This is a genomic window from Reticulibacter mediterranei (assembly GCF_016587455.1).
On record NZ_BNJK01000001.1, the window covers coordinates 4,781,861 to 4,839,531 of the forward strand.

At 52.3% G+C, this 57,671-nt stretch carries 47 protein-coding genes, 4 tRNA genes, 2 rRNA genes, 1 pseudogene and 1 other annotated feature (2 of these 55 running past the window's edge); of the genes and pseudogenes, 27 read left to right on the top strand and 27 right to left on the bottom strand.

From position 1 onward, the window contains the following. Positions 1 to 694, bottom strand: partial view of an NAD(P)/FAD-dependent oxidoreductase gene (locus tag K3T83_RS20585; RefSeq protein WP_220204819.1) — the 5' portion only. Its footprint begins 578 nt before the window's first position; only the first 694 of its 1,272 coding nucleotides appear in the window; the start codon lies at positions 692 to 694; its stop codon lies off the left edge, out of view. Between the two features lie 338 nt (positions 695 to 1,032). On the opposite strand from K3T83_RS20585, the pseudogene K3T83_RS57940 reads away from it, so the two are divergent. Then, positions 1,033 to 1,146 (top strand): annotated as a pseudogene (locus K3T83_RS57940) (putative RNA methyltransferase); the annotation flags it as partial. Between the two features lie 9 nt (positions 1,147 to 1,155). Further along, positions 1,156 to 1,875 (top strand): methyltransferase domain-containing protein, encoded by a 720-nt coding sequence (locus tag K3T83_RS20590; protein WP_220204820.1) that lies wholly within the window; start codon positions 1,156 to 1,158, stop codon positions 1,873 to 1,875. Between the two features lie 10 nt (positions 1,876 to 1,885). Here the strand turns inward: K3T83_RS20590 and K3T83_RS20595 are convergent, their stop codons facing one another. Continuing rightward, the gene (locus K3T83_RS20595) at positions 1,886 to 2,875 is read right to left on the bottom strand and encodes a quinone oxidoreductase family protein (RefSeq protein ID WP_220204821.1); all 990 of its coding nucleotides are present in this window, start codon (positions 2,873 to 2,875) and stop codon (positions 1,886 to 1,888) included. Positions 2,876 to 2,918: 43 nt separating this feature from the next. Continuing rightward, positions 2,919 to 3,578, bottom strand: a complete 660-nt coding sequence (locus K3T83_RS20600; protein WP_220204822.1) for an NADPH-dependent F420 reductase — start codon at positions 3,576 to 3,578, stop codon at positions 2,919 to 2,921. A 134-nt stretch (positions 3,579 to 3,712) separates the two neighbouring features. Here K3T83_RS20600 and K3T83_RS20605 point away from each other — a divergent pair, with 134 nt between their 5' ends. Next, positions 3,713 to 4,159: a winged helix-turn-helix transcriptional regulator gene (locus tag K3T83_RS20605; RefSeq protein WP_220204823.1), complete on the top strand. Its 447-nt coding sequence runs from the start codon at positions 3,713 to 3,715 to the stop codon at positions 4,157 to 4,159. Between the two features lie 41 nt (positions 4,160 to 4,200). Here the strand turns inward: K3T83_RS20605 and gcvPB are convergent, their stop codons facing one another. The 4 genes from gcvPB to gcvT form a co-directional block, all read right to left on the bottom strand. Beyond that, positions 4,201 to 5,688, bottom strand: coding sequence for an aminomethyl-transferring glycine dehydrogenase subunit GcvPB (gene gcvPB / locus K3T83_RS20610; RefSeq protein ID WP_220204824.1), 1,488 nt, complete (start codon positions 5,686 to 5,688; stop codon positions 4,201 to 4,203). After that, positions 5,685 to 7,037 carry an aminomethyl-transferring glycine dehydrogenase subunit GcvPA gene (gene gcvPA / locus K3T83_RS20615; RefSeq protein ID WP_220204825.1) on the bottom strand — a complete coding sequence of 451 codons (1,353 nt, stop codon included), beginning with the start codon at positions 7,035 to 7,037 and terminating at the stop codon, positions 5,685 to 5,687. Before gcvPA ends, gcvPB begins: the two co-directional genes overlap by 4 nt. A gap of 282 nt (positions 7,038 to 7,319) precedes the next feature. Further along, complete coding sequence (gcvH, locus tag K3T83_RS20620) at positions 7,320 to 7,715, bottom strand: glycine cleavage system protein GcvH (protein ID WP_220204826.1); 396 nt, start codon at positions 7,713 to 7,715, stop codon at positions 7,320 to 7,322. Between the two features lie 36 nt (positions 7,716 to 7,751). Next, a complete protein-coding gene (gcvT, locus tag K3T83_RS20625) occupies positions 7,752 to 8,873 on the bottom strand; it encodes a glycine cleavage system aminomethyltransferase GcvT (RefSeq protein ID WP_220204827.1) in 1,122 nt (373 codons plus the stop codon). A 154-nt stretch (positions 8,874 to 9,027) separates the two neighbouring features. Here gcvT and K3T83_RS20630 point away from each other — a divergent pair, with 154 nt between their 5' ends. Together K3T83_RS20630 and K3T83_RS20635 are read left to right on the top strand one after the other, a co-directional pair. Further along, positions 9,028 to 9,561, top strand: a complete 534-nt coding sequence (locus K3T83_RS20630; protein WP_220204828.1) for a hypothetical protein — start codon at positions 9,028 to 9,030, stop codon at positions 9,559 to 9,561. A gap of 54 nt (positions 9,562 to 9,615) precedes the next feature. After that, a complete protein-coding gene (locus tag K3T83_RS20635) occupies positions 9,616 to 10,053 on the top strand; it encodes a group I intron-associated PD-(D/E)XK endonuclease (protein ID WP_220204829.1) in 438 nt (145 codons plus the stop codon). Between the two features lie 69 nt (positions 10,054 to 10,122). On the opposite strand, the gene K3T83_RS20640 is transcribed toward K3T83_RS20635, so the two are convergent. After that, positions 10,123 to 10,194 (bottom strand) — tRNA-Thr (locus tag K3T83_RS20640). 315 nt (positions 10,195 to 10,509) lie between these two features. On the opposite strand from K3T83_RS20640, the gene K3T83_RS20645 reads away from it, so the two are divergent. Further along, a complete protein-coding gene (locus tag K3T83_RS20645) occupies positions 10,510 to 10,908 on the top strand; it encodes a response regulator (protein ID WP_220204830.1) in 399 nt (132 codons plus the stop codon). A gap of 183 nt (positions 10,909 to 11,091) precedes the next feature. Beyond that, positions 11,092 to 12,216, top strand: a complete 1,125-nt coding sequence (locus K3T83_RS20650) for a potassium channel family protein (protein ID WP_220204831.1) — start codon at positions 11,092 to 11,094, stop codon at positions 12,214 to 12,216. Positions 12,217 to 12,224: 8 nt separating this feature from the next. On the opposite strand, the gene K3T83_RS20655 is transcribed toward K3T83_RS20650, so the two are convergent. From K3T83_RS20655 to K3T83_RS20675, 5 genes are all read right to left on the bottom strand, one after another. After that, positions 12,225 to 13,085 carry a DUF2785 domain-containing protein gene (locus tag K3T83_RS20655; RefSeq protein ID WP_220204832.1) on the bottom strand — a complete coding sequence of 287 codons (861 nt, stop codon included), beginning with the start codon at positions 13,083 to 13,085 and terminating at the stop codon, positions 12,225 to 12,227. 44 nt (positions 13,086 to 13,129) lie between these two features. Then, positions 13,130 to 14,407, bottom strand: a complete 1,278-nt coding sequence (gene fxlM, locus K3T83_RS20660; protein ID WP_220204833.1) for a methyltransferase, FxLD system — start codon at positions 14,405 to 14,407, stop codon at positions 13,130 to 13,132. Between the two features lie 12 nt (positions 14,408 to 14,419). Further along, complete coding sequence (locus K3T83_RS20665; protein WP_220204834.1) at positions 14,420 to 15,838, bottom strand: amidase; 1,419 nt, start codon at positions 15,836 to 15,838, stop codon at positions 14,420 to 14,422. A 130-nt stretch (positions 15,839 to 15,968) separates the two neighbouring features. Then, positions 15,969 to 16,856 (bottom strand): cyclase family protein, encoded by an 888-nt coding sequence (locus tag K3T83_RS20670; protein ID WP_220204835.1) that lies wholly within the window; start codon positions 16,854 to 16,856, stop codon positions 15,969 to 15,971. Positions 16,857 to 16,942: 86 nt separating this feature from the next. After that, a complete protein-coding gene (locus K3T83_RS20675) occupies positions 16,943 to 18,268 on the bottom strand; it encodes a basic secretory protein-like protein (RefSeq protein WP_220204836.1) in 1,326 nt (441 codons plus the stop codon). Between the two features lie 525 nt (positions 18,269 to 18,793). Here K3T83_RS20675 and K3T83_RS20680 point away from each other — a divergent pair. The 7 genes from K3T83_RS20680 to K3T83_RS20710 all read left to right on the top strand — a co-directional run bounded on the left by K3T83_RS20680 (position 18,794) and on the right by K3T83_RS20710 (position 25,173). Next, complete coding sequence (locus tag K3T83_RS20680; protein ID WP_220204837.1) at positions 18,794 to 19,606, top strand: class I SAM-dependent methyltransferase; 813 nt, start codon at positions 18,794 to 18,796, stop codon at positions 19,604 to 19,606. Between the two features lie 364 nt (positions 19,607 to 19,970). Beyond that, positions 19,971 to 20,504, top strand: coding sequence for an RrF2 family transcriptional regulator (locus tag K3T83_RS20685; RefSeq protein ID WP_373324538.1), 534 nt, complete (start codon positions 19,971 to 19,973; stop codon positions 20,502 to 20,504). A gap of 190 nt (positions 20,505 to 20,694) precedes the next feature. Beyond that, a complete protein-coding gene (gene sufC / locus K3T83_RS20690) occupies positions 20,695 to 21,510 on the top strand; it encodes a Fe-S cluster assembly ATPase SufC (RefSeq protein ID WP_220204838.1) in 816 nt (271 codons plus the stop codon). Beyond that, the gene (gene sufD, locus K3T83_RS20695) at positions 21,503 to 22,954 is read left to right on the top strand and encodes a Fe-S cluster assembly protein SufD (RefSeq protein ID WP_220204839.1); all 1,452 of its coding nucleotides are present in this window, start codon (positions 21,503 to 21,505) and stop codon (positions 22,952 to 22,954) included. Before sufC ends, sufD begins: the two co-directional genes overlap by 8 nt. Positions 22,955 to 23,055: 101 nt before the next feature. Next, the gene (locus K3T83_RS20700) at positions 23,056 to 24,327 is read left to right on the top strand and encodes a cysteine desulfurase (protein WP_220204840.1); all 1,272 of its coding nucleotides are present in this window, start codon (positions 23,056 to 23,058) and stop codon (positions 24,325 to 24,327) included. A 99-nt stretch (positions 24,328 to 24,426) separates the two neighbouring features. Continuing rightward, positions 24,427 to 24,834 carry a Fe-S cluster assembly sulfur transfer protein SufU gene (sufU, locus tag K3T83_RS20705; RefSeq protein WP_220204841.1) on the top strand — a complete coding sequence of 136 codons (408 nt, stop codon included), beginning with the start codon at positions 24,427 to 24,429 and terminating at the stop codon, positions 24,832 to 24,834. Positions 24,835 to 24,843: 9 nt separating this feature from the next. Continuing rightward, positions 24,844 to 25,173, top strand: a complete 330-nt coding sequence (locus K3T83_RS20710; RefSeq protein ID WP_220204842.1) for a Rieske (2Fe-2S) protein — start codon at positions 24,844 to 24,846, stop codon at positions 25,171 to 25,173. Between the two features lie 122 nt (positions 25,174 to 25,295). On the opposite strand, the gene K3T83_RS20715 is transcribed toward K3T83_RS20710, so the two are convergent. Then, positions 25,296 to 26,648 (bottom strand): AAA family ATPase, encoded by a 1,353-nt coding sequence (locus tag K3T83_RS20715; RefSeq protein WP_220204843.1) that lies wholly within the window; start codon positions 26,646 to 26,648, stop codon positions 25,296 to 25,298. A gap of 257 nt (positions 26,649 to 26,905) precedes the next feature. Here K3T83_RS20715 and K3T83_RS20720 point away from each other — a divergent pair, with 257 nt between their 5' ends. After that, positions 26,906 to 29,662, top strand: a complete 2,757-nt coding sequence (locus K3T83_RS20720; RefSeq protein WP_220204844.1) for a winged helix-turn-helix domain-containing protein — start codon at positions 26,906 to 26,908, stop codon at positions 29,660 to 29,662. Between the two features lie 163 nt (positions 29,663 to 29,825). Here the strand turns inward: K3T83_RS20720 and K3T83_RS20725 are convergent, their stop codons facing one another. From K3T83_RS20725 to pheS (K3T83_RS20745), 5 genes are all read right to left on the bottom strand, one after another. Then, entirely contained in the window at positions 29,826 to 31,613 is a 1,788-nt protein-coding gene (locus tag K3T83_RS20725; protein WP_220204845.1) for an MDR family MFS transporter, read from the bottom strand. A 513-nt stretch (positions 31,614 to 32,126) separates the two neighbouring features. Beyond that, a complete protein-coding gene (locus tag K3T83_RS20730) occupies positions 32,127 to 32,738 on the bottom strand; it encodes a PadR family transcriptional regulator (RefSeq protein ID WP_220204846.1) in 612 nt (203 codons plus the stop codon). Between the two features lie 68 nt (positions 32,739 to 32,806). Next, positions 32,807 to 35,344, bottom strand: coding sequence for a phenylalanine--tRNA ligase subunit beta (pheT, locus tag K3T83_RS20735; RefSeq protein ID WP_220204847.1), 2,538 nt, complete (start codon positions 35,342 to 35,344; stop codon positions 32,807 to 32,809). Between the two features lie 69 nt (positions 35,345 to 35,413). Next, entirely contained in the window at positions 35,414 to 36,217 is an 804-nt protein-coding gene (gene pheS, locus K3T83_RS20740; RefSeq protein ID WP_220204848.1) for a phenylalanine--tRNA ligase subunit alpha, read from the bottom strand. Positions 36,218 to 36,313: 96 nt separating this feature from the next. After that, the gene (gene pheS / locus K3T83_RS20745; RefSeq protein ID WP_220204849.1) at positions 36,314 to 37,360 is read right to left on the bottom strand and encodes a phenylalanine--tRNA ligase subunit alpha; all 1,047 of its coding nucleotides are present in this window, start codon (positions 37,358 to 37,360) and stop codon (positions 36,314 to 36,316) included. A 50-nt stretch (positions 37,361 to 37,410) separates the two neighbouring features. Then, positions 37,411 to 37,675 (bottom strand) — a binding site (T-box leader). A gap of 459 nt (positions 37,676 to 38,134) precedes the next feature. On the opposite strand from pheS (K3T83_RS20745), the gene K3T83_RS20750 reads away from it, so the two are divergent. Then, positions 38,135 to 38,995: a cupredoxin domain-containing protein gene (locus K3T83_RS20750; protein ID WP_220204850.1), complete on the top strand. Its 861-nt coding sequence runs from the start codon at positions 38,135 to 38,137 to the stop codon at positions 38,993 to 38,995. A gap of 66 nt (positions 38,996 to 39,061) precedes the next feature. Here the strand turns inward: K3T83_RS20750 and K3T83_RS20755 are convergent, their stop codons facing one another. Next, entirely contained in the window at positions 39,062 to 39,781 is a 720-nt protein-coding gene (locus tag K3T83_RS20755; protein WP_220204851.1) for an adenylate kinase, read from the bottom strand. A 529-nt stretch (positions 39,782 to 40,310) separates the two neighbouring features. Between K3T83_RS20755 and K3T83_RS20760 the strand changes: the two genes are divergently transcribed. Together K3T83_RS20760 and K3T83_RS20765 are read left to right on the top strand one after the other, a co-directional pair. Then, positions 40,311 to 40,847 carry a PadR family transcriptional regulator gene (locus K3T83_RS20760; protein WP_220204852.1) on the top strand — a complete coding sequence of 179 codons (537 nt, stop codon included), beginning with the start codon at positions 40,311 to 40,313 and terminating at the stop codon, positions 40,845 to 40,847. A gap of 6 nt (positions 40,848 to 40,853) precedes the next feature. Continuing rightward, complete coding sequence (locus K3T83_RS20765) at positions 40,854 to 42,200, top strand: cytochrome P450 (protein WP_220204853.1); 1,347 nt, start codon at positions 40,854 to 40,856, stop codon at positions 42,198 to 42,200. A gap of 78 nt (positions 42,201 to 42,278) precedes the next feature. On the opposite strand, the gene K3T83_RS20770 is transcribed toward K3T83_RS20765, so the two are convergent. Next, on the bottom strand, positions 42,279 to 44,129 hold the full coding sequence (locus K3T83_RS20770) for an alpha/beta hydrolase (protein WP_220204854.1): 1,851 nt from the start codon (positions 44,127 to 44,129) through the stop codon (positions 42,279 to 42,281). Positions 44,130 to 44,544: 415 nt separating this feature from the next. On the opposite strand from K3T83_RS20770, the gene K3T83_RS20775 reads away from it, so the two are divergent. Further along, a tRNA-Pro gene (locus K3T83_RS20775) sits at positions 44,545 to 44,618 on the top strand. A 102-nt stretch (positions 44,619 to 44,720) separates the two neighbouring features. On the opposite strand, the gene K3T83_RS20780 is transcribed toward K3T83_RS20775, so the two are convergent. From K3T83_RS20780 to K3T83_RS20795, 4 genes are read right to left on the bottom strand one after another with little or no spacing between them, the layout of a single operon-like run. Beyond that, the gene (locus tag K3T83_RS20780; protein ID WP_220204855.1) at positions 44,721 to 45,785 is read right to left on the bottom strand and encodes a class I SAM-dependent methyltransferase; all 1,065 of its coding nucleotides are present in this window, start codon (positions 45,783 to 45,785) and stop codon (positions 44,721 to 44,723) included. A gap of 14 nt (positions 45,786 to 45,799) precedes the next feature. Continuing rightward, positions 45,800 to 46,678 carry a UbiA family prenyltransferase gene (locus tag K3T83_RS20785; protein ID WP_220204856.1) on the bottom strand — a complete coding sequence of 293 codons (879 nt, stop codon included), beginning with the start codon at positions 46,676 to 46,678 and terminating at the stop codon, positions 45,800 to 45,802. Positions 46,679 to 46,712: 34 nt separating this feature from the next. Next, a complete protein-coding gene (locus K3T83_RS20790; protein ID WP_220204857.1) occupies positions 46,713 to 47,294 on the bottom strand; it encodes an anti-sigma factor family protein in 582 nt (193 codons plus the stop codon). 1 nt (position 47,295) lies between these two features. Beyond that, on the bottom strand, positions 47,296 to 47,925 hold the full coding sequence (locus K3T83_RS20795; RefSeq protein ID WP_220204858.1) for an RNA polymerase sigma factor: 630 nt from the start codon (positions 47,923 to 47,925) through the stop codon (positions 47,296 to 47,298). A 129-nt stretch (positions 47,926 to 48,054) separates the two neighbouring features. Between K3T83_RS20795 and K3T83_RS20800 the strand changes: the two genes are divergently transcribed. The 7 genes from K3T83_RS20800 to rrf all read left to right on the top strand — a co-directional run bounded on the left by K3T83_RS20800 (position 48,055) and on the right by rrf (position 52,709). Further along, positions 48,055 to 48,507, top strand: a complete 453-nt coding sequence (locus tag K3T83_RS20800) for a DUF6249 domain-containing protein (RefSeq protein ID WP_220204859.1) — start codon at positions 48,055 to 48,057, stop codon at positions 48,505 to 48,507. Further along, entirely contained in the window at positions 48,504 to 49,583 is a 1,080-nt protein-coding gene (locus tag K3T83_RS20805) for a Zn-dependent alcohol dehydrogenase (RefSeq protein ID WP_220204860.1), read from the top strand. Before K3T83_RS20800 ends, K3T83_RS20805 begins: the two co-directional genes overlap by 4 nt. 161 nt (positions 49,584 to 49,744) lie before the next feature. After that, on the top strand, positions 49,745 to 50,416 hold the full coding sequence (locus K3T83_RS20810) for a Uma2 family endonuclease (protein WP_220204861.1): 672 nt from the start codon (positions 49,745 to 49,747) through the stop codon (positions 50,414 to 50,416). Positions 50,417 to 50,663: 247 nt separating this feature from the next. Continuing rightward, a 16S ribosomal RNA gene (locus K3T83_RS20815) occupies positions 50,664 to 52,151 on the top strand. A gap of 177 nt (positions 52,152 to 52,328) precedes the next feature. After that, positions 52,329 to 52,402: transfer RNA gene (locus K3T83_RS20820), tRNA-Ile, on the top strand. A 15-nt stretch (positions 52,403 to 52,417) separates the two neighbouring features. Continuing rightward, positions 52,418 to 52,490: transfer RNA gene (locus K3T83_RS20825), tRNA-Ala, on the top strand. 102 nt (positions 52,491 to 52,592) lie between these two features. Continuing rightward, positions 52,593 to 52,709: ribosomal RNA gene (gene rrf / locus K3T83_RS20830) — 5S ribosomal RNA — on the top strand. A gap of 150 nt (positions 52,710 to 52,859) precedes the next feature. Here rrf and K3T83_RS20835 read toward each other — a convergent pair. Further along, positions 52,860 to 53,645 (bottom strand): type III pantothenate kinase, encoded by a 786-nt coding sequence (locus K3T83_RS20835; RefSeq protein ID WP_220204862.1) that lies wholly within the window; start codon positions 53,643 to 53,645, stop codon positions 52,860 to 52,862. Between the two features lie 71 nt (positions 53,646 to 53,716). After that, entirely contained in the window at positions 53,717 to 54,388 is a 672-nt protein-coding gene (locus tag K3T83_RS20840; RefSeq protein ID WP_220204863.1) for an ABC transporter permease family protein, read from the bottom strand. 182 nt (positions 54,389 to 54,570) lie between these two features. Here K3T83_RS20840 and K3T83_RS20845 point away from each other — a divergent pair, with 182 nt between their 5' ends. Continuing rightward, on the top strand, positions 54,571 to 57,671 hold the 5' portion of the coding sequence (locus K3T83_RS20845) for an ATP-dependent helicase (RefSeq protein ID WP_220204864.1). The gene runs 574 nt beyond the window's last position; only the first 3,101 of its 3,675 coding nucleotides appear in the window; it begins with the start codon at positions 54,571 to 54,573; its stop codon lies beyond the right edge, outside the window.

Consider the following 57,671-nt stretch of genomic DNA (forward strand, 5'->3'; position numbering starts at 1 on the left):
AGGTGCCCTGGCTGCTCTCGACACGCCAGCGACCGTTCTCCTGCTCAACTTTTTCCACGCGTGTTCCCAGCAGCACTTTGCCGCCTAGCTCGGTGATGCGCTCTACCAATCGCTCATAGAAGAGCTGGAAGCCACCACATAGATAGCCGAGCTGAGTTGTGCGATCATGAAAGCGTGCCCAGAACCAGGGGAGAGCGATCTGATCGTGCAAGGCACCAAATTTGCCGATAAAGAGTGGCTCAAAGAAGTTTTCGTAAGGACGCTGACCGAGCCAGCGGCGCAACCAGGGTCCAGCTGTCTGCCCTTCTAGCAAGGATGGAGGGACCACTTTGAGGAAGGAGAGGACGGCAGCAACGCGCAGGCGTTCATCGATGCGCCAGGGCTTGAAGGTAAGTAGCGTGAGGGGCGAGTCTAGCTGGTGAATCTCTCCACCGATCAGGCTAACGGTGCGGGGGCGCAGCCACTCCAGGCGGTCTCCCAGCCCCAGTTCTTCGATCATCTGGATGATCTTTTTGTCGGAGCGGAAGATATGATGGTAGAACTTTTCCAGCCATGTGCCACCAACTTGAAAGCCGGAGGCAAGACCTCCCGCTATCTTCTCTTGCTCAAATACAATCACTGACTGGCCCGCCTGTGCGAGCCGATAGGCAGCCATGAGGCCCAGCGCTCCGCCGCCCAGGACAGCATACTCCATCGTTCATTCCTTTTATAGCAACTTTTTTGACAGGTGCGTTCATTGTAACATAATGGCGCAGGTAATATGATATGCTCCTGACTTTTACGTCATCGGGTCGTACGTATTCTAGCAGAAGACGAACAGCGGTGAAAGGACGAATGTAACCTGCCAATTTATTGCGTTTTGATTCAAGCTGTTGTAGTCGAGCGATTTATCGCGGTGGTTCCAACCGTGCCACAGGCTGCTTCACCGCGATAAATCGCTCGACTACACCGTACATCACCAAGTTATTTCGTTCATCTTCATCATTGAGTTATAATGGGAAAGAAAATCCTGCCGATAGAGGTTGCCAGCATATGCATTGCCTTCATCTTCTGCGTTGTCCCGTTTGTCATGCTCATCTGGAGCACGAAGGAGCTACTCTGAGATGTGCTCGTTCTCATACCTTCGATATTGCGAGAGAGGGGTACGTCAATCTGTTGCGCAAGAAGCAAGCGGGCGATACAAAGGAGATGGTGCAGGCGCGTCGGAGCTTCCTGGAACGCGGCTTTTATCAACCCCTTGCCGATACGTTGAATACGCTCGTCTCTGCTTATCTCCGTGAGCATGCATCGCCTATCAATGTGCTGGACGCGGGCTGTGGCGAGGGCTATTATCTGGGGCGTTTGCAACAGAGCTTATCTCAACAGGAACAGTTGTGTTTGTTGGGCCTTGATGTAGCGAAAGATGCGATCAGGATGGCTGCCAAACGGTATCCATGCGCAAGTTTTGTGGTGGCGAACCTCAAAGAGCGTCTGGTGATTGCTGACGAGAGCATTCACGTGTTGCTCAATATCTTTGCCCCACGCAATCCTGCTGAGTTTGCGCGCGTTATGATGCCAGCTGGCAGGCTAATTGTGGTGATTCCGGGTGCTGAACATATGGCGCAATTGCGCTCTACGCTCCCTTTATTGCAGATCGAGGAGAACAAACAGCAACACATCGTTGAACAGTTTGCGCCGTATTTTACATTGCTTGAAGCCGTTCCCGTGAGCTATGAACTGGATTTGAAGCGAGAAGAGGTGCAGCAGTTGGTGATGATGACGCCGAACTACTGGCACCTCTCCGACGAGGCAAGAAGGGCTATGAGCACAATTCAATCGTTGAGAACGCAGGTCGCGTTTATCTGCCTCGCCTTTCAGAAAAGCGTTGAGGGATAAGCGATATCGACTATTGGATGCGTAATAGCAGCTTGCCAGTTGTCGCTCTGGATTCGAGGCGGCGATGTGCTTCCGCGGCTTGCTCCAGGGGAAGAACGTCGGTGATGTCGATACGGATATGCTTATTTGCAATCAGTGTAAGCGCATCGCGTGCAGTTTGCGCAACAAGATGAGGAGCGGATTGTGCCAGCTTGCCAATACTGTAGCCCATAATCGCTTTGTTCTCCCTTAAAAACTCGCCCGGATTTTCTGGTAATGTAAACGGCTTATCAACGCTGCCGCCAGTACTGCCAAAGACCACTAGCCGTCCGAATGGAGCAAGCAGCGAGAGGCTCTGGCTACGGATCGGTTCTCCCAGTGCTTCCAGTACGACATCGACGCCGCGCCCATTGGTTATGTCGCGTACATCTTGCAGAAACTCATCATAGAGGAATACATGATCGTAGCCAAACGCTCTGGCATATGCTGCTTTGTTGGGATTGCTGACCGTACCGATCACCTGCCCAGCTCCCAGATGACGTGCGATCTGCCCCGCAATGCTGCCAACGCCGCCGGAGGCTGCATGAACCAGCACTGTTTCTCCCTGTTGGAGACGCGCGGTACGAACCAGCATATCGTAGGCGGTTGGCACGATGATTGGAAAGCCTGCTGCGGTTGTGAGATCGATATCATAGCCGTCCAATGGGAAGGTAAAAGCAGCCTGAGCCAGCGCGATTTCTGCATAGCCACCAACATACGTAAATGCAGCAACCGGCTGACCCACGCGCAATCCCTGGACACCTTCACCCAGGGCTGCGATATGCCCCGATACCTCAAGACCTGGAATAATCGGGAGGTCGCCTGCATCATGTCCTCCCCGCCGCTCCATCGTCTCCGCATAGTTGACACCAGCATAGGCAACGCGAATAGCCACCTGTCCCGGTCCCGGCTGTGGATCGGGCATTTCGCGTACTTTCAATACTTCAGGTCCACCAAATTCGGGAATAACAACTGCTCTCATCTTTTTTCTCCCTTGTTCATACGTCAAGATGTCTTGTCGATAGTTAGCGATGTAATACTTTAAAGGCGATATTATTGCGTCCCTTATCCTGGAAGAGGGCAAGGGTAGCCCAGAGTCGTAATATGTTATCGACCACTTCAATCTGATCAAGGCCGCCCAGCCAGACGGGGTGCAGGCTAATCTCGCCGATAAGTTGCTCAATAATTGTCTGTGTGTCGCCTTCGGGACCACAATAGAAGAGATCGGCCTGAATGCCCTGATAGATGGGATCGGCGAATGCTTCCCAGGCATATGAATTGAAGGCGCGATAGATCTGAGCATGTGGCGCATACGTTTGTAGCGTAGCCAGGCTATTCAGCGGTTCTTGAGCGCTCCATTTGCCCTCGGCAGCTGTTTTCCCTTTCGTCAACTGATTTGTGGCATCGATAATAAGCTTATGATCCAACAACTGCGCATGAGTGCGAACAAGTTCCTCTACTGTATGGCCCGGAGTGGCAAGCAGGACGATATCGCCTTTTGCCAGGCTTTCCGCAGGGGAGCCGATAAAAACGCTCGCGCTTGACTCTTCCCGTAACCGTTGCGCCCGCTCCGATGCCGGATCTTTCACCCCGAAAGCAACGTTATGTCCGGCCTTCGTCCACTTGCTCCCTAACGTGCTACCAATCGGCCCCGCGCCCAGAATGGCAATACGAAATGATGACATTATATGCTCTCTTTCCTGTTTTATATTTTTTATCTCAAAAATGATTTATACTTTACAAATCCGTTGATGTTGTTAAGTATAAAGGGGAAACTTTCATCTTGTAAGGAGGAACCGGAAAGTGTTATAGTTACCTCATGGAAACCTTCAAAAAAGTTGAAGAGCCGATCATTCGGCCAGATTGCCGCACGCGCCGGGGACTGGAGCTGATCGCTGATCAGTGGACAATGCTCGTTGTTGTGGCGCTGGGAGAGGACACAAAGCGGTTTAGCTGGTTGCACGCGCATATCGTGGGGATCTCGAAAAAAATGCTGACGCAGACGTTGCGCGGATTGGAGCGCAACGGTCTGGTGAAGCGCGTCGTCTATCCAGTTATCCCGCCGATGGTGGAGTATTCGCTAACACCTTTAGGGCGCACGCTGAGCAAGCCAATCTTGGCACTACGCGATTGGTCAGAAGAATACATAGAAGAGGTTGAGCAAGCGCGCGCCGAGTATGACCAGCAAGATAGAAACTCGCTTCAGGACGAGATTATCGCGCTGGTTCAGCAACGGGCAGATATGCCGCCAAACGCTCGCTCATGAAAAAATCAGCCCGATATTGTTACATATCGGGCTGAAGGCTTTTAGTGAGTGACTTCCTGGCCTGGCGTCCAGCGTAGATTGGGTTTGCGAGCCGCCAGCGCCTGATCGAGGCGGCCAATGACCGTTGTATGCGGTGCCGTTTTGACGATCTCCGGGTTGGTGCTGGCCTCCTCTGCAATCTGATGCATGACGCTGATAAAGTAGTCCAGCGTTTCGCGCGTCTCCGTCTCGGTTGGCTCGATCATCATCGCTTCACGCACGATCAGCGGGAAGTAGATGGTTGGCGCGTACATGCCAAAGTCGAGCAGACGCTTGGCGATATCGGTAGCTGTGACATTATGCTCATCTTTCTGCCGTTGCGCTGTTGCCACAAACTCGTGTTGGCATATCTGGGGGAAGGCGATGTCGTAATCGGATGCCAACCCATGCTTGAGGTAGTTCGCGTTGAGAATGGCGCTCTCCGCCACCTGACGCAGCCCAGTGGGACCGTTGCTCCGAATGTAGGTGTAAGCACGGACCAGCACACCAAAGTTGCCCTTATTTGCGCGCACCTTGCCTATTGATTGCGGCCCTGGACCGGCCCAATAATAGTGTCCTTGCTCGTTTTTCGCTGGCAATGGACCGGGCAAGAAGGGAACCAGATGCGCTTTGACACCGATAGGACCGGAGCCGGGACCGCCACCACCATGTGGTGTGCTGCACGTTTTATGCAGGTTGAAATGGACGACATCGAAGCCCATATCCCCAGGACGCGTGATGCCAAGCACTGCGTTAGCGTTCGCGCCGTCGTAGTATAACTGTCCCCCGGTTTTGTGAACCTGACGAGCGATCTCCAGAATATTTTCGTCGAAGAGGCCTAGCGTATTTGGGTTGGTGAGCATAATGGCGGCAACGTTGGAGGCGTAGTTTTCCAGCAAGGTATGCAGATGATCAAGATCGATGCCGCCGGTCGCTGGATTGGTCTTGACTTCGACGACCTTGTAATCGGCGAGCGTAGAACTGGCGGGATTGGTGCCATGTGCATTGTCTGGGATCAGCACGAGGTTGCGATGTCCCTCGCCCCGGCTCTGATGATAGGCTTTGATTAGCATCAGCCCGGTCAACTCGCCATGCGCCCCCGCTGAAGGTTGTAGCGTGACGCGGGTCATCCCGGCGATTTCGGCTAGGTATTGTTCCAGTTCGTAGGTCAGTTGGATCGCACCCTGAGCTGTGCTGTCGGGCTGCAAGGGATGGATATGAGCAAAGCCGGGCAGCGCGGCCATATCCTCGTTGATCTTGGGGTTATATTTCATGGTGCAGGAGCCGAGCGGATAAAAGCCAGTATCGACGCCAAAGTTGCGCTGCGAGAGATGCGTATAGTGGCGCACAACTTCGATCTCGCTGACCTCTGGAAGCGGCGCTGGCTCGGCGCGCAAGAGATGAGCTGGTACAAGATCTTCGAGCGATTCTGTGGGAACATCCATCGTAGGCATCGAGGCGGCGCGGCGTCCTGGTGCTCCCTTTTCAAAAATTAAAGTCTCAACACTCATGCCTGCACCTCCTTCAAGACGCTGACCAGATAATCGATATCCTCTTTTGTTCGGGTTTCTGTGACGCAGAACAGCATCGCGTTTGGCAGATCGGGATAGTATTCATCCAGAGGAAGCCCTCCAATGATATCGGCCTGCTCAAACAGCTTTTGCAGTCTATCGGTTGAAACAGGCAATTGAATAACGAATTCGTTAAAGAAGGGGGCACTGGAAATGGCCTTGAAGCCGGGAATGGCTGTGATCTGACGGAAGGCGTAGTGCGCTTTTTGTAGGCAAAGTTCGCCCAGTTCACGGAAGCCCTGTTTGCCCAGCGTTGCCATATAGATCGTTGCGCCAACGGCCAGGAGCGACTGGTTCGTGCAGATATTTGAGGTGGCACGTTCGCGACGGATATGTTGTTCGCGCGTCTGCAAGGTCAGGACGTAGCCGGTCTGCTTTTTCTCGCCCTCTTCCACCGTCTGTCCTACCAGGCGACCGGGTAGGAGGCGCATAAATTTCTGCTTAGCGGCCATAAAGCCGAGTGCGGGAGCACCATAGCTCATTGTATTGCCAAAGTTCATCAGCTCGCCAACGGCGATATCGGCGTTATAAGCGGACGGTGGGGCCAGGATGCCCAGCGAGGCCGGTTCGGTGATGGTCGTAATCAGGAGCGACTTGCCTTTGTGTGCGATTGGCTCGATGGCGTGAACATCTTCAATGCAGCCAAAGAAGTTCGGTTGCTGGATCACTACGGCGGCTGTTTGTGCGCTGATGGCCCCTTCCAGGGCCGTTAACGAGGTCACGCCGTTCTCGGTTGGGATCTCCTTGATGTTGAAGCCGCGAGCGAAGGCGTAGGTATGCAGGACACGGCGATATTGGGGATCGACGGCGGAGGAGATGACGATCTCGCCGCGTCCGCCTGGACCGAGGGCCATAAAGACTGCCTCCACCAGCGCCGTTGAGCCATCATAGAGCGAGGCGTTGGCGACATCCAGTCCGGTGATCTGACACACCATCGTCTGAAACTCGTAGATGGTTTGCAGCATGCCCTGGCTGACCTCTGGTTGGTAGGGCGTGTACGAGGTTACGAACTCCGAGCGGCTCTGCAAGTGAGGGACAACGCTGGGAATAGCATGGTCATAGGTGCCTGCTCCGAGAAACGAGATAGTTGTGTCGAGATTTTTGTTTTTCGCCGCCATTCTGCTTATCAAGCGTCTCAGGTCCGGCTCGGGCAGAGCCGGAGGAAGGTTCAAGGGACGGTCGAGACGGACATCTGCTGGTACGGGTGAGAGCAAGTCATCGATAGACGAGAGGCCCATCTGTTCCAGCATCGCCTGCTGTTCTTCTGGTGTATTGGGTACATAGCTCATAACAAGGAACTCCCCGTGTTGCTCCCCTGAAACTTGAGTGAACAAGGTTGGCACAGAAGGGGAGCGTGATGTAACTAGAAAATAGCATGACTCCCGCAATAGTGGTGTTACCAGATCGGGTAACTCTGCACATCATCGGGGAACCATGCTATGTTGTCATACGTAGTGATCTCTTGCATTATATCGCGTAGACCCTCTCACAAGCAAACCAGCATCGCCTCGTTGCAATAGTACTACATGCTGGATGGCGGCGAGGGGGAAGACAGGCAGGTGTCCTATCTTCTAGCGACCCTCAAGATATTTCAAATATTCCTCAGCACTCATCAGCTTATCGAGCTGAGAGGGATCGGAGAGCTTGACGGCGAACATCCAGCCCTCACCATAGGGATAGTCGTTGACCAGTTCGGGGGTATCCTTGAGCGCCTCGTTCACTCTGGTCACTTCGCCGCTGACCGGAGAGAGCAGTTCGGAGGTAGCTTTCACCGATTCGACATCACCGAACTTGGAGTCGAGTTCGATTGTTTTTCCGACATCTGTTGCCAGTTCGATATAGACGATATCTCCCAACTGATCCTGTGCGTAATCGGTAATGCCAATGACGGCCTCGTCGCCCTCGATCCGCACCCATTCATCGGATTTGCTGTATTTGAGGTTTGTTGGATGATCTAAGCTTGCCATGTGTGTATCTCCATTGTATGAAATGAAATAAGGACGTTATTTTGCTCGTTGATAAAACGGCAGAGCGACGATCTCGGCTGCCACACGTTTGCCGCGAATGTCGATCTGAACGTGGTTACCGACCTTTGCGTGCGCAGCTTTGACATAGCCCATGCCAATATCAAGGCGTGTGGACGGGCTACGTGTGCCGCTGGTAAGTGTACCAACCTGTTGATCTCCTTCATAAATAGCATAGCCGCCGCGTGGAATGCCGCGCTCGATCATGGTGATGCCGATCAACAGGCGCTCCGGTCCCGCCTCTTTGACTTTGAGCAGAGCATCGCGACCGATAAAATCGCCTTTTTTGAGCTTCACGGTCCAGCCCAGGTGTGCTTCGAGCGGGTTCGTCTGGCGGTCGAGTTCGTGATCGTAGAGGCAATAACCAGCTTCCAACCGCAGCGTATCGCGTGCTCCCAGGCCAGCCGGGAGCAGACCGTGAGGCTTGCCGGCTTTCAACAGATCATTCCACAACTTGACCACATCGACGGGAGCGCAATACAACTCAAAGCCATCTTCGCCAGTATACCCGGTGCGCGAAATGAGGCAATTGATGCCATCGACCAGTCCAGGCGCGCAATGATAGTACTGAATAGCGGAGAGATCAACCTCTGTAAAGGGCTGCAAGATTGCCTGAGCTATCGGCCCCTGGAGGGCAAGCAGGGCTGTTGTATCCGATTGGTCGATGATGGTGAGATGTTGAAAACGCTGTGCCTGTTCCTGTATCCACTCCAGATCGCTGGCGATATTGGCGGCATTGACGACCAGCATGTAGTGGTTTTCGGCAATATAATAGATGAGCAGGTCGTCAATGGTGTTGCCATTGGGCAGGCAGAGCTGCGTATAGAGTGCCTGATGGAGGGTGAGCCGTGAGACATCGTTGGGGACGAGATATTGCAAGAAGGCCAGAGCATCGCTTCCCTGGATCTTAAACTCTCCCATGTGGCTCACATCGAAGAGACCGGCGTGGGTGCGCACGGTCTGATGCTCCTCGATAATGCCGCTATATTGTACAGGCATTTCCCAGCCGCCAAACTCCACGAGACGTGCGCCGAGAGCGCGATGTTGCTCATAGAGAGGGGTACGTTTTAAAGAGGTGGTGGCGCTGTCATGTGTTGTCATACACAAACTCCCGTTTTCGTGGTAGCTCTGGTATAGCTTGCTGGCACCGTCTAACGTCTCTAGTGTACTCTCCTTTTGACTGAATGGCAAGGTGGCGCTATGATAGCTGTTAGATAATAAGCGAGATGAACTTTTACGTTTTTTGAGGTAGATTATGATACAACACACGCCTTCTTTGCTCAGAGCTATTTGGACGGTTCCGGTGTGGCGAGATGACTTGCTTGCGACGTTTATACACTGGGTGCAGGATGGGAAGTCCAGGCGGGATGTGCAGCCTGAGTTGAAGGGGTTGATTGAAGTTGAGTTGACTAAATATGTCCCATCCTTCGCGCATGATGTCGATCTGGCACAGGTGAATTGGGATCAAATAACAGAATTTTTCTGCCTCAGTTTTTATAAATGGCATGCGAGCAGATCGTTGCTAAGTATTCCTCCTGATGAGATATGGGAGGAACTGTCGGACGCGCAAACATGGGGGCCGCTTTCGTTCCATCCTCAGCAGGAGAATGCTATCAGTCTGACCGTTCCGATTCCATTTCTCCCTGTTATGATTTTTATCTATTATATATTCATTTTATTCTATCTAATACTTGCCATCACGAAAATTCCCATAAATCTATTGAAACGTTTGTTTTTATCTGTTATATTGTATAGCAAAGATGGGTGCGTTATAGTAGCATTGTACTAGTTTTTAAACATCTATTTTTGATGGAACTATCGTTGCATAGTATTTGCAGGTGGCATGATGGGAAATATCATTAAGTTACCAATTCTCAAAACTGATAACAAGTCAGTTGGCGAGCGCTCAGAAGTCATTATTATGGCCCGTTTATATGAGATGGGTTATCAAGTCTTTATACCTCTTGGGGAAAACCAGCGTTATGACTTGATCATTGAAGATGACGATGAGTGCCTTTATCGTATTCAGTGTAAGACTGGGCGGCTTTCGTGTGGATCTATAGCTTTTAACACAGCTAGCACCTATTTTCATCACAATAAGGGTAGCAGAAGAGATTATCGAGGTCAGATCGACTACTTTGCCGTTTATTCTCCTGATATCAGGAAGGTGTATCTCGTTCCAGTGGATCATGTAGGAATAACCGAGGGCCAGTTACGTTTGGAGCCATCGAAAAACAATCAGGAGAAGCATATAAGGTGGGCGAAGGATTATGAAGTGTGACAGTGCCAGTGTAAGATAACATTGTAACAAAAAATCCGCCTTAGAGTTGCTATGGCGGATTTTTATGGGAGCCGATGGTCGGATTCGAACCGACGGCCAGCGGTTTACAAAACCGCTGCTCTGCCACTGAGCTACATCGGCTTGCTAAGATTTCTAATCAGATTTATTTGATTAGAAATCAGCGTATCTTGACGCGAATAATTATACTGCTCTGCCTCTCTACTGTCAAGCATTTTCTTATCGGGCAATAACCAATTAGCGGCTCTTTTTTACTCAAACCTGGTGGCAGCCCCTCTATTACCAAGGGCTAATAGTGTTGCGAATCCTCTAAGTACAATTTAATTGAATCGGGACCGGTGTACGAAACTACATGGCGCTCTCTGCCGTGTTGTATCTTGTATTCGTTTAACACACGCTGAAACGCATCGCCTGACGAATGGTGAGGAGGGTATATATATGCAATCGCTACAACAACAACCAAACACACATAACCCTTCCCCGGAGAAGATCATTCTCGTGGTGGAAGATGATGATAGTATCGGCTCTATGCTCCTCGAAGCCCTCTCTCAAGAGACACCCTATAAACCGGTGTGGGTGAGCGATGGTTTCCAGGCATTACAGGCCGTTCGCTCGACAAAACCTGATCTGTTCATTACAGATTATCGACTTCCAAACATGAATGGCATCGAGCTGTATGATCGTTTACGTGGTACGCACAATTTTGATAATACACCAGCCATCATTATGAGCGCCTACTTGCCAGAAGATGAGGTGAGGAAGCGAAGGCTGATCGGCCTGAACAAACCTTTCGAGATAGATGAGTTTTTAGAGACGATTGAAAAGCTCATTCCGTAATGCCTCTAATCTAGGAAGAAGCGGCTTTTAATTCCATGTAAAGGTCGTGGAGGTTCCGCTATCGTTCCATTTTCTCTGCTGATGTGATAAGCTACTAGGCGAATAGTGCCGGTATACTGGCACTATTCGCTCTGTTATTGCGCTTCTATCTCTGAGTGAAGAGAGAAATATAGGAACTCATTTATGCATATCCTGGCAGGGATCATCAGTGTCATCGCTATTCTCGCGGTGTTGCAGGACAGCTTTGAAACAATCATCCTTCCCCGACGCGTGGCACGCAAGTTTCGGCTGGCACGCTTGTTTTATAGCGGCAGCTGGCTTGTCTGGTCTGCCATTGCCAAAAAGATCAACTCAAGTAATCGACGCGAGTATTTTTTGAGCTTCTACGGCCCGCTCTCGCTGATCTGGCTGCTGGCTCTGTGGGCTGGTATCCTGGTTGCGTCCTTTGCGATACTCCAATGGGCTTTCGAGTCTGTCCTCAAAGCGCCGGAAGTTGTCTCAACCTTCGGTACCTACCTCTATATGAGCGGCACAACCTTCTTTACGCTGGGATATGGAGATGTTGTACCTCTTACGGCCCCTGGTCGCATCTGTGCGGTGCTTGAGGCCGGGTTGGGATTCGCTTTTCTGGCAATTATCATCGGTTATGTGCCGGTCATCTATCAGGCATTTTCACGGCGCGAGGCCAATATCACCTTGCTCGATGCACGCGCTGGCTCGCCTCCCAGTGCATCAGAGTTTTTGCGACGCCATGTGCGCGATCATCAGACGAACGAGCTGATAGAGTTTTTGCAGGGCTGGGAACACTGGGCCTCAGAGTTTCTGGAGGCCCACATCTCATATCCCGTCCTGGCTTATTATCGCTCGCAGCACGACCGCCTCTCCTGGCTGGCAACCCTCACTGTGCTGCTGGATATCTGTGCTCTGCTGATGACCAACATTGAAGGCGTCTCCTCGCGGACCGCAAAATTTACCTTTGCCCTGGCCCGTCATGCCGTTGTTGATATCGCGCAGATCTACGATGCTGCCCCTATTCCCCCGCCATCGGAGCGACTCTCAACCGAAGATTTTCATCGGCTGATTATCTTAATGGAAACGCTAGGGTTGCACTTTGCGGATGAGCAACTGGCCGAGATACGGCTGAGCCAGTTGCGCAATATGTATGAGCCGTATGTCAATGCATTATCGCACTACTTTCTGCTTCCTTTGCCGGAATGGGTGCCTACAGAAGAGACTATCGACGATTGGCAGACCAGCGCGTGGGATCATTTCGCGCTGACCACGCAGCGACCCGTTGCGCGTTTGTAATCAGTTCTTTACGCTTTACCTGCTCCCGTTTCGACATAGGGTGCATCGAGGCGTTTCAGCTGGCTTGAGATTTGCTCAAGCAGCGAGAGCGCCATATTATCCCAGAGTAGCAAGAAGTAGAGGCTGCGCAGAAAGTTTTTCATGTTGCTGGCACGCCTCCATGTGGAAACATTGGGATCGCGCACCACGAAGCAGCTATCTAGCCAGTGGCTCAAAAAATCGTCGTCCACCTCTTTGCAGGCGATAATATGATACGCGACAGTAGCTAGGCGCATATCTTCTTCGTGATAAAGCGGTGTCGTCACTTTCGCCAGATCTCTCAGCAACTCCAAGATTTGCTGGTGATCTCTGGTGGAGTGACGAGGGTTCTGTGCGCAGACATCAAGCGCATCGGCCAGGTGAGCCATTGCATGCGCCCAGCCCTTGCCCTTGATATAGCCGCGCCAGTCCTTCTCTTCCCGCGCATAGAGCAGTAGATCCGTCTTTGTCTGCTGCACAACCTGTTCCGGAAGGATCTGCTCTTTGGCATCGACATACAGGATGGCGGCGACGATAAGGTTGGAGAAACTGCGCATAAAAACCGTATCGTTTTCTGTTTCGCCAATGTGGTAAAAAAGATGGTCGCGATCCAGAGCAAGTGAGAGAAGATCGGTTAACTGCTGTTTCGTCAGCTTGTTCTTATCGATAATGCCGCTTGCCAGGATCATATAGCTCAATTCGTCGCGTAATTCTTCGTCAGTGGATGAAAAGTTCGTCATAAGTGCCTTCGCAAAGCTGAAGGCATCCGTATTTTGGGGTATGGCATAGTTATTTTTAGCAAAAGAACGTAAAAATGCTTTGTCTGTCACCTGTTCGCTAATAGTCTGCACAACGAGCCTCCTTGATGGTTATTCTGTAGCCAGCCACAGAACTGTTACCAGTTAATTACGAATTGAGTCCATTGTTTTGAGACAATTTGTTCCCGCTCGGCTTTCTGATAATGAGCAGGAGTGGGATAGGCTTTGATATGGAGCCGGGCGATAGTTGGGCGTTTGGCTTCTTGCCACGCTGCAAGTTGCCTCTGGAGCTGGTGAGCCAGAGTATGCTGTGGATCTGTGCCAAAGCAGCGTATCTTAAGCGAGAATTTTTGTTGTTGGGCTGCTATCTCTGATGCCGCGCTCTGCTCACCCTCTTTTAGAAACAAGCAAAGGCTTTGCTCGTTCACCAGCCCAATAGTGATATGCATGGACGTTTGGCCGGAGGAGTGTAATAGCATCGGCATAATGTTGGGATTGACTATGCTTCCTTGCGCCACCAGCAGGCAAGAGTTTGGTTCGTGAACTGCCAACCAGAGGCCCAATCCTTGCAAAACATCCTGTTGAGTTATGTCTATTGACGTGCTCAATTCTTCATAGGAATGGCTGGCCAGCCATTCAGCAAGCGTCGCTGCTTCTACTGGAATGGCAGTGGATGTGTTCAGAACGAGAGCATTGGGGATAGGTTGTAGCTCGATGGCGTGAGTCTCTTCTGCTAGAGCGCCGCGTAGCGTGACAAATCGGCAATAGCTGACAGAGACGCTTTCGAGATGATCTTCAACCGGCTTGAATGCTGCGGAGACCTGGGCATCGCGCAACGAAAGCGGCAAAAGGAGTCGCCCATCAGGTTTGAGTTGTTTGCGCCAGGCGGGAGCGATATCGGCGGCGTTAACAGTGAGGATGATACGATCATAGGGTGCGGCATCAGCATATCCGGCGAACCCATCGGCACAATGGACTTGAACGTGTCCATAGCCAGCTGTTTGCAGATGGGCGCGAGCGCTTTCGACGATATCCTCGTCGATATCAATGGTCACGACCTGCCCACGCTTGCCGACGATACGAGCCATCAATGCTGCGTTATAGCCCGTGCCAGCCCCTATCTCCAGCACGCGCTGACCGGGCTGCAAATCAAGTTGTTGCAGCATAATTGCCATCATCGTAGGCTGAGAGGAGGAGCTCACGACTCGCTCCTGTAACGATTTCGTCGCGATTGCCTGATCGCGATAGACCTCCTCCGGCGGGCTGTCGGGCAGAAAAAGATGGCGCGGCACCGCACGGAAGGCTGCCTCAATGCTTCTAGAGGCGAGGTGGCCGCTGCTTTTCATCTGATCAACGAGCTGTTGATGCAGCGACCTGATCTTCTGTTTGCTGGATAACGACCTGTGAGAGTTCATAGCCTCCATGCTTTATGGGAGTTCCCGTAGATGCCAGTCGGTCAATTGTTGATAAGCGTGCGCAATGCGTAGAACGGTAGCCTCTTCAAAAGGCTTGCCTGCGACCTGTAAACCGATGGGCAGACCATCAGGGTTGAAGCCGCAAGGGAAAGAGACTGCGGGCAGTCCCGACAGATTAAAGGGCATATTTAAACGTAGATAAGCTGGAGCTGACTCTTCGGTGACGCCATCGACTATGATAGGTTTACCCGTCTGTTCCAGTGGAATAGCAGGAATGGGCAGCGTTGGCAGAACGAAGGCATCAACGCGCTGCATAATGTTGCGCAGGCTGCTTGAAAAGATACGCCGCTCCTGGAGCGCCTGCAAATAATCAACGGCTGAGATCTGCTGACCTTCGCCGAGCCGGGTGCGCACGATATCGCTGTACAGGTCTGCTTTGTCGGGGAACCAGCCTCGTTGTATATGGGCGAGCGATGCCTCTGGTTTCTGAATCGTGCGGTATAGATCCATTGTTGGCCGTGGCAGTTCCACATCGATTAGAATGGCCCCGCTTTCCTCAAAAACGTGCAGTGCAGCTTTCCAGGCAGCACGCACCTCTGGATCAAGCGGATCAACAAAGGCATCCTGTGGTACGCCAAGCCGCAAACCTTGCAGCGAGAGCGGGCCGCGTCCTTCAGGACCGTTGATAAGCGAGGACGTATAGCGATTCGGCGATGTTGGCGGGCCGGAAACGCTATTAGGATCGCGCGGATCATAGGCCGCGATGGCATCGAAGATAATCGCGCAATCTTCCGCGCTTCTGGCGATTGGCCCGACATGATCGAGGGACCAGCTCAAGGGGATTACGCCATAGCAACTCACGCGTCCATAGGTTGGCTTGAGGCCGGTCATGCCGCAGCAGGCCGAGGGAATGCGAATAGAGCCGCCTGTATCGGTGCCGATGGCTCCCAGGCACATCCCTGCGGCGACGGCCGCCGCCGAACCTCCGCTCGATCCGCCGGTTGTGCGTGTGCGGTCCCAGGGATTGTGCGTAGGAGGGGAAAATGGCCCGTAGGCGAATTCATAGGTCCAGGTTTTACCGATAATGATGGCTCCATTTTTGCGTAGCTGCTCTACTACCATCGCATCTTCCTGCGAAATATTGTCGGCCAGCACCTTTGAGCCAGCTGTGTTGCGTACCCCTTTGGCAGAAATAAGGTCTTTGATCGCTATTGGGATACCGTGCAACTGACTGCGATAGAGGCCGGTGCGCATCTCAAGTTCGGCCTGTTCCGCATCTTTGAGCGCCTGATCGCGCATCAACGTTACGAACGCCTGGATCTGGCCCTCCATTTCATCGATGCGCTCAAAGGTCTCTAAGACCAGTTCGGTAGGGGTAATCAGCCCCGAGTGGACCTCTTCGGCGGTTTCGCGTATGGACGTGTAAGGCATAGCTCTCTATCCTGTTCTCGCATAGTCTTGTCGTCAAGAGAAATACAGCATGATCTCTATTGTATCAGGTTGGTGTCCCGGTACAATGATACAGTTCACATTTTATAGCGATAAATACGCGTTAACGTACTTATGATCGTACTTTTGCCAATGCGCGGACAGGGAAGGTTCCAGCTCCTTTGAACTTTGGTGGCAAGGCGCTAAAGGTAAAGCCCTCTTCGGGAACCTGACCCAGATTGCACATGTGCTCCACGATCAGTACTTCGGCACCAAGCAGCGTGGAATGGACGGGTCGCGTGCCGGTTCTGGTGTCGTCGATATTCACGGAATCGATGCCGACGAGCGCGACGCCACACTCGACGAGATATTGAGCCGCATCTTCGGTCAGGTGTGGGTGATGTTCAAAATACTGCTCGGTATTCCAATAGGCATCCCAGCCGGTATGCACCAGGACGGCACGCCCCCGTAGTTCTTTGTTGCGGAAGAAGTCGGCGTTGATCACAAACATCTCTTTATGAGGAACGCGAATAACGATGCCCTCCAGGTCTGCCAGCCGTTCTACGCCAACTTGTGAGAGATCCTTACCGTGTGCGTAGCGGTGGAAGGGACAATCGAGATAGGTGCCCGTATTTGTGACCATCTCGATTTTGCCAATCTGGAACTCGGTTCCGGGCGCGTATTGCTTTTTCGATTCCTCGCGGCTTAAATAGTCGCAAATGATGGGTGCTGGCAACCCTTTATACGTCACCAATCCCTGCTCAATAGTGTGGCTCAAGTCGATCAGTTTCTCGCTGCCGCCCTGAGTGCTGGTTAGACGTTTATGTTTTTCCTCAAGGATGGTTTTGTTGTGAATATGGACTTTGCCGACCATCAGCAGCCGTAGATCGCGGACAATGTAATCGGCGAGCTGCTGATCGGTGATATCGTCGCCAGGGATATCCAGGCGAAAGCCCTGACCCTGTATGCCGCCACTATTGGTGAACTCGATTTCAAAGTCGAACTGGACTCGTTTCTCCATAATAATGCTCCTCCCCTGATAGCTTTTCTTCAAGTATATGGGGAGGACGGACTCCATGTAAAGGCATGAGGTGTTCTCAAGCGCCATTACCATTGCCAGATCTTGACGTTCTGATAGTTGACGCTGGTTGCCTCGCCGAAATCGACGGCCATAAAGCCAAAGTAGCCGCCTCCGGTATAGGTATCGCTGGCATGTCCCAGATAGTGGCCGTTGACATAGAGGTAGACCTCTTTATCCTCCACAGCCATCAGCAGTGTATTGGTCTGTGCTCCCCATTTGATCGATGTGTTCGTCGAGGAAATAAGCGTTGTCTGCCCATTAGCCAGATCGAAGGTGCCGTCGGAGCCGACCCGGAAGCGCAGACCTCTACTACCGACGCCGCGTCCGATCAGGCCGCCGCCATTGCCCTTTATAATCGTCATATCCGCCTGATACGCGAAATTGTGTCCAACAAGGGTGTTACTGGCGCACGGAAGAAATGTGTTTGTCGCTCTTACATTGATTGTATAAGACGCTTCCTGATAACCACAACTCGCGTGATTCCCCTGGATTGTCTGCCACTGCTCGGTATCGGTCGTGGTAAATTGCGCGGTCAGGTCGGGAACCAGGGTAGTAACGCTGCGATAGATTTGCTCTGGCGTCTTGTTCTGAAGGGTGAAGACATTGCCGTGATCGTTCTGGTACTCGGCCCACAATTGATCGAGCGTCTGTCCGGTAAGCTGCACAAAGCTGGCAGGCGTGTACTTATTGGCTTGCAAGATGCGATTGAGTCGATCTACGATGTCGTGGCGCTTGTTTTGAGAGATCCAGAAAAGGAAGCGTGAACCTGTGTCGTAGGGATCAGAAGTGTAGGTGGTATCGGGAATATATTTGGAGGCCGAGCGAAACGTCTCCTCGCGGCGCGGCCCGTAGAGCTGGCTGGAATAGTTTGCAATGGCCTCAGTGAGCCAGACTACATAGGTTGGATAGCTTTGCACAACATGGGTTAGCTCGTGCGTCAGCATGCCCGGATCATAGGGATTTGCGTGAGCATAATCAAGGTCAACCTTGATTAGATTGCCTGACAGCGTTTCTGCCGGGTTTCCCAGGTTCTTTTCAAATTGTAACGTGACTGTCGTTGGCGCTTTTTGGGGATCGGCAGACCAGCGTTTCACCAGTTGTGGATAGGCGATGGTAAATTCTTGCTGCTCATTTGCAACAAAGGTGTTTAAAGTCGAATCTGCCCCCTGGATCTGCAAGTGATAGGTTTCTCTGGGACTTGATGTAATTGGGGTTGCTGAATGGTTTGCCCCGGTGCCTGTAGGGGTTGGAGTTGGATGGTGGGAAGCCGAGTCGGGCTGTGTTGGTAGGCAAGAAGAGAGAATGGTAGACAGAAATACCAACACAAAAAGTGCTAGAAACAATCTTTTCATGAACATATACCTCTTTATTGATAAACGAACGAGAGGTGTGAGTTTCTGCGGATCGTAAATTTGTTAGAATTTACAACTTATGCATATAGGCTGATTTGGAAAGCTTGCGACTCGCGTTTATCAAGAATGTGCGTTGAAAATGCTTATTTCTTATTTTGCATGAAAAGATTATGGATAATAAGGGGGATGCAGACCCAATAAGTAGTTTATTAGCTAAGGATGAAATTAAGCTGCTACTGGTACAAGTATATCATACCCCTCAGCAGGCCGATAGAGTACCCTACTTGCTCTTATCTACTTGCTAATGCACTATTCTTCAGGAGAAGGTGCCTTCTTTTGAGTATCCCTGAAATGCTTATGATAGTCCCTATTGCCAACTCACCAAAAATATGGTAAGCTCTACTACTGGAATATGCTTGCCAGACCATGTGCCCATACGCCCTCGTGGGGGTACGTCGATCCTCCTCCGCATATCTCCGTGTTTGTTGTTTGCTTTCATTTTTTCTACCTATGAGGTATCAGACAATGCCCTACGAGATGGGTGAATATTACAAGCGTGCCAACGACTACGACCTGGAATATCAGGGCCAGTCGGAGCAGGATGTACCGTTCTGGAAAGAGTTGGTGATGCGCTATACGCCTTGCCATGTGCTGGAACTGGCCTGCGGCAGTGGACGCATCGGGATGGAGTTGTTGAAGGGTCCGGGCGATTTCTTGCTGGATGGGCTGGATATCGAGCCAGAGATGCTCAAAGCCTATCTGCGTAAAGTCTCACAGGAATCCCCCGAGATCCAGCAGCGCGTGAAGTTGCTCGAAGGCGATATGTGCGACTACCAACTTCCCTCCAAAGGCGATTACGACCTGATCTTTCTCCCCTTCAATTCTATCTGTCACCTGTATGAGCTTGAACAACAATTAGAGACTTTCAGAAATACCTGGGAGCATCTCGCCCCCAATGGCCACTTTGTGGTCGATACCTTCCTCCCCGATATCGATTACCTGAGCGATGCACTCAACCGTCCCTCCAATGTCTATCTCGAAGATGAGATCGAAGATCCCGACGACGAATTTACGATGTTACTTTATACCAGCCGCAAATTCGATCCCTATGAACAGTTGCAGCATATCGTCTGGACGCATGAGAAGTTCTTCCACGAGAGCGGAGAAAATGAGCGCTATCTCACTAAACTCGATATGCACGTCTTCTTCCCTCGCGAACTGCAAATGCTCTTTCTGGCGACCGGCTTCAGCATCGATGCCATCTATGGGAGCTATGATTGGAAGCCCTTCGGCAGAGGCACGCGACAGATTGTGGTTGGACGCAAACCAAATGTATGAATAATGCGATAATGAGCTTTTACAGCCAAATCAGACTCCTTTCGTAGTGGAGCGATTTATCGCGTTGGGTCGGCATCACGGGCGCTTCCACCAACGCGATAAATCGCTCCACTACGAAATGCACATATCAAATATGTAACAATATGCTCTCAAAAGAGCGAGAGGAGCTTGAAAAGGACGCTTTGTAGTGTCCCGATCAGGCTCTTCTCGCTCTTTAAGCAGATGCAGGCGAGTTTATGGGAACCAGTTGACGCTGTTCATGACAAGTGTTAGAATATATCCTAGTTATGAGGTCGGAATAATTGAGAGCAATGCAAAGACAACACGACGTATTACCTGACGATATATTACGAGAGGATGAACCATGATGTTGCGGGTATCCACGAAAGGCGAATATGGCGTGCGAATCATGGTCGATCTCGCTCGCCATTATGGTGGCCGCCCCCGATCATTGACCGACATTTCGCAAGCGGAGACGTTGCCGCTGGCGTATCTGGAGCAACTGGTCAAGCTGCTGCGTGAGGCCGAGCCTGCACTGGTAGTCAGTACAAGAGGCGCGCACGGTGGCTATCGACTCAGCCGTCCTCCTGCCGAGATTACGATGGGGGAGATCGTGCGCGTGCTGGAAGGGCCGATTGCTCCCATGATCTGCGCGACTGAAGGCGAGATGAGCCAGATTTGCGGCTACCTCGACGCCTGCAAGACCAAGTACCTGTGGGCGCGAGTACGCGATGCAGTGGCTCAGACACTCGATTCAATCACGTTAGAGGAGCTGGTCACGGAGACCGAGCAGGTGGGATCACCCACGCAGTTTATCGCTCTCTCGAATATTCACGTTGGCGTCAACTCAGGCGAGTATTTGCCTGACCGACAGCCAGAGGCACCGCTACCAAACTAACTCAACTGGTATCAGATGTGGTGCATCCATTTGCTCCCCGCCCGTCGAGTGGGATAGATGATCATGTCTGCAAATCCTTTGTTCAACTTTTTTGTATGGCGTTGGCTGGCTGCCTGTTTATCGTCCCGATTCAATAAGTGCAATGGCGAGATTTCGCCCCTGACTATAATTTAAGGAGTGGTCTAAGAGAATGGGATCTGAACTCATTATTAAGAACCTTCATGCGAATATCGAAGGCAAACCGATTCTACGAGGCGTTGACCTTGTTGTAAGGCAGGGCGAAGTGCATGCCCTGATGGGACCGAACGGGTCCGGCAAAAGTACTCTGGCAAACGTCATCATGGGCAACCCCAAATATGAGGTGACTGAAGGCGAGATCTGGTTTAAGGGCGAGAACATCCTCGAATATTCGCCCGACCGCCGCGCACGTATGCGCCTCTTCTTGGCCTTCCAGTATCCCATGTCCATCCCCGGCGTGAGCGTAGCAAACTTCCTGCGCCGCTCGTTGGAGGCCGTGCGCGAAGGCAACAAGCCGCTTGAAGAGGGCGAGAATCCTACCGGCCAGATGGCGAAGCGCAAAGCCATTCCCCCGCGCGAGTTCCGCAACCTGTTGAAATCAAAGATGGACCTGCTCAAAGTAGGCAACGAATTTATCAACCGCTCCATTAACGATGGCTTCTCCGGTGGTGAGAAGAAGCGCGCAGAGATTTTGCAGATGGCGCTGCTTGAGCCTGAGATCGCACTGATGGACGAGACCGACTCCGGTCTGGACATCGACGCCCTCAAGATCGTCTCCGAGAGCGTCAACGCCTTGCGTGGTCCCAACCTGGGTATCCTGCTCATCACGCACTACCAGCGCATGCTCAACTACATCACCCCTGACTTTGTGCATGTTATGTACGAGGGCCGCGTTGTGAAGTCCGGCGGCAAAGAACTGGCGCTCGAACTTGAGGAGAAGGGTTACGAGTGGATTAAACAGCAGAATGAGGTGACGGCTGATGCTTAATGCTCTGGCAACCGGGTTCACTCGTGATGCGGTGGTGGAGCTATCGCGTCAGCGCGGCGAACCCGAATGGATGTTGCAGAAGCGTCTGGAAGCCTGGGAGATTTACGAGAAGACTCCCGCCCCGCTTGGTCGTCGTGGTGACCTGGGCACGCTGAAGGCGCTGGCGAATTTCAAATTCCAACAACTCAATCCTTATGTGCCGACCGAAGAAGGAACTTTACCAACTGCAATCGAGCAGTCCTTGCAGGAGGCGCTGGTCAACGAGCGCTCTGGCCTGATCGTGCAGCATAACTCGTCGGTTGTGCATACGGAACTGGTCGAGGAGTTGCGGCAGCAGGGCGTGATCCTCACCGATCTGGCAACGGCAGTGCGCGAGCATCCCGAACTGGTGCAGCAACACTTTATGACAAACTGCGTGCCGGTTGATGCCAGTAAATATACGGCGCTGCACGCGGCCTTCTGGAGCGCTGGCTTCTTCCTGTATGTGCCAAAGGAAGTTGAGATCGAGAATCCCGTGCTGGCACAGGTCTGGCTCGATGCTGCCTCCGCTGGTATCTTCTCGCACACGCTGATTATCGCCGAAGAGCAGAGCAGCGTCCGTTTCGTTCAGGAATACGTCTCCAGCGTTGCGAACGGGCAACCTTCGTTGCTCAGCGATGTGGTGGAGGTCTATGCGAAAAACGAGGCGCGAGTCGAGTTCAGCAACGTGCAGGATCTCGACCAGAACACGTGGAACATCACCAACAAAAACGCGATCTATGACAAGGATGGCAGCGTAACCTTCGTTATGGCCGATCTGGGTGCGAAGCTGAGTCATGCCACCATCGGTGCGGGACTGCACGGCAACGGCAGCGCGGGCGAGCTTGTTGGTGTCTTCTTCACCGACCACGATCAGCGCTACTCCATCAATACGCTCTCCGACCACGCGGCTCTCTCGACCAACGCCGAGACGCTGGTTAAGGGCGTGCTGACCGATGAGTCGAGGGTGGAGTTCGATGGGATGATCCGTGTGCGCGCCAAAGCGCAGCAAACGGCGTCGTTCCTTTCAGCACACGGCCTGCTGTTGAGCAAGAAAGCACGCGCTGAGTTTATTCCTGGCCTGGAAATCGCCGCTAACGAGGTGAGCGCCAGTCACGGAGCCACCAGCGGCCAGATCGACGAGGAGCAGCTCTTCTATCTGATGGTGCGTGGTATTCAACGCCCGGAGGCCGAGCGCATCGTGGTGCAGGGCTTCTTTGAGCCGGTCTTGCAGCGCATTCCGCTGGAAAACCTGCGTATTCGCCTGCGCCGCAGTATTGTACGCCGTATGAGCGGTGAGTATGAGACGGAGGCCGATACCTGGGTGGACGCTCAGGAGCGCTGGGAGATCGAGGGCGTCGATGAGCAGGCCATCTCGCTTGATGGCAATCCCAAAGACGACGAGATCCAGTTAAGCGAGTACTAGGACGTGACGAGGCACCGCGCATGGTGTCTCGTCCTTTCGCACATAATGGTGGTGGAATCGTCGTTATGCGCGAACAGGGTTAACAATCAGGGGATGCGTCAATGATTACATCTGACCATACAACAACGCCTGGAGCGGCAGGCTCACGTACTGTTGCTGATATTCGCAAGGATTTTCCTATCCTCTCGCGTCCGGTTCACGGGGGAAAGCCGTTCGTTTTTCTTGATAGTGGGGCCAGTTCGCAAAAGCCGGCAGCCGTGATCGAGGCGATGGATCACTATTATCGCACCTACCATGCCAACGTGCATCGCGGCGTTTACGAGGTCAGCGAAGAGGCGACGGCGGCGATGGAGAAGGCGCGCGTCAAGGTTGCGCGTTTCATCAACGCCCGGCAGAGCAAGCAGGTTATTTTCACCCGCAACACCAGCGAGGGCATCAATCTCGTCGCTTATAGCTGGGGCTGGGCCAATATCCATGCTGGCGACCTGATCATCGTAACGGAGATGGAGCATCACAGCAATCTCGTTCCCTGGCAACTGTTGGCCCAGCGTACGGGGGCGCGGCTAGAATTTATCCCGATCGACGATAACGGCCTGTTGCGCCTGGATGTCTATGAAGAACTTTTGAAGCAGCAGCCAAAGCTGGTGGCGTTTACCCAGATGTCGAATGTGCTTGGTACGATTACTCCGGCTCAACAGATCATCGCCCAGGCGCACGAGGCGGGAGCAATTACGCTGGTTGATGCCGCTCAGAGTGTGCCACATTTGCCAGTTGATGTGCAGGCGTTGGATGTGGATTTCCTAAGCTTCAGCGGTCATAAGATGCTTGGCCCGACCGGAATCGGCGTGCTTTATGGCAAACGCGCCCTGCTTGAAGCGATGCCCCCCTTTATGGGTGGTGGCTCCATGATTCGCACGGTGCATTTGCGCGAGTCTACCTGGGCTGATCTGCCCTGGAAGTTTGAGGCAGGCACACCAGCCATTGCCGAAGCGATTGGTCTTGGAGTTGCGGTAGATTATCTCAATAGCCTGGGCATGAATGCCGTATTGCAGCATGAGCGCGAGATCACCGCTTATGCAATGGAACAGTTGCAAGCCATTCCTGGTTTGAAGATCTATGGTCCTGATGCGAGTCAGCGTGGCGGCGTTATCTCCTTCACGCTGGACGATATTCACCCGCACGATCTGGCCTCCATTCTGGATCAGGAAGTTGGCGTGGCGATTCGTGCCGGTCATCATTGCGCTCAACCGTTGATGGACCGTTATGGCCTATCTGCAACCGCACGAGCCAGTTTCTACGTTTATACTACTAAAGAAGAAATTGATGTGCTGGTACAGGGTTTGCACAAAGCACAGCAGATTTTCAGTTTGTAATTTTTGCAAGATGGATGTTTTCGCGCGTAGGGAGAGGAGCCTTGCCCACAAGACCCAGCGCGGGCGGTATTGAAAAATACCTGAATAGAGGCAATTGTTATGTCAATGGATTATTATCGCGAATATATTCTGGATCACTATCGGAATCCGCGTAACTATGGAAAGCTTGAAGCGCCCGATGTGCATTCGGAGGACTCGAATCCGTTGTGTGGCGATCAACTTGGTATGGATTTGATCGTAGAGGGGGATCATGTCAAAGAGGTGCGCTTCCAGGGACGCGGCTGTGCCATTAGTCAGGCGTCCGCTTCGATGCTCTCCGAGATGATCCAGGGCCAGCCAGTGGAGGATGTTATCAAACTTGGCAAAGATGACATTCTGGAGTCGCTCGGCATTCCAATTAGCCCGGCTCGCACCAAATGCGCCTTCCTCTCTCTGCGTGTGCTGCATCGTGGACTGGCGATGGCAGGATTGGAGAGGCCCGATCAGGATGATGAGGAAGAGGAGTAGAGTCGCCTCATGACCAATTTTATCAAAGTTGCCACGCTCGATGATGTTAGCGAGGGTGAGATGTATGCTATCGAGGTGGACGGGGAACCCGTTTGCCTGACCAGAGTTGAGGGGCAGATCTACGCCTTCACCGATAATTGCACCCACATCAGCGGCCCCTTGAATGATGGTGAGCTTGAGGGTTGCGTCGTCACCTGTCCCTGGCACGGTGCGCAATTTGACGTGCGCACAGGGCAGGTGCTACGTGGGCCGGCTCGCCAGGATTTATATACCTATCCCGTCAAGGTGGAAGATAACGCTATTTTTATCAGCCTCCCCGACGAAGAGTATAGCGAATAATTTTTAACGGGTTGTGAGGGATGTTATAATTGCGCAGAAACCGCGCAATTATAACATCCCTCACAAGTTTATATTCTTCCTCTATAGTATCTTTATGAGAGTTGAGTTATGTATGGAGTTTGTTAGCTCAATTGTATGCGCATTCGGCGGCGCGGCGAGGGCAGTTTGGGTTGGGGCGGTTCCTCGCTGGTATCAGGTGTACTGACCATTTGTTCGCGCAAAACATCGACCTGATCGATCATCGCCTGTTCCATTGTCTCCTGTCCTGCCGAGCCAACCCAGTGCATCATTGAGGAGAGGAAAAGCTCCTTCAGATAGGCAAAGGAGAAGCCAGCGGCGAGTTCGCTCAGTCGGACGGCTCCAGCTTCGCTGATGCGCAGGGCGGGTTTGAGCGTCTCATTCCAGAGGGTGATGTAGGCCAGGCGTTCGGGCTGTTCTGGTAGATCGAAGGGATATTTACGATCAAAGCGGCTGGGGCGATCCAGGATGGCGGGATCAAGCTTCTCGGGATGGTTGGTGGTGGCGAGGGTGACGATCCCGGTGTTGGAGGCAAATCCATCCAATTCGTTGAGGAAGAACGAGCGATTCTCCTCGTTCAGCAGTGAATCGAGATCCTCAAGCACAAGGATGCAGGGCGCAGACTTGCGTGCGCGATCAAAGACAGCATGGATGTTGTCTTCATCTGTTGAGTGTTCTGCCCGGAAGCTTTTGACGTACAGGCAGGGCATATTCAACGCATTGATCAGCGCTTTGACGGTGTGGGTTTTGCCGTTTCCTGGAGGGCCAACAAGCAATACGCCACGCTTCCAGGGAATGTTGTATTCGTCGTAGGTCTGGCGCATGGTAAAGAAGCGTTCCAGATCTTCGCGAATCTGCTGCTTGAGGTTGCCGCGCAAGATCAGATTGTCGAAAGAGGCACCCTGAATAGCCTGGAAAAGCTGGGCGTCCTTTTTCCAGCAGCTACCAGAAAAGACGAGAACCTCGCCGCGCACCTCCGCATTCCAGCGGCACACCTCTTGAATGAAATCTTTTGCTATCTGATGGCTATCACAGAGAATCCAGTAGGCATAGATGACGCGACTGAAGCCTGTGGGCCAGTGCATCACCAGAATATCGAGTGTATTATCCTTCCATTGGACGGTAAACCAGGCATTTTTGGAACTGTCGCTTATTTCTTCTTCTGATGATTCACCAGCGGTCTTTTCCATGAAACCACCGAAGCGAGCAATCATTGTGGGAATGCCTGAACTAAGTTCGCTCCCCTGCCAGTCCGTGATGACCTGATTGTGGATGAACGTTTGCACCTCCAATGAGCAGTGTCCTGCCCGTGCGTAGGTCTCGACATTGAAGAGCGTATCATTGCCTTCAACTAATACTTTTTCAGGAAATTTTTCAGCCAGATATTGGCTGACATGATAATCAATGGCTGTCTCAGGAAGAGCCAGAGCCTCACGAATAATTTGTTCTTTTCCCAAATGTTTCTCCTGGAATTGTTATGTGATTGACAGAAGTTACTTTGCATGTACGGATCTGGCTGTAAGAAGTTGCAGTGTAAGACATTTGGTGCTGTCTATGAAGTTTATACAGCATAACTACGAATATGATAGGTGCTAAGACAAGCCTTGCTGCTATCACATTCGCACTCACGCTAGAGGGTTTTGTAGATGAGCCTTCCGTGATAGTTTATTTATAGCATCTCTGTTTTGGAGCGATCTCATGTTAGAATAAAGGCATGGTAGATAGGCAAAAACTTCCAGCACATCTTCAAAATGGACAATTGCAAATCATCGAGGCAAAGCTGCATGCGCCGCGTCTGTCACCTGACCTGGTGCGGCGTGAGCACCTCCTCGCGCGGCTGGATGAGGGAAGGACACGCAAGTTGACTCTGCTCTCGGCTCCGGCTGGCTCTGGCAAGACCTCGCTGGTTTGTCAGTGGTTGACGGCTCGTCGTGCTGATCCTCAATTCCCGCCGCTGGCCTGGATTGCGCTGGATGCTGAAGATAACGATCCTCAACGTTTCTGGCGCTACGTGATTACGGCCTGCCAGAACGTTCTCCCGGTCGATGCTCCCGATGCTATGCAGCCCGTGTTTGCGTTGCTACAGGCCGCTACACAGACACCCTTTGAGTCTTCGGCTCTGGACGAAGTGCTGATCGCCCTGCTCAACGCCCTGATGCATGTGTCGGAGGGAATCCTGGTGCTGGAAGATTATCATGTGATAATCGCGCCTCAGATTCACCGAACGATGGCCTTCCTGCTTGATCACCTGCCGGAAACCCTGCACCTCCTCATCATTACGCGGAACGAGCCACCTCTATCGCTGGCACGGCTGCGCGCGAGCGGCAATCTGTGTGAGGTGCATATGGCGGATTTGCGCTTTTCGATAGCGGAGATTCAAGGCTTCCTGCAACAGAAGATACGGGTTCCACTGACTGAGCGTATTATCAAACAGATGAATATTCGCCTGGATGGTTGGGCTGCGGGATTGCGCTTGCTCTCATTGGCACTACAAGATCAGACCTCACAGCAAGATGTTGAGCGTTTACTCACCTCGTTTGCCGGGAACAACCGCCCATTGCAGGTCTATTTTGTCTCCGAGGTGCTGGCGCTGCAATCTGAGAGTTGCCAACGATTTCTCCTGCAAACAAGCATCTTGAGTCGCCTCACCGCCTCGCTCTGTGATAGCGTCACAGAGCGAGATGATGGTGAGCATATGCTGAAGATGTTGGAGAGCATGGGCCTCTTTGTGGAGTCGTTGGACGAAAGTGGACGCTGGTATCGCTATCACACCCTTTTCGCTGAGGCCATGCGCGAGGAGGCCAGCCGTCGTCTTGGTGCGGCCACTCTGCAAACAGCGTCGCATCGTGCTAGCCTCTGGTTTGAACGGCAGGATATGCTTCCACAGGCCATCGAAGCCGCACTCACAGGTGGAGATGTCGCGCGTATTGTAGCGCTGATCGAGCAATTTACAACGACGCTGCGTTTTCTGGAGTTGCATGAGTATCATACGCTCATCCGCTGGCTAGAATATGTTCCTCTGTCCAGGCTCAAACAAGTTCCATCGCTCTGTTTAAACTATGCTGTTGCACGCGTATTTGTCTCTATGGCAGACAGGCTCGATGCTCTTACGCTAGCACGCGTGGAAGAGCTATTGCAGGCAGCCGAGACGGGATTTCGTGGCACCGCAAATGCTGCTGCGTTGGGGCAGCTTCTCGCCTTGCGCGCCTGGATTGCCTGGGGCCAGGATGCCATTGAGCAGGCGGCAATGTATGCGCAACAGGCTCTCCTTTTTCTCTCTGAAGATGCGTTTCCCTGGTATAGCATTGCCGAAAATATCATCGGGATACGACGGGCATTGCTTGAGGGACAGTATCATCTGGCATATAGTATCTTCCAGAAAACTCGTGCAGCCTGTGAAGTGTCGGGAAACCGGGCGTTTATTCGTACAATTACGGTGTTGATGGGTTGGGTCTGTTTTGAGCAGGGACAGCTCCATCTGGCTGGTGAATACTGTCGTCAGGTGTTGGCATCAACCAGCGAGCAGAAGTATAGCTCTGACCGTGGGCATGCGCTGCTGGGCACCGCTCAGATTGCCTACGAGCGCAATGATCTCGCAATGGTGGAGCAGTATGTGCAAGAAGCCTATGCACTTGGCCAGGTGCTTGCTGATGAGGAGTGTCAGATCCGCTCACAACTGCTCCAGGCTCGTGGTTTGCACGCGCGAGGAGAGGCCTCATCGGCAATGCAATTGGTAACATCCCTGCTTGCTCGCATCCAGCCACAAACACTGCCGATGCTCTATCGCGATGTGTTGTTGGTGCAAATCGGGCTGTATCTTGCTCTGGGCGATCTTGTCTCGGCCCAGCGTCAGGTCGCCTCCTTGCATACTAGCCAGCAGAAAGAGCCGCTATCATGCGTACAACGCGAACAGGATGCATTGCTGATAGCTCGTTTGCATCTTGCACGCGGTGGGGTGCAGGATGCGCTGACGGAGCTAACTCGTTTGCTAGAAGCTGCTTTGAAGGCCGAACGGCAATATAGCATATTGAGGATACAAGTGTTGCTGGCTCTGGCAGAGTTTGCAAACAAGCAGCTTGTCGAGGCGAGGCAGCGAATACTACAGGTGATTGCGCTGGCGCACCTGGAAGGCCATCAGCGGCTTTTTCTGGACGAAGGGGCAACGATGGAGATGTTGTTGCGCGGTATTGTCTCGCAAGTGCAGGATAAGCTCTTGAGTACGTATCTGCATACACTGCTACAGGCTTTTGCGCAATCCTCTGTGTCCTCGCAGCCGATAGAGGCACTTAGTCCCCAGGAGATGCGCGTCTTGCGTTTGCTGGCAACCGGCTCCTCCTCGCCACAAATCGCGCGGGAATTGATCGTGTCTGTCAATACGGTGCGCACGCAGATTCAAAGCATCTATCGCAAACTTCAGGTGAACAATCGTGTGGCTGCTTGCGAGACCGCCCGAGCACTCAATCTGCTTTAAATCTCTCACAAGTACCAATATAACATGTGTATACTTCCATCTCAGCTGTAGTTCGTAGTTGAGCGATTTATCACGGCGGACCCGCTCTTCAGGCGCTCTACAGCGATAAATCGCTCAACTACGAACTACAGCTTCGGTTTCATTTGTTAAATCTCATCATCTATTATGCTTTGCTTTCTTCCTGAGCATCTCCTGTGGAAGCTTGAGCCATAGGTACATCTTTCAAAAAGAGCGTGGTAATCAGGGCGAAGACGGCGAAGACGAGCACCACGAGAAAGCCGTGTTGCAGAGCGACCATCAACGAGAGCTTGAGCGTCGCCACTACCTGATCCATCAGTTGTTGAGCATAATGTGCGGCCTGCATCATAGCAGAGGCTACAATCTGGTCGTGTTGTGGACCAGCGGGAACCTGAGCCGCAGCGTTTTTCGCTGCCATATCTTTCGCAGTCTGCACAACGGTATCATGATATTGTGGATTGATGAGGATCTGGGTATTGGTGGCGGCCTTCACTCCTGCTGGCGTTAACTGCTGTACAGTCGTGGCCGGAATGCGATTGGCGAGATCGGAGGAAAGCGAGCTATTGACCACCGTTCCCACAATAGCCACACCCAGCGTCGCGCCGAGCTGTCCCAGGTAGCGAACCGCAGCTGTACCAATGCCGAGTTGAGTGCGCGGGAGAGTGTTCTGCACGACAATATTGAGCAGAGAGAAGAATGTGCCAGTGCCGAGTCCTGCGATTACCATATAGAAGATCGTTTCAAGCAGGCTGGTTGATGCTGTTATGCGCGTCAACAGGAAGATACCGACACACATGATGAGCGCGCTCACGATGGCGATAACCTGATAGCGCTGGAGCCGGGCAATAAGCATACCTGCCACCATCGCGCTAACAACCATCATCACCGACATCGGCGTCATGGCTGCACCAGCACCGGTTGCCGAGAGGCCGAGTACCCCTTGCATATAGAGCGGCATGTAGAGCGACACGCCGAGCAAGAGCATCATTTGCAACAGCGAAAGGGTGATGCCGGCTGAGAAGACCTGATTGCGGAAGAGACCGAGCGGCAGGATCGGCTCGATGGCGAAACGCTCGGTGACGAGAAAGAGCGTGAAGAGAACAACTGCCCCCGCCAGCATCGTGATCACCAGGGGTGAACCCCAATCGCCCTGTTCACCACCCCAGGTCAGACCGAGCAGCAGGCAGATAGTGGCAGCGGAAGCCAGGATAGCTCCCAGAAAATCGATGCGTCGTACAGCGGCCCAGCCGGTCTCGGAATTGCTTCTGACGGAAACGTTGGGCGGCAAGAAGACAAGCAGCGCGATGAGGGCAATGAGGCCCACAGGCAGATTGATATAAAAGACCCAGCGCCAGCGCGTGCTATCCGTCACCAGCGTACCAACTAACGGGCCGTGATCGGTGAGCCAGCCGCCAAAGGTCGGACCTACCAGATTCGAGAAGCCGTAGACCGCACCAAACGCGGATTGCCATTTCGCTCGCTCAACGGGCGGGAAGATATCAGCAATGACCGTATTGACCAGCGCCAGGCCAACGCCAGCACCCAGACCCTGCAAAGCGCGAAATGCGATGAGTTGATTCATCGTCAGTGAAGCTCCGGCCAGCACCGAACCCAGCAAGAAGATGACTACGCCAACGACCAGAAACCATTTGCGCCCGAACTGGTCGGAGAGCTTACCAATGATTGGAACCAGCGTTGTAGATGTGAGTAGGTAAGCAGTAACAACCCATGTATAGCGATCAAATCCCTGCAACTCGCCAATAATTTTTGGCATTGCCGTACCAACGATCGTCTGATCCAATGCTTCTAGTAGAAGCGTGAGGAGCAGCGCTATCATCACGCTGGTAAGCGCCATTCCACGTAAACGCCGCTCGTGGCTCTGCGCTTCGGACGGTTGCACTGATTTAATGTCCTCCGTATGTACAGAACTCATAAAGAATTGCTCCTTGCTCTATAGACTTCTTTAATAGAGAAAAAGAAGAATGAATAAAAGCGAAATAAGGATAACAAAAAAAGCGCGAAAAAAAACCGACCCGATGGACAGTGTTTTTGATTGATATATGTTATCCAATAAGCATATGAAATGGACGCCTTTTTGAGGCAGATTAACTCATGCCAGAATAGTATACCATCCTATTCCTGACATCCTTTGTCATGATTCTTCTCTCTTTTCATCATTGAGGAGGGTCACCCGTGAATTTCATATGTCACTGTGAGATAGTATACTGATGAATATACGGTTTGTCAATGATTTTTGCTGATGATTTGCTGTTTATTACCATTAATCTAGTTATTATTAACAAATTGGAAGAAATCACCAAAGAAAAATGGCTGAAACTATCAATGAAATGTGAGATTTTGCTGCCAGGAATGATGCAGGCATTATTGTGCGAATAATGATATTTCAGATACAAGGGCAATACATGTTCTGAGAGATATTTCTAGATTATTGAGGCTCTAATGTGGGAAAGATATCATTGGCGGCAGCTTGATTCGCAAGGGATAGTTCGCGAGCATGCAGGCTTCTGGCCCAGTCCTGTTCGAGTTGCCAGCGCTCAGTAGCATGCTCCATGCTATTGACGATACATTGCACACGATAAGGGGAGGCAACCAATTGGGGATAGTTTTGAGAGTCGCTCCACATCGCATCGATTTCGCTGTGTAGATGGTGAATATGGGCCTGGCAGTAATGGATGTAGTGATCGATCAGACGCAAACGCTCGACTGGGGGAATGAACTCGAAGGCAGTTGCTTTGATGCGGAACAACTCGTGATAGTCGCCGGGGTTGGAACTGGTATCGCGCATCAGGAGGTGAAAGCGCTGGCGTCCTGCCTCAGTGATTTTGTAGATACGCAGATGGCGCTGACCGCGCTGACCGCTCTGTGCCTCGGTATCAACGGCGATCAGGCCGTTCTGTTCCAGTTTTGCCAGCAGAGGATAGAGCCTGCCAGAACTGAGGCGAGCATAAGGACCGATAATATCATTGATAATCTTCGCAATCAGATAGCCATGAGCGGGATAGGCCATCAACTGAGCCAGAATAACCAGTTCGTACATGAGATGGTTCCTTATTGCATGTACCACGTAGCGACATCCCTTGCGGTTGTCGCTACGTGGTAAAACCTTTACGAGCGGAGGACCGCGCCGAAATCTTTGTTTAATGCCTGGATAATTTGCTCCTGAAGCGCGTTCGCCTCGGCATCGGTCAGCGTGCGCTCTTGCGATTGATAGACCAGCGAATAGGTCAGGCTCTTTTTGCCAGATGGGATCGGTTCGCCAGTGTAGACATCGAAGAGTGTCGCTGAGCGCAACAATTCGCCACCGTTGCGCAGGATTGCGTCGTGAATGTCCTGTGCAGGCACATCCTGAGCGACCACCAGGGCCAGGTCACGCGTCAATTCTTGATGGCGCGAGAGCGGCTGATAGGCGGTGCGAGCAGGAGCCGCAGCATAGAGCCGCTCCAGATCGATCTCGGCCAGATACGCGCGGTGCGGCAGATCGTAGCGCTGCTGCACCAGCGGATGCATCTCACCAAGCACTCCGGCGGGACTGAACACCTCCTCGTTCTCGCCGACGCGACGCGGCAGTTCTAGCAGCGCGCAACGGCCGGGATGGAAGGATGGATGCTGAGTGGGCGTGAAGCGGTAGTTGGTGATCTTCAAGCCCTCTAAAAGAGTCTCCACTGCACCTTTTAGATCGTAGAAATCGGCCGGGCGTGCCAGTTCTTCAATCCACGAGATCTCGGCGGGGCCACAGAGCGCGATACCTGCTGTGCGTCGCTCGTCGGGCAGACTATTTGCGCCATCGGTTGGCAGATAGCGGCGACCCACCTCGAAGAAGCGCAGGCCAGCCTTGTTGCGCTTGCTATTCTCCTGCAAGGTCTCCATCAAACTGCTCATCAGCGTCAGGCGCAGAGCCTCCATATCGCTGCTGAGTGCGTTTGCCAGCACGACCGCAGGAATCGAGCGCGGATCAAACGTCGCCACCGCCGTAGTTCCGTTCGACGACTCGACGGCCTGGTGTGCAGCATTATTCGCGCCAACGGGAGCTTGCAGCAGATAGCGAGCGGTATCGGCGTTGGCATAGGCCAGCAGATTGACCATGCGTGCTCGACTGGTCAGCGAATAGGTGACGATCTCGTTGAGTCCCGCGCCGATCAGCAGATTGCGCACCTCCTGTTCGCGCTCGAACCAATCGTCGTGCATTGGCTCAGGCAGCGGGCCAGTTGGAATGGTGCTCGGGATTTTATCATAGCCGATGAGACGGATTACCTCTTCCACCAGATCGGCTCCCTCCTCGATATCGTTGCGATACGTTGGCACCGTCACCAGCATCGTTTTCCCCTGCTCATCTGGTTTGACCGCGAAGCCAAGCGCGGTCAGGGCATTTACGACTTCGGTCTGTGTGACCTTCATCGACGTGAGCCATTCCACCTCATCGATTGAGAAGGAAATGACGCGGCGCTGAGCGGGTTTGGGATAGCAATCCACGACGCCAGGGTGTACGCTGCCACCAGCAAGCTCTTCTAGCAATTGACAGGCGCGCAGGGAGCCGATGTTGACCAGTTCGCGATCAAGACCCTTCTCGTAGCGACTGGAAGCATCGGTACGCAGCCCGAGCTTGACCGAGGTTCGGCGCACGCTGCTTCCCTGGAAGTTTGCGGCTTCCAGTAGCACCGTATCCGTCTTATCGTTGACCTCGCTCACCGCCGCACCCATCACGCCAGCGATGGCAGTTGGCCCTTTGGGATCGGTAATCAACAGCATATCAGGCGTCAGTTTGCGCGTGACATCATCGAGCGTCTTGATCGTTTCCTTCTCGTGGGCGCGGCGCACAATGATATGTTGCTCTGGTATCAGGTTGTAGTCGAAGCCGTGTAGAGGCTGTCCAAGCTCTAGCATCACATAGTTGATCACGTCCACCACGTTATTGATTGGACGCATTCCAGCAGCGAGCAGACGGCGTCCCATCCAGTCGGGCGAGGGACCGAGCTTGACGCCGCTGATGATGCGTGCGGTATAGCGTGGACAGAGATCGGGATCTTCAATCGTGACCCTGACCATCTCTTCGGTTGGTGTGCCCTGTTCGTGCAAAACGGGTTGGGGCATACGCAAAGGTTGCCCGGTCAGGGCGGCGACTTCGCGAGCGATCCCAACTACTGAAGAGAGGTCGCCGCGATGGGCCTTGATGGAGAACTCCAGCACGACCTCGCCTAGAAGATCGACCAGCTTTTGCCCGACTTCCGTATGTGGATCGAGAATATAGATGCCTGAATGATCGTTGCCCATGCCCAGTTCGCGTGGCGAGCAGAGCATGCCCTGGGAGATGTAGTTCATCTTGCGCGCTTCGGTGATGGTGATATCGCCAATTTTTGCGCCGGGCAGTGCCAGCGGGACTTTATCGCCCTGCTGGATATTCGGGGCACCACAGATGACGCCGAGTTCTTCTGTCCCCGTGACAACTCGTGTATAGTTCAAGTGGTCGGAACCCGGAACTTTTTCCAGGTGAATAATCTGGGCTGTGATAATCTTATCGCCCCAGTCTTTGCCAATATAGTCAATTGCCTCTACTTCAAGACCGGCCATTGTCAGGGTATGGGCCAGTTCTTCAGGAGACATAGTAATATCTACATAGTCTTTGAGCCAGCTTAACGGGACTCTCATGAGTGAAGCACTCCTCTTTTTTCTGCCTGGTTAGACGGCGTATTGAATGTTTTTTCTATCTCTGCTGTGTTACGCGAATTGTTGTAAGAAACGCAGATCGTTGCTGGTGAACAGGCGAATATCGTCAACATCATATTTAAGCATGGCGGCACGCTCAATACCCATACCGAATGCGAAGCCACGATATTTTGTGGGATCATAGCCCACCGCACGCAGTACGTTAGGATGGACCATGCCGCAGCCCATTAGCTCTAGCCAACCGGTATATTTGCAAGTCTGGCATCCTTCGCCGTAGCAGACGCCACACCGCAAATCCATTTCAGCACTTGGCTCAGTGAAGGGGAAGTAGCTGGCTCGGAAGCGCACAGGACGGGCAGCACCAAACATTGTTGCGACAAAGTGCTTCAGGCAACCCTTGAGATTTGCCATTGTACATTGGTCGTCAATCAGCAGACCCTCTAATTGATGGAACATAGCACCATTTGAGGCCGTGATATTCTCTTCGCGGAAGACACGGCCCGGCACAATGACGCGAACGGGAGGCTGTATCTGTTCCAAGACATGAATCTGCATCCCCGATGTTTGAGTGCGCAGCAGGATTTCCCCTGGAGCTATCCAGAAGGTATCTTGCATGTCGCGTGCGGGATGGTCAGCCTGGAAGTTGAGCGCCTGGAAGTTATAATAATCAGTTTCTACTTCTCGTCCCTGTATGATATTGAAGCCCATATTGACCAGGATGTTTGCCATCTCTTGCGCTACAAGTGAAAGAGGATGGATATATCCCGGTTGTACTCCACGCCCTGGCTGTGTGACATCTATAGTTTGTTGGCAAGCTTGCAAATGCTCAAGCGTATCATTTCGTTGACCTGCCATATTTTTGACCTTCGCATCTTCAATGGGCCGCGCAGGAGATACTGCATGCCCACATTCACCACTCGTCTTTGCTAAAATGTTTCTTACATGAATAGGTTAGAATTGTCGTAAGAAGCGCAGATCGTTGCCCGAGAACAGGCGGATTTCGCCGATGTCGTATTTGAGCATGGCAAGACGCTCCACGCCTACCCCGAATGCGAAGCCACGATATTTCGTGGGATCGTAGCCAACTTCGCGCAGCAACTTGGGATGGACCATGCCGGAACCCAGAATTTCTACCCAGCCGCTATATTTGCAGACGCGGCACCCTTTGCCATCGCACATGGGACAATCGATATCCATCTCAGCGCTTGGCTCGGTGAATGGGAAGTAGCTGCCCCGGAAACGGGCGCGGCGCTTTTCGCCGAACAACTCCTGTGCGAACCGTTCCAGCGATCCTTTCAGATCGGCCATTGTGCAATATTCGTCAATGAGCAGACCCTCAATCTGGTGGAACATCGCTTCGTGGGTGGCGTCAACGGCCTCGTTACGATACACCTTGCCAGGGACCACCACACGAACTGGTGGTTGCGTCTGTTTCATTACGCGCACCTGCATCGGCGAGGTATGGGTGCGTAACAAGATCTGACCAGGCGAGACCCAGAAGGTGTCTTGCATATCGCGTGCTGGATGATCGGCGGGAATATTGAGAGCTTGGAAGTTATGATAATCGGTCTCTACCTCTAAGCCCTGCACGATATTGAAGCCCATTCTGGCGAAGATTTGTGTAGCCTCCAGCATGACGCGCGAAAGGGGGTGCATATGGCCAACGGGCGTGGCGCGTCCAGGCAGGGTGACATCGATCCGTTCTTGTTCGAGTGCCTGCATCAATTCGTTCTGTTTGAGCGTTTCGCGCTTCTCCGCAAGCTGGTGTTCCAGATCCTTCTTCACGTCGTTGATCTTTTGACCGACGATCTTGCGCTCATCTTTCGTCAACTTGGGCATGACGGCTGAGATGTTTTTGAGTTCGCCGCGATTGCGCCCCAGATAGCGAGTGTCCCATTCGTCCAGTTCGTTGGACGAGTGGATCGCCGCCAGTTCTGTCAGAGCACGGGAGCGCAGAGCTTCCAATTGCTCCAATAAATCTTCATGTTGTTCAATCATAATACCTCGACTCCACTGTATAACAACAAAAAAACCGACACACAACGTCACAACAGGACGAAGTTGTCGGCTTGCAAGCAATCTCCGTGATACCACCCGTTTTGGATTGATCTGCACAACGAAAAAAGGCGGAAACAATCCCACTCGGTTTGTCCGATAACGGAGACGATCCGGGGCTGTCTACTTGCTACAATGAGTTCAACAGCCAGCTCCAGGGTGAACTTCGGCGAATGGTCTCGTAAAAGGGCTTGCAGTCGGCGACCCTTTCTCCCTGCGCGATTCCTCTACGCTTACTCTCCCTGTCATTGCTTTTACACAAACATCAGGATAATACATGCTATTGCATAGTTTTCTTATTAGCATAAAGTATACCAGATTGCCAATAAATTGTCGATAGCTGTGTGCGAACCGCAATATCTGGCAAGAAATATCGTGACTGTAACGCTGATGTTATAACTGAGCAGTATCTCAAAGATGAGGAGACCAGACAACAATATATATCTACGTTTATGCGGCAGGATCGCGTGGCCTTTCGTCTCACCTGTGAGAAAGTGACCGAATTTTTCGCTTGATTCGCCGATAAAATAATCATAGCAACAGGCAGGCTCAGCACATGAAGAGGAGCCTGTTTGTTTATGTTGTCGATTCCCGATGCTATCAACGAGGGGCTATCGGGAGTAGTTAGCTGTAAAGAAATGAGAGGATGTATTTGGGCATGATGCGATAGGAGAATAGGTAATGTTTGAGTGCAGGAAGAGAGCGAAGAGCTGGAGAATGGCCATTGGTTTCTTGCTGGGAATGCTCCTGACATTGTTCCAGGCCAGTCCAGTATCAGCACATGAAACGGCGGCACCGCGCACATGGTTCGTGGTGGTTGGCGTTGAAAACCGAAGTCGGGTGATTCGGGGCAAGGCGTTTTTGCCAGATGTTCTTCAGGTAAACATTGGTGATAGTATCATGTGGACATCACACAGCAGCGAAATACACACAGTAACATTTTTGCCCCCTGGACAGCAGCCACTCTCTTTTGATGAGACGAATCCGCAACAGACCAACAGAGTTGGTAGCAACGTGTATGATGGCAAGCACTACTTTAATTCTGGGATCTTGAGCAACGTTGCTAACTTCAGTTTCCATGCATCCAAATCCTATCGTTTGACCTTTGGTATAACAGGCGACTTTATTTATTACTGTCTGGTTGATCCATTAATGATAGGCGTCGTGCATGTGCGACCGGCGGGAACTCCCTATCCTTCTTCGCAGCAAGTCTACGATCAGCAAAGCGAGGCTGGAACGCAGAGTGATGAGCAAGGGCAGGTTGGTCAGACAAAAGGCATAGCCAATAATCGTCATGTAGGCGCAGGGATTGGCGATGGACTGGTGGCGAATAGAAGTACGCAATTGCCACATGCCGTCAAGTATGTTGGCAAGAAGGTCACTTCTGGTGTTAAGTGGAATGGTATGTTCCGCTCATACGGAGGTCCGAAATATGTTGGCGCGACGAGGCTGTTCAAATCGGGATATAGCGGTGTGATTCCAGGCTGGTTGCATAGCACATTGACCAGAACGTTAACTAAATCCGGCACCTTTAAGTGTCTCTGTGGCTTGCATGGTCTTCTTGGGGGGCGGGAATGAAAGAACGCCTCTGGCTCGGGAAAACCTTCCCGAACTAGAGGCGTTCTCTTTACAGCTATTTCCTGGCTACTGAAGCGGTGGAATGATAGGAGTGTGCGGAATCTGCCAGGGTCGCAGTTCGTTGATGCCCTTCATCCCGACTGGCACACTGATGATACTCAAGAGCTGGCGATGTACCTGCCCGATGTCCTGATTGCCGTTGACGACAATTAATTTGTTCTGTCTTCTATAGCAGTCGAGCAGGTGAATGGTTTCGTTAAAGAAGATATCCAGGCGTTTTTGTACCGCCTCGCCGGTATCATCTGCTCGTTGATATAACGGGCTGCCATCGAGATCGCAGATACCGGATATTTTTGGAGGGAGGCTATGAATATTATAGATATGCTGGTGGGCGCGACAGATATATCTACCAGAAAGTCGCTTGAGCAGCGCTTCACGTGGAACCTCCAGATAAATTGCCTGATGGATGCGCTCTCCAACGCGCTCTAGCTCCTGATCCAGCACTTGAGCCTGAGCGATGGTGCGCGGGAACCCATCGAGCAAAAAACCAGGCTCACTTCTTAGCTCGGTCAGTCGCTCCAGGATCATTGCCACCGTAATATCATCAGGAACCAGTTCACCCTTGTCCATATACGTTTTCGCTTTAAGACCCAACGCTGTTTGCTCGCTCAACGCTTTACGGAAAAGATCGCCGCTGGCAACATGGCAAATGCCAAGAGCCTCTGAAAGCTTCTCTGCCTGTGTTCCCTTCCCCGATCCCTGCGCACCAATGAGAATAATGTTCATGCTTTCCTCCATTGAAAGTTCGTCAGAACTCGTCGTTGAGTAGTGACGATGCCACCTCATGAGGTTTCGCCACCCTATAACTTTTCCCGATACGAATATAGCTGCTAAACCGACCTTCCAAAAGGAATCAGGCAAGTTCCTGGTCAGGATAGACACGCTAACCTGAATAATCCATAGAATAGCAGTCTATATCATATTGTACTACAATATCCACCCCTCTAAAAGAAGACAGAGATCATACCTCTTTATTAAAAGATGGAAGTTTTATTATCATAATAAGAAAAGAAGTGATTGATGTGTTTAATATTCAAGGGTTAAAATTTATAATACGAATAATTCATAGATTACAACATATTTCGTAGTCTAGCGATTTATCGCGCACGTGAACCATACAAGAAACGAAGTCAACGCGATAAATCGCTAGACTACGAAATATATGAGCATCATTTTCTTTGTGGCTAACACTTGACATCTTCCATTTTATATGTTACTTTCACCTATATAATAGTAACATAGGTGAAAGTAACATATGTATGCAGAGATAGTGATTCTGGCGGCGCTCAGAACCAGGCCGCAACATGGCTATGAAATTAAGAAGAGTGTTGAGCGAGCGCTGGCTGGAAGTATCTCACTCAACAATAAGACGTTGTATCCGGCTCTCAAGCGCTTTGAAGAGATGGGCGCGGTGCAGCGAACAGTTGAGCGACAGGAAGGCAAGCCGGATAGACATATCTATCAGCTTACCGAGCATGGCATGGAGATCTTGCAAGGGCTTTTGCTGGATTTTTCGCCTGAGTTGTTGCGCAACGATGCGGAATTTCTGGTGAGAGTGGCCTTTTTCCATCTTCTGGAGCCGGAGATACGCCTGGAGATTTTGCAGATCCGCATGGAGCAAATCATGAAGGTGCTAAACCGTTTTCAGGAGTTAAAGGGGCTGACAGAACAGCATATGCCACCTGGATCATATGCCCAGGACGTTCTGTTGCTTAGTGAGCAGCAGCGGCATCTGGAACTCGAATGGATTCAAACGCTGATCCAAAAGATACAGCGAGAAGGGGAAAGGTAAGGACAGATGAGCAATCTCGAAACCGACCTCTGGCGGAAAGGAATATGTGAAGATACCCCATTACCGCCACTGTTGACAGAGGAGGGGAGTGGTCCCCGCTTCTTTGCACAGCAATATCGCAAATTGGGACCGATTTTTCGTATGTTGCGGCCAGAGGGAACTGTAACGGTGATGGTCGGGCCAGAGGCGAATACCTTCATTGCCCGGCATGAATATGAACTCTTTACTTCGCATGAAGAATGGGAAGAGTTCTTTGCCACTATGAATAAGGCTGAGACCAGGATCAGTCAGGAGCGAGACGGCATCGCGAACCGTCAGCGTCGCGCCAGAGAGAGCCGGAACTACTCGCGTACGCACATGCTGGATCAGTTGCCGCGCATGATTGCCATTACTCACGAGTTCACGCAATGGCATCCCGAACAGCGCGTAGTTGTGCTGCCTGCGATGCAGCGTGTGGTCTCCGAACAACTAGGACAATTGCTTGTGAATTATAGCGTAGGCGATTACCTGCCCGACCTTGTAACCTATCTGAACACGGCCATTAACAGCTCATTTGGTGGAGGCCATTCTGCTGATGTAACGCCGTTATCGCCTGAATTCCAGCGGGCGCAGGAGCGAGCCTATGAACTGGGACGCGCTATTCTGGCGGCCCATAGCGATCAAGCCAGTAGCGACAGAAAACCTGATCTGCTTGATGAGCAACTGGTAGACGTAGCAAAAGGATTGCACCATATGCCTGAACAGGTGCAGGCGCTGATAGGTCTGGGGCCATTCCTTGCTGGCCTGGACACGGTTGCCAATAGCACCAGTTTCATGCTCTATGCGCTCCTCAAAGAGCCAGATATCTTGCAGCGCGTCGTTGCCGAGGTCGATGCGGCTTTTGCGCAGGGATCGCTCACCTGGGAGCTATTGAAAACGATGCAGGCGTTGCATGGGGCGGCGATAGAGACGCTACGCCTCTATCCTGTGGCAGAAGGCCATAAAGCGCGCGTTGCGCAGCCCTTCACCTTTGCCGGGTATCGTCTGGAACCAGGAGATAATGTATATGTTGCGATGACAGCCCCCCACTTTCTGCCAGAGCTTTTTCCCAGTCCCGAGGCTTTCGACATTGATCGCTATCACGAGCCGCGCAATGAGCAGCGGCAGCGTGGAGCCTACGCGCCCTTTGGTCTGGGAGATCATACCTGCCTGGGATCTGGTATCGCTGAGATCCAACTAATGGTCATTCCCGCCGTCATTTTACATACCTACCAGTTGGCATTAGATCCACCAGACTACCAGCTAACCATCAAGCGCGATCCAACCCCATCGCCCGGCCAGCAATTGAAACTGCGCGTTGTGGCGAGACGGTAAAGTATATGACGAAGGAGTGCTGGTTGCTCTATCTTGCCTATGCTCTCTAATAACGCTGTTTAGCATTTATCACCTGTATCACTGAAAGTTCGGCTCTGGCATGACGGCTATGCAGCCCGAGTCGGGCTTCTCAGTTGGTTGGCGTAAAAAGTCCATCATAATTGTGTCGGGGCAGGTGTCGGTATAAAAGACGCCGTGACCGGTGGCCGGGAACTGATAGAAGAAGCTGTTGCTGAGCGTCGTCTGAGCCGCCTTGCCGTTGGAGGGAGGCGTGATCGGATCGTATTCGCCCGAAAGAATCAGTGTTGGCAAAGAACTTGTCACGGGTTGCTTTTGTACCGATGGCACTGGCTTCTGACCCCAGATCTGACAGACATCATAGCTATCCTGAATATTTGCCAGCAGGCCGGCGCGAATCTCCGGGCGTGCCACATTTGCCGCGTTTACCAGATCCTGCGGTTTCAAGAACGCCAGATCTTCTCCGCATTCGACGGAATAATACATGCCATAGCTGATGCCGCCCGAATATTCGACGTAGCCATAGTATTGTGAGATCAGCTTGTAGTTTCCCTCGTTGATCTGCATGATAACTGAAGGCAACAGGGGAATGAGGCGGGTGATATATTGTGCGCCGAACAGCCAACTTGCCAGTCCATCGCCGCTGAGTTGAACTGGGCCATACTGTGCGTCCTGGAACGAGATGGGATGGGCATTCATACGCGTCACCAGCTTGTAAAAGATATCTTCAACCTGGGGATTGGCGGTGTTGCAATGCGCGTTTATCTGGCAACCATGAAAGAGGACATCGAAGGCGTGCTGAGTGACGGCGGGAAGGGCAGTAAAGAGATTGCTTTGGGTCGGGACGGTTGAGTCCAGAATGACGCTACGGATATCGCCGGGGAAGAGGCGCATCACAGTGAGCGCAAGGCGCGTGCCGTAGGAGACGCCATACAGGTTGACCTGCTTATAGCCAAGCGCGCCGATCAGATCGTGTACATCGGTGGCGTTGGCAATCGTGGTGTACATATTGAGATCGATCCCGGATTTTGTCAGGCGGTCGCGGCACTTCTGGGCGGCCTGCACATATAACTTATTCTCCTGAGTGTTTGTTAACGTCTCGTTGGCTGTGCTGTTTTCGAGATTGGTGAACTCGGAACAATCGAGGGCGGGACGTGAGTATCCGGTGCCGCGCTGGTCTAGCAGGATCAGGTCATGGCTCAATGTGATGCGCCGCAGATTGCCGGATGTGATATATGGTCCAAAGTCTGAGAGGACGCCACCGCCGGGGCCACCGGTCAGATAGAAGTCGGGAATGCTGGAAGCATCGTTGCCTGAGCCTTTAAAGATAGCGACGGCGAGTTGAATGGTTTTTCCATGCGGTTGATCGCGATTTTCAGGGACGGTCAGGAAGCCACAGGTGACATCTTTCCCTTCAGTAATGCCGCTAGCAGGAGTAAAGGGGCAGGAGGTGGCGTGATAGCTCACTTTATAGGTTGGTGTGGGTATAGCTTTTGCTGTGGCGGTGGCTTGCATATGGGCGGTTTGAGTGGCGTTTTGCTGGCGATAGAAAAGCAGGCCAGAGGTGGCGGCTGTAATGACCAGAACGACGCCCAGGATGCCAGCTGCCATGTAGACCCATTTCATGCTTGGTGGCTGTGGCGGTGTTGGTCGCGGGACTGGATGTGGCAGAAATGGCGATGGAGTGAGAGGTGGGCGCTGCCCTGGAACTGCACCATTCGCGGGAGGATATGGCGGGTACATCATTTCGCCGCGTGCTGGTGGTATGCCAGGGCGGGCCTGCTGCCCGTTATTTCCCGGTCGGACAGGAGGTGCGTATTCGCGATATGGAATGTTGGCATCTATCAATGTATAATCGGGAAAGTCATCATATTGTATATTGCTATTATTGGTATCATTATTATCCGCCATCGGGAACCGACCTTTCATCCTGCATTAACGAGGTATCCGCATGTACATACCTATTTTATAACTTGCTCATATGATGTATCGCTATTAACCAGATCACATAGTACTACCGTAGAAAACTCTAGTTTGATCTCTCAGATGGATAGACGAAGCCTGGTTACGTAATCTGGCCGCAACCTCTTGCGTTAATAGCCCAAGAACGCCTGTAAATCCGGCTCAGATTGTTTGCTGAGCAGGAACTACCTACCTATTTGTAGCTATTGTCAGGATACCGTATTTGAGCGATACTAGCAACGGAGCCAGAGTGGAATTGTCTTGATGAGCGGATACATCCGATGTGGAAAGCATTTCTGAAAGAGGAAAAAAACTCTTGACGAGTTGCTTTGTATCTGCTATACTGAGTTCATTCTAAGAACGGCGGGGTGTAGCGCAGCCCGGTAGCGCACTTCAATGGGGTTGAAGTGGTCGGAGGTTCAAATCCTCTCACCCCGACTCAGCATAAGGCGGAAAGCTGGTATATAAATTGGCTTTCCGCCTTGTTTTTATGTCTTCAATCAACCCCATCCTCAAAACATGACCCATGAGTACAAATCATTATTTCTTGATCGCAGTAATCAGCGTCGCGCCCGGTGTCAGCAAGCGGTGGGCGCGGACTCGTTCCATGCCTGCTTGCTCTAGCCAGGTGCGGATGGTGGCGAAGGGGTAGCAGGTGCCACCTACGGTTGTCATCGTCAGGGCCATGAATTGCACCATAAGCGAGGCCAGGCGGGAACCGTGTGTCTGATCCGTCACCTGGTCCACAAATACTAGCATACCGCCTGGCCTGAGCCTCTCCGCAACCTTTTTTAAGATCATCGCGTTTAGTTCTGCTGGCAAAAGATGGGCGATGTGAAAATAGAGCGCCACATCGAAGGTGTGGGAGAAGAGCGTCGAGAAATCATCTTTGACAATATCGCCACAGACGAAGCTCATATGGTCGGTCATGTTCGTCTGTTTTGCGGTCCGCTGTCCAGCCTGGATACCGGCCTGGATATCGAGAATCGTAGAGTGCAGCGCGGGATATTTGCGGCAGAACAGGACGCTATAGCCTGCATGCGAGCCGCCCACATCGAGCAGTTGAGTGGAACCAGTTGGGAGACCAACGCGATAGGCGACCTCTGCGCCGAGCGTCGTTGCCAGAGATGCGAGACCGGCGTAGTGACGTGCCAGTAAGCGCTGCATCTCCGGTGTGCTAGCATCCTCTTCATAGGGCATACGCATAGCCTGGGCGTTCGTATGGATGACTTTATCGACGTGATCCCAGATGGCGATGATATCCTGGCTATGGACGATGTAAGGCGCAACATTCATAGGTGAGGAGCTGGTAAGCCAGCGCTGAGACAGGCGGGTGTTGGCATAGCAGTTGCGATGGTAGCGCAGATAGCCTGCCGAAACGAGGATGTGCAGCAATAGCTGGAGACCCTGGGGATGACATTGGAGCCGCTCAGCTAAGGTGTCCAGAGGCAGCGGGCCACGACTAAGCGTGTCAAAGAGGTCCAGTTCGCAGGCCGTGATGAGCATACGGGCGATGCCTGGGGCAAGCGGAGTGTCGAAGAGCGGGACGGGCAGGAGATTGAAGCGCGACAAGAGATATTCAAGCGGGGTAAGACGTAGTGGCACTATGTGTCCGCCTTTCATGAACTCAGAGCACTGATCAGCCAGCCAGCAGCCAGCACGAGACAGGTGAGTACAACAATATAGAAATAGGTTTTGCGCGTTTTCAGCGGCTTGCGGGGACCGGAAACGATCAGCAGTGCGCCTATCGCAACGCAGACGAGCAGCAATGTCGGCAGCAGCACCCAGAGTTGAGCGGGAACGATCTGTATCAGGGCCAGCAGACCGACCAGCAGCGCCGCCAGAAAGAGCAGCACAGGACAGAGAAGAAACGTATTTTTGACGCCCAACACTACAGCCAGCGTGTGCGCACCACTGGCCGTGTCCTCCTCGATATCGGGGAGCGAATTTGCCAGATTTAAAGCCACTCCCAGCAGCGCGGCAACTGGCACCAGCCAGAGGACGAACGGTATTATACGACCGACGCCGACAAAGGCATAGAGTGGAATGAGTGGAATAGCCAGCGCGAAGACGATGCCGCTCAGTGGCGTGGACTTCAGGCCCAGATTATAGCCCTGACCCAGCGCGAGATAGAGCAGAGAGATGAGCAGAGCTAGTGTGGGCAGCGGCAGCAGAAGCACAACCATCACGACCATTAATAGGATGCCAGCTATCAGTGCCTCTCGTGGACGCACCAGACCGAGCGGGAGCGGTTTGTGCTTCTTGCTCGATGTGTCGCGCTGGCGATCACAATAATCATTGAGAATGGCGATAGAAAGCTGCATTGTTGTATGTGCTGCAACGACGAGAGCAAGCGTACTCCACACAAGATGCGGCCAGGCGGCGAGCAGTGCAATGGCTGTAACCGCTAGAATGTGAAATAGCACTGGTCCGGGATGGCAGAGCAGATAGAAGCCATAGAGTAGATCGGGCAAGCGACGTTTTTTAGCAATCTCCACAGTATGCGCTCCTCTCTGAAAACGGATTTGTGCGTTACCAGACGGGCAGACGATCCATCATTGCTTTCAACCACATGTTGCGCATCTCGCTGCCAGCCAGCACCAGTGTAATCCAGATACCGAGGATGGTACCAATGACCCAGAAAAAGAGCATGAGTGTATTGCTATTCAAGCTCAAAAGCAGTTTCCAGCCGTCGAGCAGAACCGGCGAAACGCCATCATGTCTAGTGGCGAGAGAGATGAGAGAACTAAAAGCAGGCTGCTGGATAAAGATCCCAAAAGTGGTCATGGTAGCGAGTACCACAACGGCCACCAGTTCTGGCAAAGAGGGGCGGAAGAGGACGAAAACAGGTTCTTTACGAGCCTGTTCCGCTGCACGTTCAGCAGCACGCTTTGTTGTTAAAGCCACGCGGCGCATAATGTTTGCGGTCAGGTCGGGAGGCTCTTTCACGGACTCAAGATTAGTGAGGGCATGATCAATCGTCTCAAGAAGGATGAGTTCGTGTCGGCAGGCGGCGCAATCGGAGAGATGGTTCTCCAGTGCGCGCATCTGTTTCAGCGGGAGCTGCTGATCAATATAGAATTGTAACAAATGAATGGCTCTCGAACAGCGCATACTAACCTCTCGTTTTCCATTCCTGCTCAAATGTCTCCAGACGCTCTTTGAGTAGATTGCGTGCGCGAAATAGATGAGTTTTGATTGTACCGATGGGGATAGTTAAAATTTCGGCCATCTCCTCGTAAGTCATTTCTTGTAGATGCCTCAATACTAAGACGACACGGTACTTGGCAGGCAACATAGAGAGGTGTTCGCGGACAAGATTTTGATAATCGTGTATCTCTAATACTGTACTGGCCCGTTCTTCCTTGTCGGCATGATCCAGCAGGTGCTCGGCCTGTATTGCGGCATTTAAAGCCTTATCTTTTTTGCGCTGTTCAAGTTGTTTGAGACAGCAATTATAAGCGATACGATAAAGCCAGGTAGAGAAGCGAGCATCACCACGAAAGGAGGACAGACCCTGCCAGGCGGCAAGAAACGTCTCCTGGGTTACTTCATTTGCTTCTTCATATTGTTGAAGCATGCGAAAGACCAAATTGAAAACGCGGCGTTGGTGACGCTGCACCAGTTGGGCAAATGCATCTTGATCTCCCCCCTGGCTTGCAACTACAAGCTCTGCATCGTTTTCATCAGCAGAGGTGGTGGCAATATTTGGAATTGGTATTCCTATGCTATGCGGCGGCTGCAACAGGTACTCACTCATAGTAAAATATTAGAGAACAATATCGGGGAGAAAGTTTCACCAAATTGGCGAAACATCTCGTGTACCAGACGTATCTTATCATAGAGTAATTGTACAAGCAAAGAGGTATGCCGAATGACTCCCCAATTTATAGTTATCTTGATCGGCTGGCTAATCGCGTTGGCGATCTTTTTCGGTTTTATTGTGCTATTGCGCTATCTGCATCATAGAGAGCGTATGGCCCTGATTACTTCTGGCATCAATCCAGCGGAATTGGCACAGAAGCGAAGGCGCAACAGGGGATTGTTGCGTGCTGGATTGATTACAGGCATGGTGGGGCTGGCTCTAACGGTGGGCCTCTATCCGCTTGGCTTTTTACTCCCTTCAGCATTTACCGCAGCCCCTTTCCATCTTGGCCCCTGGCTGCTCCCCGGTTTGATTCCGTTAGGAGTAGGGGCCGCATTGATCGTGAGCTATTACCTGGAACAAAACAATCCGAATCCGCCCGAAGAAGGCAAGGAACCCGATGAAGAGAGAGTGATCCCTATCCAGGATCATCGTAACAAGGAGCGTCAGGAGCGATCATGAAAGCTGCCGTGTGTTATGAACTTGGTCAACCATTACGGGTTGACGACATTGAGATTGATGCCCCGCAGCGGGGAGAGGTAAAAGTGCGTGTGGTCGCCGTAGCCATCTGCCACAGCGACATTCACCATATTCGCGGCGATTGGGGCGCGCAATTGCCCGTCGTGGTTGGTCACGAAGCGGCGGGCGTGGTTGAGGAGGTTGGTGAAAACGTCACGCTCGCCCAGGTAGGTGATCGTGTCATTATTTCTTTGCTGCGCTCGTGTGGCCGCTGCTTCTACTGTACAACTGGACTCCCCAATCATTGCAGTGGCAACTTTGCCCTCAGCACCGAAAGCCGTTTGCATACCCAAGAGGGAGACATCGTATATCAAGGGATCAGCACGGGCGCTTTTGCAGAATACGTGGTGGTCGATCAATCACAGGTGGTGCAGGTTCCTGCTGATTTGTCGTTGGATCGTGCGGCGCTGCTGGCCTGTGGTGTGATTACTGGTCTGGGTGCGGTTGTCAATACGGCACAGGTCAGGCCGGGCAGTAGTGTAGTTGTCATTGGTGCCGGAGGCGTTGGTCTCAATGCAGTACAGGGAGCAGTTTTAGCGGGAGCCAGTCGTATTATCGCCATCGATCTCATTGAGCGCAAACTGGAGGCCGCCAAACTATTTGGCGCGACAGATACATTTAACGCGAGACAGGAAGAGTTGCCAGCGTTAATTAAAGGGTTAACAGGTGGACGCGGTGCCGATTACGTGCTTGTCACAGTTGGCAGCACGGCGGCAATTGCACAAGGCATCCCGTTGCTGCGACGAGCTGGTACACTGGTGATCGTGGGATTGCCGCCAATTGACGCTACCGTGCCACTGCCAGCAATGCTTGTGGCGGCTAAGAGTTTGCGCGTGTTAGGGAGCTTTATGGGATCGACGCGGCTGAACAGCGATATTCCCTGGCTGGTTGACCTCTATCAGCAGGGACGGCTCAAACTGGATGAACTGATTACTGCTCGCTATCCTCTGGAGCAGATCAACGAGGCGATAGAGATGATGGAGCGAGGCGAGGCGCTGCGTAACGTGATTGTTATGTAAATTTTATTGGATACTAGATCAATCTGTCTGATCCGGTATCTTCTCTTCACCTCGCTCTTTTCCGTTGTATTGTGAGGGAAAAAGAACTATAATGTAAGTGTAGTATTTTAAATGCTACAACTTTTTGTGTAGTTCTGTTAGGATGAAAGGTGGTAAGAGCGATGGTTGCAAACCCTAAGCAAGACCCTCAACAGGATCGGATGCCTATGTATATGACCGTTGAAGAGTATCTGGGCTATGATCGCGCCAGTGATGAGAAGCATGAATATTATGATGGCGAAGTTGTTGCTCTGGCTGGAGGCAAAATAGCCCATAATAGCTTGGCTGGAGCAATGTATTTTCAGCTAAGAGAACAACTGGGCCATCGTAGTCCATGTCGCGTATATAACAGCGATACTCGTGTTCAGATAACAAAAAAATGCTACGTTTACCCTGACGTTGTTGTTTCCTGTGATATTTCCGATCACCAGGATGATAACGACATACTCTGTTCTCCCCGTCTCGTAGTAGAAGTGCTTTCTCCATCGACGGAAAAGAAAGATCGTGGGAAAAAGCTCGATTTGTATCGTGCGCATCCCTGTGTGCATGAATATGTGCTGGTCAATACTCGTTTCCAACTCGTCGAGGTTTATCGCCGCATGGAGAACGGCTCGTGGACGCATCATACTTATGGTGAAGGAAGCGTGATAGAGCTTGCGAGTCTGGATCTGTATGTACCAGTGGATGCGCTCTATGAGGGTTTGCGTATCCCTCCTATGCCGGATGATGAAGGGCTGGTTCTGCCTGATGCACCCGTAGATGGGCGGCAGGAAGGCGTTCAGAGCGACTACTAAAATGAATTTTTCCAATTTTTAGAATTTCGTAAAAAAACCTCTTGACAGGAGAACAGAGCAGTGTTATTATTCTGCACGTGCCGGACGAAAGAAAAAAACGGACGGACACAGAGATGTGAAAGCATCAAGGGTACATGAACAACTGAAGAGTGGTAAGGAAATAATAGTAAGAACCTGTCAATGATGGATAAGCTTGTCATCAGATCACAAAAGAACATAAATCTCCGTTGAGAGATTTGTATAAATTTGGATGGCGAGTTTGATCCTGGCTCAGGATAAACGCTGGCGGCGTGCCTAACACATGCAAGTCGAACGCCCTTAGCAATAAGGGAGTGGCGGACGGGTGAGGAACACGTGGGTTATCTACCTCTGGGTGAGGAATACCGGCGAGAAATCGCCGACAATACCGCATATCCTTCGCACGAAGGAAAGCTCCTTCGGGGGCGCCGGGAGATGAGCCTGCGGCTGATTAGCCAGTTGGTGGGGTAATGGCCTACCAAAGCGACGATCAGTAGCTGGTCTGAGAGGACGATCAGCCACACTGGGATTGAGAACGGCCCAGACTCCTACGGGGGGCAGCAGTGAGGAATTTTCGGCAATGGGGGCAACCCTGACCGAGCAACGCCGCGTGCAGGATGACGGCCTTCGGGTTGTAAACTGCTTTTCTTTGGGACGAGTAAGGACGGTACCAGAGGAACAAGCCCCGGCTAACTACGTGCCAGCAGCCGCGGTAATACGTAGGGGGCAAGCGTTGTCCGGAGTTACTGGGCGTAAAGCGCACGCAGGCGGTCTCTTAAGTTTGGAGTGACAGTTGGTGGCTTAACTGCCAAAGTGCTTTGAAAACTGAGAGACTTGAGGGCTTCAGAGGGACACGGAATTCCGGGTGGAGTGGTGAAATGCGTAGAGATCCGGAGGAACACCGAAGGCGAAGGCAGTGTCCTGGGGAGTACCTGACGCTCAGGTGCGAAAGCCAGGGGAGCGAACGGGATTAGATACCCCGGTAGTCCTGGCCGTAAACGATGACCACTAGATGTGTGGGGTATCGACCCCCTACGTGTCGTAAGCAAACGCGATAAGTGGTCCGCCTGGGGAGTACGGTCGCAAGATTAAAACTCAAAGGAATTGACGGGGACCCGCACAAGCAGCGGAGCGTGTGGTTTAATTCGATGCAACGCGAAGAACCTTACCAGGATTTGACATGCTTGCGCACCGCCCGTAACGGGGCGTGCCCGCAAGGGACGCAAGCACAGGTGCTGCATGGCTGTCGTCAGCTCGTGTCGTGAGATGTTGGGTTAAGTCCCGCAACGAGCGCAACCCCTGTCGTTAGTTGGATTTCTCTAGCGAAACTGCCACTCTCAAAGTGGAGGAAGGTGGGGATGACGTCAAGTCAGCACGGCCCTTACATCCTGGGCGACACACACGCTACAATGGCCGGGACAACGAGTCGCCAACCCGCGAGGGGGAGCCAATCTCAGCAAACCCGGTCTCAGTTCAGATTGTAGGCTGCAACCCGCCTACATGAAGTTGGAGTTGCTAGTAACCGTGAGTCAGCACATCACGGTGAATACGTTCCCGGGTCTTGTACACACCGCCCGTCACACCACGAAAGTCGGCAACACCTGAAGCCGCCAGGCTAACCCCTTGTGGGAGGCAGGCGTCGAGGGTGGGGTCGGTGATTGGGGTGAAGTCGTAACAAGGTAGCCGTACCGGAAGGTGCGGCTGGATCACCTCCTTTCTAGGGAGCAGTAGTTGACAGGATGAAGCCGATGAGGTATAATCCGCAACAAGTCAACTCACTCTCAGGTCGATACTCACTTTAGGGTGAGTACCCTGTTCAAGCTTATCATAGCTGACAGGCATGTTAGTCCTTACCACTCTTGAGTTGTCCGTAGCTCAAGAAGCTTTCACTCACGGGCTTTTAGCTCAGGTGGTTAGAGCGCAGTCCTGATAAGACTGAGGTCCCTGGTTCGAGTCCAGGAAGGCCCATTCTCCTATCTACGAGGGGACGTAGCTTAGTTGGAAGAGCGCCGCCTTTGCACGGCGGAGGTCAGGGGTTCGAATCCCCTCGTCTCCATCAGGAGAAGTTTCCTTGTGCAGATCGACAACGAGACTGTGTCTCTAGCTTCGCTCAGTCGATCTGAGAGGAAGTACTTAACCCGCTTGTATATGCAGGTGGGATGGTGATTATAGCGGAAGGGAAACACCCGTTCCCATCCCGAACACGGAAGTTAAGCCTTCCAGCTCCGACGATACTGTGTGGGCAACTGCATGGGAAAATTGGACATTGCCATTCCACCCGCCTGTATGGGCGGGTATTTTTTATGCAATCCGCTTCTTTGTAATTTCCCATTTCGTAGTGGAGCGATTGATCGCGGTGGCTCAAACCGTCTGTGAAACCGCCCCACCGCGATCAATCGCTCCACTACGACCTGCATTACATCGTTTATCTATTGCGGATCTTCGCGTAAGCCAGACGCAACCCTTCCAGCGGCAAATATTGGTTGACGTACTGGATCTCGGGAATTAGAGGTGCCATCAATTGAGCGAGGCCGCCGTGCGCGATGACTTTCACCTCGCTGTTCTCTGTCATTCCCGGTATCTCCTGACGCAAGCGAGCAATCAAGCCCTGAACCAATCCGACATGCCCGTAGATAATGCCCGATTGCATATTCTCAATGGTGTTTTTCCCCAGCGCCGCTCGTGGGGGCGTCATATCGACGCGATAGAGGCGTGATGCGGCACTGCTTAACGCTTCGGCAGAGATCACCAGGCCGGGGGCGATGGCTCCTCCCAGAAAATCGCCGGACTCAGAAACAACATCGAACGTTGTTGCAGTGCTGAAGGCAATGATGATGGCGGGACCGCCATAGAGCTGATGCGCTGCCAGCGAGGTAACGATGCGGTCAGAACCCAACTCCCAGGGATTATCGACCAGTAGCCCGACGCCCAGATCGAGATCGTGCGTGATGACCAGCGCTTCCTTTGCGCAATAGCGGAGTGCGAGATCCTGAAAGACGGGCGTTAATGGTGGTACGACGCTCGACAGAATAATATCGTCGATGGCGGAAAAGTTGAAGCCAGCGTGACACATTAGATCGTGCAGTACCATTGCATATTCATCGGCGGTTCGTTGTCTCGCCGTCGAGACAACCCAGTGATGCTTCATCGTCACACTGTTATAAAGACCAAATTTGATATTTGTATTGCTGATATCAATAGCCAGTAACATAGCTGCTCTGCGCTCTACTTTCTCCTTGGATCATTCATTGATCCTGCATCTTGTATGATATTTGGTTGAAGTTAGACCAACTGCTGCACCGCAGCGGCATACTGTTTTAATACGGCGGCGATGGCAAAAGGGTCTCCATAGGCGGAATCGGTCACGACTGTCACCTCCTGGTCGTCTCGTGTATCTACGAACGCCAATGAAGTTGGAGTGCGCATGCGTTTGCGCCGCGCTTTCATGCCGGAGGGCGAGAATGCTCGTCCCAGAAAGTGATTGGTTATATTTTCGCCAGACGAAGGCATACGTGAGATATCACCCTCTTCAGGGTTTTGTTCGGGAGGCGGCGCGCCACGAGCCGTCACATGTCGTATATTGACCAGAGGAACGTGAATGATTTTATCGCCTTCTTGCTTAATAAAATCTTCGGGCGTAATGACGATCAGATGCTTCTCCCTGTTGCGCAGGCGGCGAATATCGCTGATAAAAGTCCACGCACTGCCCAGGCCAACAAAGAGCAGGATACCAAGCAAGATTGTGGTGACGACCGCTGGCAAGGCTCCTCGCTCGTAGTTGTAGGGAATAACGATTGACGATACAAACGCAAATAAGCCTAATCCAAGCAGCGCACCGAAGACCCATCCGATCAGACCGACGATGATCTTGTCGCGCAGTAATGGAAACACGACCCAGCCGTGAGGCAAGCCAGTATCGGCTTTCGCCTGTGTAAGTATCTCCTCTGCAATCATGAAAAACTCCTTATGCCGCCGATATAGAAGGATTTCCTCTATTATTTGCTCCATTATATCAGACCCGGAGAGGGAACGGCACGTAGGAATAGAAAGAACATCCCAAATACGGTATAATAGTGACGTGGCAAGAGATCAGAACATATGTGCGAAAACTCTTTTAGTAGAGCCAGGGATGAGTCATGGATAATCGTATACGCGCAACGGCAGAGGCCGCAGCTCGCCAACTTCTTCATAGCTTTCAAGTGGAACACCCGGAATGGGACCAGCCAGCAACAGCCCTTGATGAACTGGCAGGCTGGCTTGGACTACAGATCGAGACCTTTCATCCCGCCGATTATCCAGAGGGGACATATGGCTTTATGGACCCGGACGAAGAAGAGAACCTCATCTGGCTTTGTCGTGATCTGCCCGAAACGTTGCGCCGCTTTACGCTCGCTCATGAAATAGGGCATGCGGTTCTGCATTGTCGCGGCAGTGTACGCATTCAAATCCTGCTGGGCGAGCTATACGACACGATTGTTGCTCAGGACGAACAGCATCATCTGCCGGACCCCTCGCGTCAAGATCCATGCCACGATGCGGATGTGCAGGAAGACATGATCGGGCTGCTCGATCAGGAGCAGTTCCAGGAGGCGCTGGGAATTGGCGAAAGCTACGATCCCCGCAGTCAGCGAGAACTGGCCGCCAATTTTTTTGCCGCTGAGCTACTCATCCCCCTCGAACGTGTACGCACCCTCTATCTGATCGAGCGTATACCCGCTCACACGCTGGCCGCCACCTTCGCCGTTTCACATGCTGCTATGCTCAACCGTCTTGCTGGCTTGCTCAAAGAGGGAAGAGCGCGCGTTTCTGAGCAAGAGAGCGCACCTGTGGTGGAAACACCAGCTCCAACGAAAAGCGCTCCTCAGCCTGAACAGCCAGCAAAGAAGCGCTATGATGAGTTCCAGCAGGCTGCAATCGAGGCTGCTACTCCGGCTCTGATCATTGCTGGTCCGGGCAGCGGCAAAACAAGCACGCTAATTGGCCGCGTGGACTATTTGATCCGCACGTCTGGTATCCCCTCACAACAAATCCTTGCCCTCACTTTTTCGCGCAAGGCTGCTCAAGAGATGGAGGAGCGCCTGCAAAAGCTGCTCACCGATGACTATGCGCTGCCAAAGGTCAGCACCTTTCACGCCTTTTGCGCCGACCTGTTGCGCCAGTATGGTTCGCTGGTCGGGTTACGCGACAACTTTACGTTGATCGATGAGGCGGAAGGCTATTTCCTGTTGCGTCAGCAGGCAGGCAGGATACGTCTGCGCCACTATCTCAAGCTGCATTCGCCAGCTTATTATTTCCCAGAGATGCTTAAGGCTATCTCGCGAGCAAAAGACGAACTGATCTCGCCTACAGTCTATGCTCAACTGGCGCAGCAGATGCGCGAACGAGCCAACGATCAGGAGGCATTGGAGGAAGCGGAGAAGGCGCTGGAAGTGGCCCATATCTATGCATTGTATCATGAAGCGCTGATGCAGCGGGGCGATACCGATTTTGGTGGCCTGCTGGCCCTGGCAATTCAATTGTTGCAGGAGCATCCAGAGGTGTTGCGCGAACAACAGCAGAAATATCAGCAGATCCTTGTAGATGAGTTTCAGGACGTGAACAGGGCCAGCGGTGTGTTGTTGCGCGTGCTGGCGGGCGAAGAGCGGCGCGTCTGGGTGGTTGGTGATGCGAATCAAGCGATCTATGGATTTCGAGGAGCTTCACCTGCCAATATCAGTCAGTTCGAGATCGATTTTCCCGGTGCTGCCGTGTTGCCACTGAGTCGCAATTATCGTTCGCGCCCCGATCTTGTCGCGATTGCGGAATCGTTTCGCTGTGTGCAGTTAGAACTGGGACAGGAGCCGGGCAAAAATCAGCCTGTGCGTCTGACTCCGCCCGAAACGAGTGTGACGCTGGCACAGGCAAGCGATCAAGGTAGCGAACTGGCAGGCATCGTGCAAGATATTCGCTACAAACGCAGCCAGGGATACACATATCGAGATATAGCCGTGTTGTGTCGAACGCGAGCGCAGGCGCAGAAGATCACAAATGCGCTGGCCGCCGCAGGTCTGCCCGTCATCGAGCGCGGCGGCATGCTTGAGCAGGAGCATACCAGAGATGTGCTGTCTATCTTGCTACTGCTCACTAACTCAAGCGGAATGGGATTGTTGCGGGCAGCTCGTCAGCGTGAACATCTGTTGAGCCAGGATGATATCGAGGCTTTGTTACAGGCCGCTTACACTCAGCATGTCTCTCCCAGAATGCTGATCTTCAATGCCCAGGCACCGCTCAGCATGAGTCTGTCGGGACAACGTGCTATGCAACGATTGGCAGAGATCTTGCAGGCGTTGCAGTATGCATCGGATATCTGGTCGCTCCTGGCCCAATATTTGCTGATAGAAACCTCGCTGGTGCGAGATCTGCTGCTTGACACTGAGAACAGCGAGAGCGATGCAATTCTGGCCGATTATGACCGCTTATTGCAACTGGCACGCCACTACGACCAGCAACAGCAGCATCGCAATCTGCTGTTACCGGAAGGCGTCACGCAACCAGTAGAGTCGCCCACGCTTGAAGAGCGGATCAAAGGTTTTCTGGAATATCTCAGCCTGCTGGTGTTATTGCGGCAGGATAGCGGTAGTCGAGAGCAGGCAAACGAGGATGGCGAAGAGAGCGCTGATATCATCAGTGTCATGACGGTGCATGCCAGCAAGGGATTAGAGTTTCCCGTCGTGTATCTGCCAGGATTGGTGCAACAGCGCTTCCCTACGATTGCGCGTGCAGGCGCGGTCAATCCACCGGAGGGCATGTTGTCGCCCGAAAGCATGGGCAAGGCTGCGCATGAGAGTGGCGAATCCTGTCTATTTTACGTGGGTGTCACACGCGCACGCGATCACCTGATACTCAGTTATAGCGAACGTTACGGCAAGCAAAAGGCGAGGCGCTCGCTCTACCTGGATGCTCTGGAGGCCGGGTTGCCCCAGGATCGCATTACCCGATTGCGTTGGGAGCAGGTGCAGAGCGAGGAGAAGCCTCTTGATGATGCTCCCTCAATCATCCCATCGTCGCAGCCGAGCGAGGCATTTATTCAGGCGATGAAACCAGCTTCGTTGAGCGTGAACGCCATCGAAGGCTATCAGCGCTGTCCACGCCAGTATGCTTACAGCGCCATTTATCACTTTACCAACGAAGAAGATACCTATCAATTGTTCTGGCAGGCCACACAGAAGACGGTTGAAGTCTTGCGCAAACAGTTTCA

Bases quoted from the DNA above. Each gene is read 5' to 3' on its own strand.
- K3T83_RS20605 (WP_220204823.1), top strand. From the start codon at position 3,713: ATGGAAACCTTCAAAAAAGTTGAAGAGCCGATCATTCGGCCAGATTGC.
- K3T83_RS20760 (WP_220204852.1), top strand. From the start codon at position 40,311: ATGTATGCAGAGATAGTGATTCTGGCGGCGCTCAGAACCAGGCCGCAA.
- K3T83_RS20675 (WP_220204836.1), bottom strand. From the start codon at position 18,268: ATGAAAAGATTGTTTCTAGCACTTTTTGTGTTGGTATTTCTGTCTACC.
- K3T83_RS20665 (WP_220204834.1), bottom strand. From the start codon at position 15,838: ATGCCTTACACGTCCATACGCGAAACCGCCGAAGAGGTCCACTCGGGG.
- sufD (WP_220204839.1), top strand. From the start codon at position 21,503: ATGCTTAATGCTCTGGCAACCGGGTTCACTCGTGATGCGGTGGTGGAG.
- K3T83_RS20755 (WP_220204851.1), bottom strand. From the start codon at position 39,781: ATGAACATTATTCTCATTGGTGCGCAGGGATCGGGGAAGGGAACACAG.
- K3T83_RS20765 (WP_220204853.1), top strand. From the start codon at position 40,854: ATGAGCAATCTCGAAACCGACCTCTGGCGGAAAGGAATATGTGAAGAT.
- K3T83_RS20700 (WP_220204840.1), top strand. From the start codon at position 23,056: ATGATTACATCTGACCATACAACAACGCCTGGAGCGGCAGGCTCACGT.
- K3T83_RS20750 (WP_220204850.1), top strand. From the start codon at position 38,135: ATGGCCATTGGTTTCTTGCTGGGAATGCTCCTGACATTGTTCCAGGCC.
- K3T83_RS20800 (WP_220204859.1), top strand. From the start codon at position 48,055: ATGACTCCCCAATTTATAGTTATCTTGATCGGCTGGCTAATCGCGTTG.
- K3T83_RS20720 (WP_220204844.1), top strand. From the start codon at position 26,906: ATGGTAGATAGGCAAAAACTTCCAGCACATCTTCAAAATGGACAATTG.
- sufU (WP_220204841.1), top strand. From the start codon at position 24,427: ATGTCAATGGATTATTATCGCGAATATATTCTGGATCACTATCGGAAT.
- fxlM (WP_220204833.1), bottom strand. From the start codon at position 14,407: ATGAACTCTCACAGGTCGTTATCCAGCAAACAGAAGATCAGGTCGCTG.
- K3T83_RS20710 (WP_220204842.1), top strand. From the start codon at position 24,844: ATGACCAATTTTATCAAAGTTGCCACGCTCGATGATGTTAGCGAGGGT.
- K3T83_RS20600 (WP_220204822.1), bottom strand. From the start codon at position 3,578: ATGTCATCATTTCGTATTGCCATTCTGGGCGCGGGGCCGATTGGTAGC.
- K3T83_RS20770 (WP_220204854.1), bottom strand. From the start codon at position 44,129: ATGGCGGATAATAATGATACCAATAATAGCAATATACAATATGATGAC.
- K3T83_RS20730 (WP_220204846.1), bottom strand. From the start codon at position 32,738: ATGTACGAACTGGTTATTCTGGCTCAGTTGATGGCCTATCCCGCTCAT.
- K3T83_RS20840 (WP_220204863.1), bottom strand. From the start codon at position 54,388: ATGATTGCAGAGGAGATACTTACACAGGCGAAAGCCGATACTGGCTTG.
- K3T83_RS20685 (WP_373324538.1), top strand. From the start codon at position 19,971: ATGATGTTGCGGGTATCCACGAAAGGCGAATATGGCGTGCGAATCATG.
- pheS (WP_220204849.1), bottom strand. From the start codon at position 37,360: ATGATTGAACAACATGAAGATTTATTGGAGCAATTGGAAGCTCTGCGC.
- pheT (WP_220204847.1), bottom strand. From the start codon at position 35,344: ATGAGAGTCCCGTTAAGCTGGCTCAAAGACTATGTAGATATTACTATG.
- pheS (WP_220204848.1), bottom strand. From the start codon at position 36,217: ATGGCAGGTCAACGAAATGATACGCTTGAGCATTTGCAAGCTTGCCAA.
- K3T83_RS20725 (WP_220204845.1), bottom strand. From the start codon at position 31,613: ATGAGTTCTGTACATACGGAGGACATTAAATCAGTGCAACCGTCCGAA.
- K3T83_RS20645 (WP_220204830.1), top strand. From the start codon at position 10,510: ATGCAATCGCTACAACAACAACCAAACACACATAACCCTTCCCCGGAG.
- K3T83_RS20835 (WP_220204862.1), bottom strand. From the start codon at position 53,645: ATGTTACTGGCTATTGATATCAGCAATACAAATATCAAATTTGGTCTT.
- K3T83_RS20650 (WP_220204831.1), top strand. From the start codon at position 11,092: ATGCATATCCTGGCAGGGATCATCAGTGTCATCGCTATTCTCGCGGTG.
- K3T83_RS20790 (WP_220204857.1), bottom strand. From the start codon at position 47,294: ATGCGCTGTTCGAGAGCCATTCATTTGTTACAATTCTATATTGATCAG.
- gcvT (WP_220204827.1), bottom strand. From the start codon at position 8,873: ATGACAACACATGACAGCGCCACCACCTCTTTAAAACGTACCCCTCTC.
- gcvPB (WP_220204824.1), bottom strand. From the start codon at position 5,688: ATGAGTGTTGAGACTTTAATTTTTGAAAAGGGAGCACCAGGACGCCGC.
- gcvH (WP_220204826.1), bottom strand. From the start codon at position 7,715: ATGGCAAGCTTAGATCATCCAACAAACCTCAAATACAGCAAATCCGAT.
- K3T83_RS20805 (WP_220204860.1), top strand. From the start codon at position 48,504: ATGAAAGCTGCCGTGTGTTATGAACTTGGTCAACCATTACGGGTTGAC.
- K3T83_RS20630 (WP_220204828.1), top strand. From the start codon at position 9,028: ATGATACAACACACGCCTTCTTTGCTCAGAGCTATTTGGACGGTTCCG.
- K3T83_RS20670 (WP_220204835.1), bottom strand. From the start codon at position 16,856: ATGGAGAAACGAGTCCAGTTCGACTTTGAAATCGAGTTCACCAATAGT.
- K3T83_RS20635 (WP_220204829.1), top strand. From the start codon at position 9,616: ATGATGGGAAATATCATTAAGTTACCAATTCTCAAAACTGATAACAAG.
- sufC (WP_220204838.1), top strand. From the start codon at position 20,695: ATGGGATCTGAACTCATTATTAAGAACCTTCATGCGAATATCGAAGGC.
- K3T83_RS20680 (WP_220204837.1), top strand. From the start codon at position 18,794: ATGCCCTACGAGATGGGTGAATATTACAAGCGTGCCAACGACTACGAC.
- gcvPA (WP_220204825.1), bottom strand. From the start codon at position 7,037: ATGAGCTATGTACCCAATACACCAGAAGAACAGCAGGCGATGCTGGAA.
- K3T83_RS20595 (WP_220204821.1), bottom strand. From the start codon at position 2,875: ATGAGAGCAGTTGTTATTCCCGAATTTGGTGGACCTGAAGTATTGAAA.
- K3T83_RS20810 (WP_220204861.1), top strand. From the start codon at position 49,745: ATGGTTGCAAACCCTAAGCAAGACCCTCAACAGGATCGGATGCCTATG.